The sequence below is a fragment of the Bacillus cereus group sp. MYBKT14-1 genome (assembly GCF_051915185.1).
GTDB lineage: Bacteria > Bacillota > Bacilli > Bacillales > Bacillaceae_G > Bacillus_A > Bacillus_A cereus.
In genome coordinates this window covers 57,672-115,182 of sequence record NZ_JBQAEF010000013.1, presented here as the reverse complement: position 1 = coordinate 115,182, position 57,511 = coordinate 57,672, and the positions used below count along the sequence as shown (strand labels likewise).

Sequence of the window (57,511 nt, the reverse complement as noted above, 5' to 3'; positions counted from 1 at the left end):
CAGCGTTCATCCTGAGCCAGGATCAAACTCTCCAATAAAGTTAGTTTGTCTAGCATCTAAAATAAAAATTGACGTTTCACGTTGTTTGTTTCGTTCAGTTTTCAAAGAACTACTTAGTCGCTCATTTGCGACTTCCTTATGTTAACATCTTCATTTTTCAATGTCAACTAAGTTTTTTAATTTCTTTTTTGTCGTTTTCTGCGTTTCCGCATCAGCGACGGTTATTAATATATCATGCAGTATATACAGGGTCAATACTTTTTATAAAAAAATTTCACATCCCGTTAAAAACTTAAAAACCGCTGTAAAAATCATTATAGCATCCATTCATTCTTGGCTCCCCTCCTATTCATTTCATATCTTACCTCTTTATCAATTTACACGAGAGTGAAAATTCTAAATTTTATGTTATATTATTAGTATAGGAGCGTGGTGAGAATGAGCATTAAGTATTCAAACAAAATCAATAAAATCCGGACCTTTGCATTAAGTTTAGTATTTATCGGCCTCTTCATTGCATACTTAGGTGTCTTTTTCCGCGAAAACATTATTATTATGACAACGTTTATGATGGTTGGCTTTTTAGCTGTTATCGCTAGCACTGTCGTTTACTTTTGGATTGGTATGTTATCTACTAAGACTATCCAAATTATTTGTCCAAGCTGTGATAAGCCAACCAAAATGCTCGGCCGTGTCGATGCATGTATGCACTGCAATCAACCTTTAACACTAGATCGAGATCTAGAAGGAAAAGAATTTGATGAAAAGTATAATAAGAAGAGTTATAAATCATAAGTATCAAGGGAAATACGAATTTGCAAAACTACAAACGTTTCAACTCATTAAAAAGTTGATTTCTTAAAAAATCAACTTTTTAATTGTTTTATTAAATTTATTACACCTATTTTTTCGAAATAACAGTAAACATCCCTGTCATATTAGGCGAATAATCTTTAAAATCATATTTTTCGTAGAATGATGTTTTACCTTGCGACGCAAACAAACCAATGAATGCTTTATCTGGAGCATTCCCATTTAAGTATTCTACTAAAGTATTCATTATTTTCTTTCCAATACCATTCTTTTGATACTCTGGATGAACCACTATATCTTGAATATAGAAATAGATAGCCCCATCACCAACAATTCTCCCCATACCGATGATTTGATTATTATCCTTGACTGTTATACAGTAAATCGAATTTTGAAGTGATATTTCCGCCACCTCAAAGTTCATATAGTTAGTCCATCCCACAGAATCACATAAATATTTATATTCTTCCAATGTTGGAATGTTATTTTTAATCTCATATTTCTTCAAAATGTCCCCTCCAAGAATTCATTTCCACCAATACAAAGTAAATTCGACAAACTTTTATCTAACCCTTCTTACTAACTTAGCACTGTAAATCCCGATTAACCTCACGCTAATCCTTATATAATAAAGAAAGAGGCTGACGTATAGCCGTCAGCCTCTTTCTTTATTATATATTACGCCTTATGACACTCTGGACAAACGCCATAAATTTCTAAGCGATGACTATTGATAACGAAGCCTGTCGTTTTCGCAGCTTCCTCTTCCAGCTTTTCCAAGCCTCCATAAGGAAAATCAACAATCTTACCACATTTTTCGCAAATCACATGATAATGTTGACTTGTAACATAATCAAATCTACTTGAAGCGTCTCCATAAGTTAATTCCTTTACAAGTCCAACCTCTTTAAACACACGTAAGTTATTATAGACAGTTGCAACACTCATATTTGGAAACTTACCTTCTAATGCTTTATAAATATCATCCGCTGTTGGGTGCGTCATTGATTCCACAAGGTACTCTAAAATAGCATGACGCTGTGGAGTAATGCGTACACCCGTATTTTTCAGCATTTCTAGCGCTTCTTTTAATTCTTCTTTGACCACCGTCATGCACCCCGATTCTATACGGATTATTATTTTATAATTCTTATAAAGAGTGTACTCCTTTTCTTATAAATCGTCAATATTTCTACTATAAGTATGTAGTTTATTTTTATATTCAGGACTTGTTTTTATGTATCTTTCCCTTTTTTCTTCATATATTCCATAGAAAAAAGTGCGACATAATCGCACTTGGAATACTATCATCTGAGGAGGTATGCCCTACACTTCCACTTTATGTAAGGCAGTAAAATATGTATAGACACTTGCCTTGTTTCTGCATATTTTATCTCCAATGTAGATTTATTTTATATAAGAAAGAACATCCTCAATATGTCCTTTCACTTTCACTTTACGCCACTCTTTTACAAGTTCACCGTCTTTATTAATAAGGAATGTAGAACGCTCGATTCCCATATACTCTTTCCCAAAGTTCTTTTTTAACTTCCAAACATCGTATAACTCTGCTACTTTATGATCTTCATCTACTAAAAGTGTAAATGGCAATTCATGTTTCTCAATGAATTTCAAATGTCTATTCGCTGAATCAGGACTTACTCCAAGAATAACCGTATCCTTCTCTTGAAATACTCCATACGCATCACGAAAATCACATGCTTCAGTTGTACATCCTGGCGTCATATCTTTCGGATAAAAATAGAGAACTACATTTTTACCGCGGAAATCAGCTAGGCGAACTTCTTCTCCGTTACTTCCCTCTAATGTGAATTCTGGTGCCATTTCTCCTACTGTAATCATAGTTATCACTCCTACTCTTTTCCTTTACTATAACAAATGCTTCCTTATTTTTCATTGTCTATTACAGACCTCATCACAAAAGCAAAAGGGAGTGTATATCCAATTAGCGCTTCTGCGATTGCAATCCATCGCCCAATTCCAATCGGAGATATGTCACCATATCCAACAGACAATAAAGTAACTGCGCTAAAATATAAACAAACTTCGACGAGTTGAAAAGAATGAGCGTTCAAACTTTCTCCGTCCTCTTTCAAAACTGCAAAACCCATTTCCTCTAATACAACGTAACTTAATCCAAATGCAATTAGTACTGTTGTATAGATTAAAAATAATGTGGCCAAATTATAGAGCGAAAAAAAACGCGTTGAATCTGAATAGGAACTCCATAATAATTGGACACTTTTCAAAATAGCGATTGCTGCAATTAATAGAATAAATCCCCATAACATGTCCTCCACCTCATTTTATATGTATGAGGTGGAGAACTGATTTATCCCTTAGAAACGAACAAGCTTCTATAATTAATTACCCGCGCCACGATACCTTTTTACCCCTTGGTTCCAGAGGGTAATTGCAATCGTAAAACAGATAACACCAACAATTGGCGTCGCAAATGCATAACTATTCCATTCTGTTTTTCTTAAAAAGTATGCCGCTGGATATACTCCAACAAACGCAAACGGTAAAACAAACGTTAAAATGAAACGAATTACACGATTATAAATATTAACAGGATAGCGCCCGTAATTACCTATGTTATACATAAGAGGCATAATTGAACTTTTCGCATCCGACCAAAAACCAAGGCTCGCCAGCGTAACAAATATCCCTCCATATACAAGTGCTCCTCCTCCTACCATCAATATAAATAAGAAGAAATCATACCAGTAAAAAGATAATTGTAACTCCACAGCTGCATATCCCATTACAACAATCCCTGTAATAGCTCCAATTAAAGATTCAAGTTCCATTCTTTCTAATATAATTTGAAATAGGCTATGGATCGGCCGCGTTAATACACGATCCATCTCCCCTTTAATAATGTATCGATCATTAAAATCCCATATATTAAAGAAAGCTGAAAAGATGGCAAATGGTACTAAAAAGAAACCATAAATAAAGATTACTTCTTCTCGACTCCATCCCTTCAATGCTTGTGTATGCCCAAATACAACGAGAATAAATATTAAATTAACTGCTTGAAGCGATAAATCAGAAAGTAAACCAACGATAAAATCGCCTCGATACTCCAATTTTGTTTTTATATATTGACTTGCATATTGTAAAAATAAGTTTATATATAGCATCTCATCATCCCCCTTGTACAATTAGACGTTTTCTCGCCGTTCTCCACATGAGTACAATTGGAATAATAAGTACAATCGCCCAAATCACTTGAAATACTAAAGCCTCATACAACTTACTCCCCTGTATACCTTCAGAAAAAATCATACTTGGAATATAACTAATAGCCTGAAACGGTAAAAACATCATTGCTTTTTGGGCCCATAGCGGATAAAAACTAATTGGTAATAATAGACCTGAAAATAAATCAATAACAACGCGTTTTGCATACATAATCCCACTATTATTAAATAGGAAAAACGTAAGCATTCCCGTCATTAAATTAATTTGTGTATTAATAATAAAACTAAATATTAAAGATAAGAAGAAATATAACCAAGTTTGAAAATTTGTTGTAATTTGCAACGAAAATAATAACGTAACGATAACCATGCCTGGAATGGAAAAGAAGGCAAAACGGAATATTCCCTCGCCAAGACCTTGCATAACTTTCATTCCCAAATAGTTATACGGACGAATTAATTCTACAGCCACACGTCCTTCTTGGATCTCCATCGCAATTTCCCTATCTATATTATTAAAATAGAAGGCACGTGCCATCCACGCGATTGCGATATACGTGGTCATTTGCGAAATAGATAAACTTTCAATATTCTCTTTTCCGCTATAAATTGCTTGCCATAAAAAATAGTAAGCACCGATATTAATCGTATAAATTAAAATCCCGCTATAGTAATTTGTACGATACGCAAGCATCATTAAAAAGCGAATTCGAATCATTTCAATATACTTACCCATGCGTAATACCCTCTTCATAAATGTTACGAATAATTTCCTCTGTAGACACTTCGTTAATTTTTAAATCTTTAATTTGAAAGGCTTGTACTACTTTAGAAATAAGCATTGAAATAATAACTTCTTCATTCGGAATTTTTGCAACCCATGCATTTTCCTCTTTTGCTTTCGACCAAACGACATGATTATCTGGCATAACCATTGATAAAGCCTGATAGGAAACTGGTGCAACAAACTGAAAGTGAATTTCCTTCTCCGCTCCCCACTGCGTACGAAGATTATTTAAAGAACCGTCATACATAATATTTCCTTCATCCAGCATGATAACGCGCTCACATAAAGCTTCAATATCAGTAATATCGTGTGTTGTTAATAAAATTGTTGTTTTATAACGTTCATTCATTTCTTTTAAAAATTCACGTATTTTCAATTTCACAAGTACATCTAACCCAATTGTTGGCTCATCTAAAAATAATAACGGTGGATTATGAATTAAGGCTGCCGCTAATTCACAACGCATCCTTTGACCAAGAGATAATTTTCGAACTGGTTTATCTAATAAGGGCCCTATATCTAACGTTTCAATTACGTGCTCCATATGCTCCTTATACTGAGCGTCTGATACACCATACACTTTCTTTAATAAACGAAACGATTCTTGTACTGCAATATCCCACCAAAGTTGCGAACGCTGTCCAAAAACAACACCAATTGTTCTTACAAATTCTTCTCTTTGTTTATGTGGGTTCATTCCATTTACTGTGATTTGCCCTGATGTCGGAGTTAAAATCCCCGTAAGCATTTTAATTGTTGTTGATTTACCAGCACCGTTCTCACCGATATAACCAACCATTTCACCTTGCTTTACAGTAAAAGATACATCATTTACTGCTGGTACTATTTTATAATTACGATTTAATAAATCGCGAAATGCACCCTTTAAGCCCGGACGACTTGAATAGGCTGTAAACTCTTTACGTAACCCTTGTACCTCAATTACCGATTTCATAATCGGACCCCCCTCCTAAATGTCACAACGAATAGTTTACCCAACTGCCTTCGCTATCACAAACAATACGTCTTTTCGAAAAACATGTTAGAATAATACATAGATTTTTGTAAGGAGATGAATTGTAGTGAATTTCACAAAGTCAGAAGCATTACATAAAGAAGCTTTAGAGCATATCGTTGGCGGTGTTAACAGTCCTTCTCGTTCTTTTAAAGCAGTTGGCGGCGGCGCTCCTGTTGCTATGGAACGTGGGAAAGGCGCTTATTTCTGGGATGTAGACGGAAATAAATATATCGATTATTTAGCAGCATACGGTCCTATTATTACTGGACATGCTCATCCGCATATAACAAAAGCAATTACAACAGCTGCTGAAAATGGGGTACTTTATGGAACACCAACAGCGCTAGAGGTAAAATTCGCAAAAATGTTAAAAGAAGCAATGCCTGCATTAGATAAAGTCCGTTTCGTAAACTCTGGTACAGAAGCAGTGATGACAACGATTCGTGTTGCTCGTGCTTATACAGGTCGCACAAAAATCATGAAATTTGCTGGTTGTTACCACGGTCATTCTGATTTAGTACTTGTGGCAGCTGGATCTGGCCCTTCTACTTTAGGAACTCCTGACTCAGCTGGCGTACCACAAAGTATCGCACAAGAAGTTATTACCGTTCCATTTAACAATGTAGAAACTTTAAAAGAAGCTTTAGATAAATGGGGTCATGAAGTAGCAGCTATCCTTGTAGAACCGATCGTTGGAAACTTCGGTATTGTAGAGCCTAAACCTGGATTCCTTGAAAAAGTGAATGAACTTGTTCACGAAGCTGGCGCACTAGTAATTTATGATGAAGTTATTACTGCTTTCCGCTTTATGTACGGCGGTGCTCAAGACTTACTTGGTGTTACACCTGACTTAACAGCGCTTGGTAAAGTTATTGGCGGCGGCTTACCAATCGGTGCTTACGGTGGTAAGAAAGAAATTATGGAACAAGTTGCTCCGCTTGGACCTGCATACCAAGCTGGTACAATGGCAGGAAACCCTGCTTCTATGGCATCAGGTATCGCTTGTCTAGAAGTACTTCAACAAGAAGGGCTTTATGAGAAATTAGATGAACTTGGTGCAATGCTTGAAAAAGGAATTTTAGAGCAAGCAGCGAAACATAATATCGACATTACATTAAATCGTCTAAAAGGGGCTTTAACTGTATACTTCACAACTAATACAATTGAAGATTACGATGCCGCACAAGATACAGACGGTGAAATGTTCGGTAAATTCTTCAAGCTTATGCTTCAAGAAGGAGTTAACTTAGCACCTTCTAAATACGAGGCATGGTTCTTAACTACAGAACATACAAAAGAAGATATTGAATATACAATCGAAGCTGTCGGCAGAGCATTTGCTGCCCTAGCAGACAATAAATAATCCCGTCATTAAAAGGAAAAAAGAAAGCTCACCTTTCTTTTTTCCTTTTTTCTATTTCATAAATTACGTATTAATAGTATAATTATTCATAATTATCTGTTTTATATTCTTTTACAGCATTACTATCTCTGTGTACAAGGTGATTTGCGCCTTAAATAGTAAGATTATTCTAACTTTTACAAGAGGGGGGATTGACGGATGCTCAATAAAAAAAATACATGGACACCGTCTTTATTTCGAGATTATAGAAATGCAGAACATGATGCGTGTGGAATCGTTTCCGTTATGGAGAAACGAAAAATTGCTACAAAAGAAAACATTGACCTTTGCATACAATCACTCGTCAAAATGAATCATAGAGCTGGTTTCATTAATGGCGAGGGCGATGGCATCGGCATTCACATTGATATACCAAAAACACTTTGGAATGAAAAACTAAAAAGTAGCGGATATAATCCAACGATTGTGGATCATCCCCACTTTATCGTTGGACATTTTTTTCTAAATAAAAAAGAAAACATTACTGCCTTAAAAGATTATATTCGTACGCAATTAAACAACAAAAACTTTACTATTATTTTCGAAAGTGACGATGCAACAAACTCAGATGCGCTCGGTCCACTTGGTAAACAAGAAGAACCTTTATTTTGGCAAGTTGCCCTTATCGCAGAAAACGAAATTATAAATATTGAGCAAACATTATTTTCTGTCACAATAAAAATAGAGGAAAATGAAGCAATTCATGTTGCTTCATTAAGTCATGATCATGTTGTATATAAAGTTCTAGGTGCTGGTGATACGCTTGTTGCCTACTATAATGATTTACAACATCCGCTTATCGCTTCAACTATGACATTAGGACATAATCGCTACTCTACTAATACATTATCTAATTTTTTTCGTGTACAACCATTTAGCATTCTCGGACATAATGGTGAAATTAACACAATTGCGAAATTACGCGATCAAGCTGAAATGATTGATGTACCACTTACTGCAGGAGGCAGTGACTCTCAAGATTTAAACCGCACCTTAGAAACCCTACTTGTTCAATACGGCTACAGCTTATTTGAAGCAATGGAAATTCTATTCCCACCAATTATTAATGAAATTAAACTTTATAAAACACCTTTACAAGATTTATATACGTATATACGTGAAGCATGGGGACATTTTGCACAAGGACCAGCTGGCATCATTTCCCGTTTTAAAGATGAAGCTGTTTTCAGCGTTGATTCCCTTGGATTACGCCCAGTATGGAAAGTAGAGACAGAGCGCTCTTATATTTTCTCTTCTGAACCTGGAGTTGTATCACCAACTAAATATGTAGCAGAACCAAAACCACTCGCTCCTGGAGAAAAAGTCGGATTAAAATGGAATGAACAAGATGAACTTGTTCTTTATGAATATGACAAATATCAAATCCAAGTATATAACCGTTTTAAAAAGCGAATTGATACTACCAATTACCATTTAAATTTATCTATCCCTGAAACGAAAAAAATCCAAGGGCTATGTGATTCTGTTCAAGTTGAAACGAAACAATACGTCGCTTTCGGATGGGACCGAGAACATATTCAACTTCTTGAACAGATGGCAACAAAAGGCGTTGAGCCAATACGCTCACTTGGGCATGACTCACCACTTGCCGCACTCGATACTGATAGACGAAATATCGCTGACTTTATTAAAGAAAGTGTAGCTGTTGTTACAAACCCTGCAATTGACCGTGACCGTGAAATTGAACACTTCTCTACACGTACTGTACTTGGAGAGCGTCCAAGTTTATTAAGCGGCGCAAAACGGCCATTTGTAGTTGAAATGCTTTCACCAATTATTTTAGAAGGCAGCGTGGCACAACCTATTGCAGAGGAATTACACACAATTACGTACGAACAACTCATAGAGCTATTTAAGACTCATAACTCTATCGCCACAATCTCTGCTACATTCAGCTCGTCAGAAACTCTGCAATGCGCATTAAGCCGCATTAGTTCTGAAGCGATAGCTGCTGTTAACAATGGCGCTTCCCTACTAGTATTAGATGACGCAAAAGCCCATCTAAATGAACGATTGTGGATTGATCCACATTTAGTTACTGCTAAAGTACATCAAGCATTAAGTGAAAATAAATTACGCCGCAATTGTTCTCTCGTTATACGTTCTGGTGCTCTTCGCTCCTTACATGACATTGTCACGCTATATGGATTAGGAGCAGATGGTATTAATCCATATTTATTATTCGCGACTGTAAATGATGGAACAAAAACACCAATTACGAATCTATATACTGCACTTAATAAAGGATTAGAAAAAGTCATTTCAACAATTGGAATTCATGAGTTACGTGGTTACGGACGTCTCTATTCATCTATTGGATTACATGAAGAAATCGCAAATATATTACAGATTACAAATTTCTTCGGTTCAAATGATTTAGCCTTTTCACTTGAATCACTTGTTGAAGATGCAAAAATACGAGCAGAGGATTATAACAATCCTAAAATTAGAATGCGAAAATCATTTCATATATTCCCGCGAATTTGGAAAGCAATCGGCGATGTTGCAAAAGGAAATTCTTATGATGATTACCGTGACAAGTTAAGTGAACTAGAAGAGAATAATCCAATCGCAATCAGACACCTTGTTCAAACGAAACAAACAAAACATGTCGTTCCAACTGAAGAAGTATCTATCGGCATCAAAAATCATAATTTACCATTTATTATTAGTTCTATGTCATTTGGTTCTCAAAACGAAATTGCCTTTCGCGCATATGCAGAAGCAGCCGATCAGCTAAATATGATTAGCTTGAACGGTGAAGGCGGCGAAATTAAAGATATGATTGGAAAATATCCACATACACGTGGACAACAAGTAGCATCTGGGCGATTTGGAGTAAATGCCGAACTACTAAACTCATCAAACTTAATTGAAATCAAAATCGGTCAAGGCGCAAAGCCTGGGGAAGGTGGGCATTTACCTGGTTCAAAAGTGACAGCCAAAATCGCTGAAGCACGTAATGCGACAATCGGCTCAGATTTAATTTCGCCTTCTAATAACCATGATATTTATTCAATTGAAGATTTAGCTCAAATGATTACAGAAATTAAAACAGCTAATCAACTTGCCAAAGTAGCCGTGAAAGTCCCTGTTGTTCCTAATATCGGAACAATTGCTGTCGGTATCGCCAAAGCTGGCGCTGATTTTATTAACATTAGCGGATTCGATGGCGGAACAGGTGCTGCACGTATTCACGCATTGCAGCATGTAGGTCTCCCTGTAGAAATTGGTGTTAAAGCCGCTCACAACGCTTTATTAGAAGCAAGCATGAGACATAAAGTAGAGATTTGGGCAGATGGTGGTATTCGAAGTGTAAATGATGCCTTGAAAATCATGCTCCTCGGAGCAAACCGTATTGGATTTGGCACACTATCAATGATTGCAATCGGCTGTACTACTTGCCGTGGGTGCCATCTAGATACTTGCCATGTTGGAATTGCGACACAAATCGAGTCTGAAGCACAAGCAAAAGAACATGGGTTACGCCGCTTCGTCCCACGCGAATTAGAAAGCGCAGTTGCTGGCCTGCTAAATTTATTCACCTCTTTCGGTGTAGAACTAAAACGATTAACAGGACAGCTTGGTTATACAAATTTACAAGCAATTGTTGGGCGTTCTGATTTATTAGAGCAAGTTCGAGGCGAAAATTTATTAAACTTACGTAATTTACTACAAATAATAGAACATCCATCTGTTACAACAACAGAAGGCGTACCGGAAAAACAATTTAAGACAGTTCATTCCGCTGACTCAAAAGAATTGGTAGGCGTTGGTGTAGAGCAACGCGTTATGGGTGGTCTAGAATCATGTTATCGCGTTCGCAGTAAACTATATGAAGCTACTCAACTTGAACCACTTACATTAAAGTATACGAATGGTTCTATTCCCGGAAATGGGTTAGGTGCTTACAATAGTGAAAATTTATTTATACACGTAAATGGCGGCGCACAAGATGGCATTGGTAAAACTTCCTTTGGTGGTGGGATTTATATAACGAAATCAAAAGGAAAAGACGGAGTATATTATAACGGTTCTGTCGGAAAAGGATTTGGATATGGTGCACAAAAAGGGGCACTATACGTACAAGGGAACGCTGATGCTCGCGCTGGCATTCGCCTTTCTGGGGCAGACATGATAATTGGAGGTAGAATAACAAAACCACTCCGTGAAAAAGAGCAAGGAAATATAGGTGCATACTCCAATATTAAAGGTTTTGCTTTTGAATATATGACAAACGGGCGAGCGCTTGTTTTAGGTGACCCTGGTCCATGGATTTGCGCTGGCATGACTGGCGGTGTTGTTTATTTGCGTCGTGATTCAAACTTAGGCTTAACAGAACAGGCCTTAAAAAGAAGAATCGCAAAAGGCGCAAATGTTACATTACAACCAATTAGTAAAAATGGTTTGAAAGATGTAACTGAATTATTGCTAGACTATATTCGTGTACTAAACGAGCACGAGCAATATGAGGAAGTTGCTTTGTTAACACCCTTATTAGATGATATACAGAACAAGTTTTTTGAGATTATCCCGAAAAAAGAACAGGCAGATCCATCTATCTCAACAGAGTAAAAAGAGTAATTTTCATTATTAAGAAAAAATTGACGAAGTACGCTTCTCATAGTAATCTATAGTAACAATTTGAGACCTGCTGAAATTCAGCAGGTTTTTTTACTAAAAACTGATGTTTAAAAGGAATTAGGAAAAATTATAAAGTGAAACTTTAATTAGCCTACAACAATCGGACGTTTACCGGCATCCAGCTTCTGAATTTTGAGGCGTGAATCTTACTACTCACAATTAGCGGGATAAAATGAACACTAATTTCTTTTAACGTCACTAAAATATCACTTGCTAACATATTGTAATGAATGTATAGTATCATGTTGTACATTCATTATGACAAGAGAAAGGATCTTATTAAGGGTATGAAACTTGGTGCTCGCATTTTAAAAACGGGTATTGCCATCACGTTAGCTTTATTTGCTTGTATTTTACTTCAATTACCGAGTCCGGTATTTGCGGGAATTTCAGCTATCTTTGCTGTTCAACCGTCTGTATACCGTTCTTATTTAACAGCACTTGAACAAATTCAAGCAAATGTAATTGGTGCGATATTTGCTATCGCATTTGCTACTGCTTTTGGACATAATCCTTTTATTATTGGATTAACATGTATATTAGTAATTGCTCTTACATTACAATTACGATTAGAAAACACAATATCAATTGCTTTAGTAACAGTTATCGCCATTATGGAGTATCAAGGCGAAGATTTCTTTAGTTTTGCCTTACTTCGATTTGCGACGATTATGATTGGTATTATTGCGGCTTCACTTGTAAATTTAGTATTTATGCCGCCAAAATATGAAACAAAACTTTATCATCGTATCGTTGATAATACAGAAGAAATTGTAAAATGGATTCGAATGAATAGCAGGCAGGCTTCTGATTTTACAACGCTAAAAACTGATATTGATCGTATGAAAGAAAAAATGATCAAACTAAACCATTACTATTTGCTGTATAAAGAAGAAAGAAGCTACACGAAAAAAGTAAAGTTCGCAAAAATTCGTAAGCTCGTTTTATTCAGACAAATGTTAGCGACAACAAGCCGTGCTTTAAGTACGTTAAAATCATTACACCGTACTGAAAATGAACTGCGCTATATGCCGGAAGAATTTCAGGAATCTATCCAAAACGAACTTGACTCATTAACGCATTATCATGAACAAGTTTTATTAAAATTTATTGGTAAAGCAAAAAAACAACAATCAGTCGAAATGCTTGATGAAGTTGAAACAGGTAAACAAGAATTAATTGATATCTTTATGGAATATCAAAATAAAGACGATGAAGAAGCATATAAAACATGGTTACATCTCTTCCCTCTTATTTCTTCCATCATTAACTATAGTGAAGAAGTAGAGCATTTAGATTTGCTTGTAGATAGCTTCTACACATACCATAAACCAGAAAAAGAACTCCAAATCGATGATAAAAAAGAAGACGAATAAAAAAACAGCTCCTTTTATGCTAAAGGAGCTGTTTCTGTTATATGTTGAAGTTGATATAAATTGTAATAAAATCCTCTTTTTTGCATTAACTCTTCATGAGAACCAGTCTCTTTAATCTCACCGTCTTCAATGTAAATAATCGTATCAACATGCGTAATCGTCGCTAATCGATGTGCAATTATAATCGTTGTCCGGTCAGCAGCTAACGTCTGAAGCGCCTCTTGAATATACCTTTCATTTTCTAAATCTAATGCTGAAGTTGCTTCATCTAATATAAGTACCGAAGGATTCTTTAGAAACACTCGTGCAATTGCCACGCGTTGTCTTTGCCCGCCCGATAGCTTCACACCACGTTCTCCAACGACAGTATTATAACCATCTGGTAAGTCTATAATAAAATCATGAATTTGCGCAGCTTTGGCAGCTGCAATCACTTCTTTCTCTGTAGCTTTCGGATTTCCATATAAAATATTAGCTCCAATTGTATCGCTAAACAATAAATTATCTTGCAGTACAATTCCAATATGGCTACGCAAATTTCTCATATTATACTTTCTTACATCTATGCCATCTACATAAACCGCGCCTTCAGAAACATCATAGAAACGCGGGATCAAACTAGCAAGAGATGACTTTCCTCCCCCACTTGCTCCTACAAGCGCTACTTTCTCTCCAGGCTGCATAGTTAATGACAAGTTGTGTAATATCTCTTTTTCATCTACATTATAACGAAAAGAAACATTGTCAAATACAATTTCTCCATTTAATTTTTTCGTTTGTACCGCATTTGGCACATTAACAATATCGTATTTTTCATCTAACAGTTCAAACACACGGTCCATCGATGCAAAAGATTGTGTTAATGTTGTAGATGAATTAACAAGGCGGCGAAGCGGACTATATAAACTATCCATATATCCAACAAAAGCTACCATCGTTCCTAGCGTTAACTGTCCTTGAATTACTTCATATGCTGCAAAACCAATCACAAGTAACGGACCTAAATCGGTTAACGTATTTACTGCCGAAAATGTTCTTGCCGTCCAACTTGTATGGGTTAATGCTTTCGTTAAAAATTCATTATTTCTTTTTTCAAACTGCTTCCCCTCGTACTCTTCTAACGCAAAGCTACGTGTCACTTGCATTCCTTGAATACGTTCATGCAAATACCCTTGCATCGTCGCTAACGCTTGTGAACGCTCTTTCGTCAATTTCCGAAGACGTCCGAAAAAATATTTCACAGCAATTACATAAATAGGTAAAATCAATAACGCAACAAATGTTAATTTTATATTCATAGAAAACATAACAATGATAGCAATAGCAATTGTTGCAGTATCTAACCAGACGTTCATCAAACCAGTAATTACAAAATCTTTCGTTTGTTCTACATCATGGATGACACGCGAAATAATCTCCCCTGTTTTTGTATTGGAGTAATAACGTAAACTTAACTTTTGTAAGTGACCGAAAATATGCTTCCGCAAATCATACAGTATTGTATTTGCGATACGTTGGGCGAAATATTGACGATAATATTCAATCGGTGGTCTTAATACCGCAAAAATAAAGAAAGCAATTCCAATCGCTGTTATTAATTGAGATGTTTTATCTTGAAGTGAGCCAGCGCCTTGAATTACATCATCGATAATATACTTTAATAACCACGGCATAATAAGTGGGATACCGAACTTAACTAGTCCAATAATAATTGTAATAGCAATAAGCCACCGATATGGTTTAACAAATTGTAAATATCTTTTTATGCCTTGCACATAATCCCCCCTCTAATAGGACAAACCTGCCGGGAAGCCCCCTGCAGGTTTGTTTTAATTTCTGTACATTAAATATCGTTCATACCACATATCTACGAAATCTGGTGCAAATGGACCTTTTCTTTGATGAATCCACTGTGTTAAATGTGCTACATTTCGTTTTAAAATTGTATCAATAACAGGTGGATACTGCATAATTTCACTATGTTTTTCATACTCATCTTCATCTAGAAGCGTATATGTCATATCTGGATATACTTTAATATCTAAATCATAATCAATATACTTTAATGCTTCAGGATCATACGCAAAAGGTGAGCTTAAATTACAATAATAATATACGCCATCTTCCCTAAGCATCCCAATCACATTAAACCAATAGTTGGCATGAAAATAGCAAATTGCTGGTTCACGAGTAATCCATGTTCGGCCATCCGATTCTGTAACTACTGTACGATCATTCGCTCCGATTACAAGACTCTGTGTCCCTTTTAAAATTGTTGTTTCTTCCCACATTCTATGAATGGAGCCATTATGTTTATAACTATGTATTTGTACTTTTTCTCCTTCTTTGGGAAATCCCATATATGCTCCCTTCTTTCAACTGCAAATGCCCTTTGAACGGCATTCACTTTTTTTCTATTATAACTTTTTTGTCGAAATTTTAAAACTAAAGGGATAAGACTCTATTTTTCAAACTGAATATGTAGGAGGTTTATCGTTGAATACTATGCCCCACCGCTTCTTAGGAGATAAAAGGATTGTACTGTATTATTTATAAGCGAGGACATGTAATAGAAAAAGCCCTTCTCTATTTCCATACAAAGAAGGACTTTTCACCTAAAGATAACAATATGTCTTATCCTAAATTTGAAATCATTTTTTCAGTTGCAAAAGATTGAATTACACTATTCGTTTGCTCTTCAAATTTCTCATGTAACATCTTCAACGCTACTTCTGTTCTATATATTTCCTGGCGGATAAAATGCAGTTCTTTTTTATCGCACGTATCTTTTTCATTCATTTCAATTTGTTGATACTTCTCTAGATGTGCTTGTAACTTTAACAATTCATCCATCGTTTCTAATTGCTCCCCTACCAACTTATCAAAATCGTTCATTACTTACCCCCTTTTGGACTTATTCATCAGTTATTATTCCTAATTACATAATTCTAATTGTTAACTTCCTTCTCCTTTGACTACATTTGTTGACTTATTAGAAGTTATGTCGTTCGCTTTCTTTTCATTACAACGATCCACGCAAAAAGAAAACACTTCTCCCGAATTAGAGAAGTGTTTTTCTTTCATTACTGATTTGAGCTAGAAGATTGTGATTGTTTTGCAGCTGACTTAGCATTTTGTTTTTTCACAGCATGCACGTCTGTTTCAGTAGCAAATTCTGTACCATAACTAGCGTTTGCACTTTGTGCACCAGAAGCTTGTGCTTTCTTTGCTTCTGATTGTGCGTTTGCTTGTTTTACTGCTTGTACATTTGTTTCAGTAGCAAATTCTGTACCATAACTAGCATTTGTACTTTGAATGCTAGCACCAGAAGTTGCCTTGTTATAACCTTGTTGTTTTTTACTCATCTTTCTCACCTCCACAATCAATAATGTAACCAATTCACTTAGAAGCTATCCGTAATTTTCTTTTGAATAATTTCCGCATATATCTTTTGTTACTTATTCAAACTATAAGAAATGGAGGTGGAAATATGTATATAGGACGCGATATGACTGAACTAACGATGATTTCAAAAAATGAATGGAAAGAAGATGAATTAGCTTATTTTCATCACTCACTACAACAGGTTCTGCCTTATTTAAATGTAGAAGGGCAGAGTATTTACAAAGAAATTGTAGTAGAAATTGAATCAAGAGGCGGCTTACAAGAAGGTGAAGCTAGTTGGACTCATGGGACAAAAATTTCTTACGATTAAAAAAGTGTTCCCTAGATTGGGAACACTTTTTTATTTATTGCATTGTAATTTTCTCCACACAATTTTCATAAATAGTACGGTGTGATTTTGAGAAAGGTAATTGCTCAAATACCTCTTTCGATACAAATTTTAATGTATCTGTATCAACAATATTACCGGTTACTTTTCCGTAAAATACAAATATATCCCAAGTACGATGTGTAAACGTATGTTGTACATTCATTGCGTATTCATCAATAGAAACCTCGAGCTCAAATTTTTCTTTCATATAATCTATAAGCTGTTCCTTCTGATTTCGAATACCTTCTCCAAGTTCAGCATTAGGAAACTCCCACATGTTAGCTAACAAACCTGTACTTGGACGTTTATTAATAACGTAACGACCGTCTTCAGTTTGAAGTACGCCTGCAACAATAGGTACCATTTTAGGAGCTTTCGCTTTACTTTTTACTGGTAATTCTTTTTGAACACCTTCAGCATATCCTCTGCAATGCTCACGCACAGGACAAAGTAAGCACGATGGATTTTTAGGAATACAAATCAATGCACCTAATTCCATCAATCCTTGATTAAAATAAGATGGGTTTTCTACTGAAATAATTTCACGCACAATCTCTTCAAAAACTTTTCGAGTCTTTGGTTTTGCAATATCATCCCATACTGATAAAATACGAGATAATACACGCATAACATTTCCATCAACTGCCGGCTCTGGTATACCATATGCGATACTTAAAATAGCACCTTTTGTATATGGTCCTACTCCTTTTAACTTTTCAATTTTCTTTACATCACTTGGTACAACCCCGCCGTATACTTCTTTTACCTCTTTTACTGCCGCATGTAAATTACGTGCTCTAGAATAATATCCTAAACCTTCCCATGCTTTTAATACTTCTTCATCATCTGCGTTCGCTAACGCTTCAAGTGTAGGAAACTTCCCCATAAAATTTGCGTAATATGGTTTTACAGCTTCTACTCTTGTTTGCTGCAACATAATTTCAGAAACCCAAACACGGTATGGATCTTTATTCTTTCTCCACGGTAAGTCACGCTGTTCTTCTTCAAACCAACCAATTAAATCATTTTGAAACTGCTCTATATTAAAATTGTTTAGTATTTCAAGTGTCAAACTTGATCCCCCTCATTTTTTTGCATATAAGTACTATTATAAAGATTTTAGGAAAAAATTTAAGTAAGATGACATAGGAAATAGAAGGCAAAGGACTTGAGGTATCGAATAAAAAGAGTTACATTAATAAAAAACGGAGGTGGATTTCTATGGACACAGCCACTCACCTTGTTATGGGTATCACTTTAGGTAGCTTAGCAACATTAGATCCAGCCATAGCACAAAGTGATATTGGCCCCCAAGCTGTTATGCTTGCTACAATTGCTGGTTCCAACATTCCTGACATTGACACAGTTCTAAAATTGCGTAATAACGCTAAATATATAAGAAATCATCGTGGGATTACTCATTCTATTCCCGCGGTAATTCTTTGGTCATTCCTTATAAGTGGCATCTCTTTCGCCTTCTTTTCAGAAGCTCCATATCTTCATCTACTACTTTGGTCATTTATTGCCGTCTTTCTTCACGTCTTTGTAGATATTTTCAACGCCTATGGTACACAAGCATTACGACCTTTCACAAAAAAATGGGTCGCACTTGGCATAATTAATACATTCGATACCGTAATTTTCTTTATCCATATACTTGCAATTGCTTGCATGCTCGTCGGTTCTCATAAGGGATATACAGCTTTAGCGGCATATATATTAATGATTGTTTACTATATCGGACGGATTATGATGCACAGAAATATAAGAAGCGTTGTACACAAACGTTTCAAAAATGTCGAAAAGATTATCATTTCTCCTTCTTACCGATTTTATCATTACCATTTAGCAGTCGTTACGGCTGATTATTACTACGTTGCGAGATGGCACCGTGGTAACATCATGATATATGACAAGTTCGATCGGGTACCGTTCCCAGACAACAATATTATGCGAGCAGCTAAACAAGATGAAAACATCTCAGCCTTCCTATCTTTCTCTCCTGTATATCGCTGGGATATTTTTGATCATGACCATTATTATGAAGTACGATTCATTGATTTACGATATCGAAGTAAAGATTATTATCCATTTGTTGCAATCGTTCAGCTCGACCACAATTTAAATATTATTAATTCCTATACAGGATGGATCTTTAGTGAAGAAAAGCTTCGAAAAAAACTGGAATTACTTCCACATTAAAAAAAGCGACTTAAGTCGCTTTTTTTAATGTTTCAAATGATCTTCTTGATTAATTAAATGACTATACTTCGGATTATTTGTCCGCATTTCATGAAGGCGTACACCATGATTATTAATCCATGATCGTACCACTTGTTCCGTCATTTCATCGCCTTGATAACGACCTGATTTTGCATAAGTTGTTTGAAAATCTTCCCATAGTAACTCAACCCACGCACGAGCTTGTGCGTAAGAAAGCTTGTCATTCTTGTCTAATAATTCTTTCGTTAATGTTTCATAAATATCATTCATATTATAATCTCCTTTTACCTATTTATCCCTTCATTTCTAAAGGATAGTTTCTTCAATTTTGCACATTCTATAATTGATACTTCTTAAAAAGGTATCAACCGATAATGAGGAGGGCGTTCGCAATGGGTAAACAAGCCGAATTTTGGTCTGAGTCAAAAAACAACAGCAAAATCGACGGTCAACCGAAAGCGAAATCACGCTTCGCTTCGAAACGACCTAACGGCACAATTAACACGCACCCACAAGAACGTATGCGTGCTGCAAATCAGCAGGAAGAGTAGTACAAATTAAATTAACTTCCTACACGAGGTGATAAAGATGAGCTACCGTGATCGCTTAGATAGTCGTTCTGAATTATTTAACCATACGTGGACTCGTCCAAAACATGCGAAAGCGCAAGTTAACGGACAGACGCAACAAACCCAGTCTCTCATTATATTGGCAAATGAATGTAAAAAACGCCAATTTTAGAATCTCCTATCTCCTTTAACGCCTACCAAAGATGAAAACCAGAGAGATATGTGCTCTCTGGTTTTTATTTTTCTTGCAATAAGGAAATTGGTATGCCAATCTCTTCATTATCATTTTGCTTATATCCCCAAGCAAATACCCCATTGAAATACGTAATTTTAAATAATACACCAGGTTCTTCTACTAATTCATATGTTTCACCAATATGGAACTTGTTTATATCCGTCATATAAGCACGAGCCATTGCCATTTTTCTCATTAATACATCAAATTCATTGACAATCCCAAGCTGCTCAGCTTTTACTGCTTGCTCCTTCAAAGCGCCAATTTCTTCCCTTAGCTCATGCGGTGTCATTTCACTGTAGCGTTTTGGCATATTCATCTTATTCTCCTCATTCCTCTTCGCGTTTCATTTGCAAAAATATCTCGATTTCATCAATAGAGAATCCTTTTCGATATAACGCTTGTTTCATCTTGTTTTCAAATGTCCATCCATCATGCTTCTTATATTTCTCATAATATTTATTCCCATGATAGTGTAACGCTTCTTGTTGCTTTTCGTCATCTTTTTCGTCTTTCAATTCTTCCAAACAAATTTGAATTACTTCTCTAGAATATCCTTTTCGAACAAGCATCTCATCTAACTTTAGTTTCATTTGTAAAAAAGAATGTTTTTGATAAGATTTTTTCTTCTTCTCTATGAGAAACAAGGCATTCTCAATTTGCTTTTCCTTCGGATATTCTTGTAAACTATGTGTAATAATTAAATCCTGAACACCTTTATTTAATAACTCTCTTTTAATAACAGTTGGACCTTTTCGATTCACATTACTTTGCGTTCGCGTATATAAAACAGCATACTCTTTATCATTAATATATCGGTCATGTAATAATTTCGAAACGACTTCAGAGATGATGGCCTGTCCCACTTCTTTTTTTCGTAAAAAATCTTCTATTTCTTGTTTTGTTCTCATTTGATAGGATAAATAGGAGATTGCTTGTAAATATGCTTTTTGTACTTCTTCATTGTACAAAATATTCCCTAACTCGATTTCATCAATTTCTAAGCCCTTTTGTAATCCATGTTTTATTAAGATTACTTGATCCACACTAAATCCGTACTCTTCGCCTTGACCTTTATCAATATAAATATTAAATCGTTCTTTCGATCGTTTTTGTACTTCTATTTTTGTAATGACAGCCATACTCTCACCTCTCTATTATTTTAACATAGTCGAGGAACATTTTTTCTTTTCAAGAATATATATAATGAGGAGGAAATACTTGTGAAAATCGCAATTTCTGGTGGTACAGGCTTTATCGGTAAATCCCTTTCTACTTTTTTTATTCAAAAAGGATATACTGTTTACATTCTCACACGAAAAAAAACTACTGAAACTTCCGACCCTAACCTTCAGTATGTTCAATGGACACCAGATTTACAAACCTTCCCCCTCTCTTCTATTGATGTAGTTATTAATCTAGCCGGAGAGTCTATTAATAGTAGATGGACAAAGCAACAAAAGAAAGCCATTTTAAACAGTAGAATTCAAACAACAAAAGGACTCATTAAACAATTGCAGGGACTCCATACAAAGCCACACACATTTATTAACGCAAGTGCTATTGGATACTACGGAACATCTGAAATAGAGTCTTTTACAGAACAGCATGAGACTCCTGGAAATGACTTTTTAGCAAATACAGTATATTCATGGGAACAAGAAGCATCTAAAGCACGTTCTCTCGGAATACGAACAATCTACGCAAGATTTGGAGTCGTATTAGGTGCAAATGGAGGAGCTCTTCCAAAAATGCTACTTCCCTATCAATTCTATATCGGCGGCACCATTGGTTCTGGGAAACAATGGTTATCATGGATTCATATAGACGATGTCGTCCGTATGATGGATTTCATCATACACAAAAAAGAAATTGATGGTCCTCTTAATATGACAGCACCAACACCCATAAGAATGAAGGAATTTGGAGAAAACATTGCAACTATAATGAACAAGCCTCATTGGTTGCCTGTACCTTCATTTATCATTCAAACTTTATTAGGTGAAATGAGCATACTTGTACTAGAAGGGCAACGTGTATTACCCATTAAGGCAATTGAACATGGATACCAATACACATTTCCGGCAATAGACCATGCATTACAAAATATACTTTCGCATACAATGTAGTACTTCTAAAACACAATTTTACATGGGCTCTTTCAAAACTTTCATTTTCTAGGATCCGAAGCATTACCATACAAATAACCTTTCAGTTACTTTCCCTTAACTTCCATTAGCATTATAAAGTAACAGAAATGAGGTACCTATGAAAATATTGCTCAAACAAGCCATTGTATACCCTATTACATCTCAAAAGTTTCAAGGCGATGTACTCGTTACAGGAGAGCGAATTACCGAGGTCAAACCTTTTATTCAACCTACTCAAGATATGACCGTTATAGATGCACGAGCACTCCATCTCTTACCTGGCTTTATTGATGTCCATACTCACCTTGGTCTCTATGATGAAGGCACTGGTTGGGCTGGAAATGATGCCAATGAAACATCTGAAGTTTCAACACCACATATTCGTTCTTTAGATGGAATCCACCCTTTGGATATCGCCTTTCAAGACGCTGTACAAAACGGAATTACAACCGTTCACGTTATGCCTGGCAGTCAAAATATTATCGGGGGGACTACTTGTGTAATAAAAACAGCTGGAACTTGTATTGATCATATGATTATTCAAGAACCTGCTGGTTTAAAGATTGCCTTTGGAGAAAATCCTAAAAAAGTCCATAGTAATGGAACAAAAGAATCCATTACACGTATGGGGATTATGGGGTTACTTCGGGAATCATTCTATGAAGCACAACACTACGGGCACGAAGCTGATTTTCGAATGCTTCCTATTTTAAAAGCATTACGTCGTGAAATACCCGTACGTATCCACGCTCACCGAGCAGATGATATTAGTTCTGCGCTACGCTTTGCAACGGAATTCAACCTCGATCTACGTATTGAACATTGTACAGAAGGACACTTTCTTGTTGAAGAGCTTTCGAAACATAATTTGAAGGTTTCAGTTGGTCCCACTCTGACACGTCGTTCTAAAATCGAACTAAAAAACAAGACATGGGATACTTACCATATATTATCTAAAAATGGTGTGGAAGTTTCTATAACAACAGATCATCCTTATACACCCATTCAATATTTAAATATTTGTGCCGCTGTCGCAGTAAGAGAAGGATTAGACGAGAAAACAGCACTAGAAGGAATTACCATATTCCCAGCGCGAAATTTGCGTTTAGAGGATAGAATTGGAAGCATCGAGGTTGGAAAAGACGCCGATCTCGTGTTATGGACTCATCATCCTTTCCATTATTTAGCCAAGCCTGTACTAACTATGATTGATGGAAAAATAATTTACAAAAAAAATAAAAAAAACTAGTTTATTTTTTTGACTAGATAAAGTATTATACGATTATAAACTGAATGAAACCATAATCAATTTGTGTCGTGATTATCATTTTCAAATTGATGAATGGGGAAGGCAAATGGTGCGCCACCAGCGTTAGAAACTGGTTCTAGTGGGTTCGATTCCCACCCCGAAATTTTTTAAAGATTGATATAAAAATTTCGAGGGTGGGGTGTTTTTTCGTCATGCTACCCTCGTGTGAGGAGGAGTTAGTATGTTGAAAAAACGCGACTTACACGACAGCCACGTTCTATACGAGTTAATGGTGGATCCAGCTGTCTTCCCTTTTGTGCGTCAAAAGGCTTATTCTTATGAAGAATATTTATTCTTAACAAAACAAACGATTGAAGCTGAAGAGCGTGGTGAATTAATTTCACGCACAATTTTAGATGAATGGGGTAACCCTATCGGAACAATTACTTTATTTGATGTGCAAGAAAAAGCTGGATTTCTCGGGACATGGCTTGGCAAACCATATCATGGAAAAGGCTATAATAAATTGGCAAAAGATTCATTTTTTAGTGAACTTTTCTATGAATTAGATATTGAAACAATTTTCATGCGTATTCGTAAAATAAATATTCGTTCTATTAAAGCTGCAGAAAAACTGCAATATGTGAATCTAGCAAACGAAACAAGAAAAGCCGTATATGATGAAATTAACGCAAACGAAGAAGTATATAACTTATATGAAATTCCAAAAGATCAATACACACTTGCTACAATGCGAGATACAACCTTCCAAGATGCTCATCAATTAAAAGAAGCATAATCTAAATTTTCTGAAATGATAATCAATCATTAACATTTTCCATATGCGTATATCCCCTCATGTCTTTGGAAACGATAAATAGTAACTTTAAGACACGAGGTGATTTGTAATGGATAAAAAGAAACGTGATAAAGCAAAAAACACATTATCTAGTACACAAGAAGTTCTCTATCAACGCGAATTTCAAAAAGCAGATCGTGCAGCAGGATATCGCTCGAAAAGCATTTAAAGTGAAAATGAATAATTAGAAGTTTCCCCCCTAATTATTCATTTTCATTACATAATTTTCTCGATTGATAGAAGTAAGCAAAAAAGCCCCTTATACATAAGGGGCTTTTTTGCTGTGGACAACTTTATCCACAAAACCAACAGAATTGTTAGTAATTTTCAAAAACATTTAATATTTTTCTATATTAAAGCATATATCAGCTGTTTTAATTGTGGATATTTTTCTAAAAATTGTGGACAATGTGGATATAGTTGTTAATATTCCGACTTTACTGTTTAATGAAAGCGTAATCCTTTTGTGGATAACTGGCTGAATTTTCTTTGAAAATAATAAAGAACCCTCTTTACATATACAAAGAGGGTTTCATATTAAGTAAAAGATTGTGCAAGAGCAGGTGATTTAATAGGTATATGACGCGGTTCTGCATGATTTTCTGCCAAAATTGCATCTACAATATGACCAGCTGGCTCTGGAAGATAGATGCTTTTCATTGCTTCTTTCATTTGAAGAAGCTTCACATCATCTTGTAATAATGCCTCTGTTTTTGCAAAAACCTCACTATCATCGCGAATGACAACTGCTGCTCCCTTTCTTTCAAAGTACATCGCATTTTCATTTTCTTGTCCTGGAACAGGCTTATATAAAATGACAGGTACTTGCAACGCTGCTGCTTCACTTAATGTTATTCCGCCTGGCTTCGTAATCATACAAGAAGTAACACGGAATAATTCATCAATATTTTCAACATACCCAAACACTTTTAATGCATCGGAATTTTGCTTCTGTAAACTTAATAAATCCTGTTTTAAAGCTTCATTTTTCCCACAAACGACAACTACTTGTAAATTAGGCACTGACATAAATGATTGGCATAGTTCTTTTACATTTCCTAATACCCCATGAGCACCTGCTACAATTAGTAAAATCTTTTTATTCTTACATAACTGATATTTAGTATATATGATTTCTGGATTTACCTTTAACTCAAAACTACTCCGAATTGGAATTCCTGTTTCAACAATTTGTTCCGCAGGTACACCGATATCAACCATCAATTCTTTCACATGATCCGTTGCAACAAAATAACGATCTACTTCTCGATGAATCCATATTTTGTGCACGCAAAAATCCGTTAATACGTTATAGACAGGAATTGAAATACCTGTTTGTTTCTTCAATTCTGGTACAGCGATAATTGGAAATGTATTAATTACAATATCTGGTTTCTCCACCTGTAATAGTGTTTTCAAACGTTTTCTTCCAAAGTTCGCATACCAAGATGCTATTTTCTTATCATAAATTTTTTCTACCCCGTAATAAAACAAACGATATAATTCTTTTCCTATTGTATAACTTTTTAAATATAGATATTTTGTAATGTCAGTTATAAATGGATGTGATTCTCCAAACAAGTCGCATACAATAACATCTTCAATTCCTTTTTGGCGAAATGTTTGTTCTAATGTTTTTGCTACTTGCACATGACCATTACCGTAATGTGCAGTTAATATTAAAACCTTGGGGTTTTTTATCAAACAAATCCACTCCTAGCTTTTTGTTTCTCCATATTGCATATACGACAATAGGAAAAACATTTTCCTTAAAAATTACATAAACAGATTCTAATAATTCCCTTTCAGCTATGTACCTGTCGTGGATATGCAAAGCATATAAGATTGACCCCTTAATCCTATCTGTGCTCATATCTTTACATTATACTTTCCTATAAGAGCTTTCGCAATAACTTACAAATGTTCTCTATTCCATGATACTCACTCTTTTACTTCTTAATTCTTTTTACTATTTTGATTTCCCTTTACAATTATGTAAATTTCTCCATTTATTCCGTACAAAATTATGGATATTCTACTTTCAGTATACTCTTTTATCAATATATACTCTAGATTTTATTGTAAAGAAAGCAAAAAGCCTAATCCAATATTTGGATTAGACCGCTTGTAAAATATATTTAGCATGTTCTACATTTTTCTCAGTAGGTGGTTCTACATTTGCGAGTGGATACTTGTGTCCAAGCGCCTCCCATTTATATACACCAAGCTTATGATATGGTAACACTTCAACTTTTTGAACATTAGACAGACTTTGAATAAAGCTAGATAGTTTTTGTAGATCCTCTTCATTATCCGTAACACCAGGAACTAATACGTGTCGTACCCAAATCGGTTTATTCTTATCCGATAAATAACGAGCAAATTGTAAAATATGTTCATTTGGTTTCCCTGTTAATTTACGATGCTTTTTGGAATCGATATGTTTCAGATCCAATAAAACTAAATCTGTATAATCCATTAAAATATCTAGCTTATTTTGGAATTCTGGTTCCTCAGAATAACAACCACCAGAAGAATCGATTGTTGTATGGATACCAGCCGCTTTACACTTTTTAAACAACTCAATTAAAAAGTCTAGCTGTAATAATGGCTCTCCACCGCTAACTGTTATACCGCCTCCGGAAGCTTCAATAAATGGAAGGTAACATGTCACATCCTGCATCACTTCTTCAACTGTTATTTCTTTACCTTTACCGATTTCCCACGTATCAGCATTATGACAATATTGACAACGTAATAAACACCCTTGTGTAAATATGACATAACGAATCCCCGGGCCATCAACAGTACCACAAGACTCTACAGAATGTATTCTTCCTTTTACCATGTTACTTCCTCCTTTATTGAAACAGCCTCCCTTCGCTATATATTAAGAGCGAAGGGAAACCTTTTTTCATTTACATGCTTTCATGCATTGTACGGTTAATTACATCAATTTGTTGTTCACGAGTTAATTTAATAAAGTTTACAGCATAACCAGATACACGAATTGTTAATTGTGGATACTTCTCAGGATGTTCCATTGCATCCATTAATGTTTCACGGTTAAATACGTTAATATTTAAGTGGTGCCCTTCTTTTACTGCATAGCCATCAAGCATTGATACTAAGTTACGTACTTGTACATCATCTTCTTTACCAAGTGCTTTCGGAATAATAGAGAATGTATTAGAAATACCATCTTGTGCATCTTCATATGGTAATTTAGCCACAGATAATAATGAAGCTAATGCACCTTTTGTATCGCGTCCATGCATTGGGTTCGCACCTGGTGCAAATGGTTCTCCAGTACGGCGGCCATCTGGAGTATTACCAGTTTTCTTACCGTAAACAACGTTAGATGTGATTGTTAAGATTGACATTGTATGAACAGAGTTTCTGTATGTTTTATGTTTACGAAGTTTATTCATAAATGTTTTTACAAGATTTACAGCAATCTCATCTACACGATCATCATTGTTACCGTATTTAGGGAAATCTCCTTCAATCTCGAAGTCAACTGCAATACCATTTTCATCACGAATTGGTTTTACTTTTGCGTATTTAATTGCACTTAATGAATCTGCTACTACAGATAGACCAGCGATACCTGTTGCCATTGTACGAAGAACGTTTGTATCATGAAGTGCCATTTCAATACGTTCATAGCTATATTTATCATGCATGTAATGGATAACATTTAATGTGTTTAAATATAGACCCGCTAACCATTCCATTGTCATATCAAACTTATGCATAACTTCTTCATAATTTAATACTTCAGAAGTAATTGGTGCGTACTCAGGACCAACTTGTGCTTTTGACTTTTCATCTTTGCCACCGTTAATCGCATATAATAATGCTTTCGCTAAGTTTGCACGAGCTCCGAAGAACTGCATTTGTTTACCGATTCTCATTGCAGATACGCAACATGCAATACCGTAATCATCGCCGTATTCAGGACGCATAATGTCATCATTCTCATATTGAATTGCTGATGTTTTAATAGACATTTTCGCACAGTAGTTTTTAAAGTTCTCTGGTAATTGTTTAGACCAAAGAACAGTTAAGTTTGGTTCTGGAGCTGGTCCTAAATTATCTAATGTATGCAAGAAACGGAATGAGTTCTTTGTTACTAATGGACGACCATCTAATGCCATACCACCGATAGATTCAGTTACCCAAGTTGGGTCACCAGAGAATAATTCATTATAATCAGGTGTTCTTGCGAATTTCACAAGACGTAATTTCATAATGAAGTGATCGACAATTTCTTGTACTTCTTCTTCTGTTAAAGTACCATTTGCTAAATCTCTTTCAATGTAAATATCTAAGAATGTAGAAGTACGTCCAAGACTCATTGCAGCTCCGTTTTGTTCTTTAATCGCTGCAAGGTATGCGAAGTATAACCATTGGAATGCTTCTTGTGCATTTGTTGCTGGCTTAGAAATATCGAAGCCATGAGAAGCAGCCATTTCTTTTAACTCTTGAAGTGCACGCATTTGCTCAGATAACTCTTCGCGTAAACGCATCGTATCTTCGCTCATTACACCACCAGTTAAATTCAAATCAGCTTTTTTCGCTTCAATTAAATGATCAATACCATATAACGCTACTCGGCGATAGTCACCGATAATACGTCCACGTCCGTATGCATCTGGAAGACCAGTAATAACACCTGATTTACGTGCATTTCTCATTTCTGGTGTGTATGCATCAAATACACCTTGGTTATGAGTTTTTCTCCACTCTCTAAAAATACGACTAAGTTCTTTATCCATTTCGTATCCATAAGATTCACAAGCTTGTTCTGCCATACGAATACCACCATATGGTTGTAAAGAACGTTTAAATGGTTTATCAGTTTGGAAACCGACTACTTTTTCAATATCTTTATTTAAGTATCCTGGGTCATGTGATGTAATAGAAGAAACAATTTTTGTATCCATATCAAGAACGCCACCGTTTTCACGTTCTTTCGTTGTTAAATCCATTACTTGATCCCAAAGTTGTTTCGTTGCTTCAGTTGCTTCTGCTAAGAAAGATTCGTCCCCTTCGAAAACGTTTACATTATTTAAAATGAAATCGCGAACATCAATCTCTGCTTTCCATTTTTCACCTTTAAAGTTTTCCCATGCGTTTTTAACATTTTCTAATACTTGAGTCATCCTAATCTCCTCCATTTTTGATTAGTACAGGACTAAGATTTTTTATATAACAGCTTACACACTTAGAATACTACTTTTTTACGAAAGTGAACGAAATAGTTGTGACATGTTTGTGAAATATTGAGCAAACTACTATATATATAGTGTTAACTTCATTTAAAAGTCTTTAAAATTAACCCTTTCCTTAATTGTATTTTTTTGGTATCCTTATATACGAGTCCTATTTTGTAATATAAGAACAATACCCATTGTAGAGCTGTAATACTCTTATCTCCTAATCTGTTATAGTTTTTATAACAGAACAAAAAAGTGTACACATGTTGTACACTTTTTTTGTTACTTCTATAAAACATCTCTTTTTCTATTGCCATCATAGAATCCGCCACGATTGTCTGTTAATGCAATTATTTGATCTAGTCCTTCTATATGATCACCTATAATTCGAAGTACAGCTGGTGGATGACCTATTTTAGCAAAATGTTCACTGGGACGAATACGGTTCATCTTATCGACCTCAACACGACTTACACATGCAACTTCAAATCCTGAAAGAATAGCTTTCACTTGGGCTACACACGGCGCCAGTAAAGATCTATACCCAATTTCTTTCAAACACTTACGGCTAAACGCATTCGGTACAGCGATAAGAGAGCCTACGCCTAGATCTTTTCTATCACAAGCTAAATTTAATGCATATTTAAATGCAGTTACAAGATGAAGCGGTACTCTTAAATCTAAATAATGATTTAGATCATTTAATGCAACATCTGTTCCATCTGCAATAGCTTTCGCAAAAGGATATAGCTCACTCGCTGGAATAACAAAATCGCCGTCTATAAATAACACAATTTCTCCTTTTGCAAAATACGTTCCAAGTGAGCGCCCCACATCATTTCCGAGTGCTTCTTTATATACAATTGTCGTTGCCCCTTTGTCTTTTGCAATTTTTTTCGTTTTATCTGACGAACCATTTACGACAACGATAATTTCGAAGGGTTCAATTTTGCGAAGCTCTTCTATAACGTTTTCAATTGTTTTCTCTTCATCTTGTACGGGAATAACAACCGATAGTTGCTTTCCTTTATAGAAATCAGATGTAACACCCCACCCTTGATAAAACTCTTCAAAACTTAAAGTATGATAGACACTATCCCTTTTCCTATTTCCATCATAATATCCTCCGCGCTCATCACTGCTTAATATCCGTTCTGCTACTGCTTCTATATGATCACCTATCATTCTTTTTTCAGATTGGGAAAGATTTGGCCCATATGCAGCATGCTGGAATGGACGAAATTTATTCGGCGTAATAACGTCAATGGCACAATGACGACTAATTCTCCATTTACTTTGAACTAGGCGTAAATGAGCCACAATAGGATTAACAAAACTTTCATATCCGATGCTTTGAACGACTTCTTTCGTCAGCGCATGAGGTACATCTAATAAAGAATTCATTTTTAATTCTTCACGCTCTAACATTGCATTTAATATTTGGCGCCATACTGTAATAGAAGTGGTTTTTTGCCTTTTTAAAAATAATGCATCCAAATTATTTAAAACTACATCTGCCTGATCGTATAAAATCGGATTAAGGAATAATTTTAATTTTGAAGTTGGAATAGCAAAATCACCATCTATAAATAGTAATACATCACCTATCGCATGTTTTGCGCCGATTGCACGTCCAACATCGTTCCCTAGTAGCTCTGTATGCTTGATTACTTTACACCCTAAACGATCTGCAACATCTTCTGTTCCATCATTACAACCGTTTGCTACTACAATGATTTCTACTGGATTTAATGGTCTTACCGATTGAATAACGTCTGAAATCGTATCGACCTCATTACATGCAGGAATAATAACAGATAATGACTTAGCCATTGTTTTGTTCACGAAACCACTTAATTGTTTCCTTCAATCCGCTTTCCCACGTTACTTTCGCCTGAAATTGAACAAGCTCTTTTAATTTTGTTACATCTGGTCTTCTATTTGGAATTTCTTCAAAACCATGAGGATATACTTCTTCAAAAGGCACTTGGACAATCTTCGAAGAAGAATTCGTTAATTTTTTAATTACTTCTGCTACTTCTTTTATGCTCTTTTCATTCTCAGAACCTATATTAATAATCTCACCATTTACCTTCTCATCCATTGCCCGAATTGTTGCTTCTACCGCATCACTTACATACGTAAAACAACGTGTCTGCTTTCCATCTCCATATACGAGAATGTCTTCTCCTTGCAGTGCCGCACGGATAAATCGCGGAATTACTCCTGCATACGGACCATCTTTCGCTCTTGGACCATAAATATTAAAATATCGAACAATCGTTACCGGTAAGCCTTCTAATGCGTATCCTAAACATAATGTTTCTTCTAACGTTTTACAAACCGCATAACTCCAACGAATTTTAGAAGTTGCCCCGTACAATCGATCTCCCTCTTCAGAGAAAGGCGGCTTAGCCTTACCATATACTTCTGAAGTAGAAGCAAAAACTACTTTCTTCTTTCCTTTTAGCGCTGCTTGTAAAATATTTCTCGTCCCATCAAAATTCGTTTCTATGAGCTCTATACTTTTTTCCATTGTTGTTTTCACACCTAAAATTGCTGCTAAATGAAACACGACATCATGCTGATCTACTAATTCATAAATAGAATTTTTATCTAAAACACTTATTGGAATAACACGGATTTCTTTCATTAACTCTTTATGGTACTTATTTTTACCTTTATAAAAGTTATCCACAACAGTGACCTCATAACCTCTTCTCATCAACTCTTCAGCTAAATGTGACCCAATAAATCCGGCCCCACCTGTAATTAAACATTTCTTACTCATTTACTCACCTTCTTTACAATCCCGCGTGTATCTATTACTCGATCCATTCCTTTAAAAAGCTTCCAATCAATATTAGAATGATCCGTTAAAATTAAAATACAATCCGCTTTTTTAACTTTTTCTTCATCTAAAGAAACAGATTGGTACACCTTATCTCCAATTTCCGCGGAAGAAATATAAGGATCATGATATTCTATCTCGTATCCTTGATTTCTTAATAATTGAATAATCGGTAACGCTGGTGATTCTCTCAAATCATTTACATCTTTTTTATACGCAATCCCTACAATTAACACCGTTGCAGGTAATTGCACCACACTTTTTACTTTCCGGACCATTTTCTCTGGCATTTCTTCATTAATTATATGTGCAGCCTCAATTAATTGACTAATTGCCCCATTCTTTTTTATTCTCCATTGAAAATATAAAGGGTCTACGGGAATACAGTGTCCCCCTATCCCTGGCCCTGGCCAATACGGAGTAAACCCAAATGGTTTTGTAGATGCCGCTTCAATGGCCTCATAAAAATCAATGCCTAAACTTTCACATAGTGTGTTTAGTTCATTTACTAAAGAAATGTTAACTAAGCGCTGAATATTTTCAAATAGCTTGCACATCTCTGCTACTTTCGGAGAGCTAACAGGTACAACTTCGTCAAAAATGGTACTATATAAATCCTGTACCTTTTGTTTACACTTTTCTGTTTGTCCACTAATAACTTTTGGAATAGCTTGAACTGAATATTGACTATTTGCTGGATCAATTCTCTCAGGGGAATATCCGATATAGAAATCTTCCCCTACCTTTTTACCATTTTGAGAAATAATAGGTAGGATGACTTCTTCAAGTGTGCCTGGATATGTGGAGCTTTCAAAAATGAAGGTTTGTCCTTTTTGAAGGTTTTGTTGTATATAATGCGAAGCTGAAATGAGGGCACTTAAGTCTGGTTCTCTTTGTTCATTAATTGGAGTCGGGACAGTGACAATAACATAATCACTATTTTGAAAATCAGCAATGCCTTGATCCGGTGTATTTACTGTTAATTTTTTTTTCGTCAATAAACTTTGTAACTCTTTAGAAGAAACATCCGGAATATAACTTTCTCCTTTTATAATTGAGTCTATTTTTCTAATATCTTTATCTAATCCAAGTACTGTATGCCCTCTTTCTGCAAAATGGACTGCTAAAGGAAGGCCAACATACCCTAGCCCAATAATAGCTACTTTACTACTATTCATTTGTATTCTCTTCTTCCCTTCTCAATTGTTGAATTACATCTCTATCTCTATCTCCATCTGTAAAACCACCACGTTCGTCCGTACATTGTAATAAATACGCAACCGCTTCAAGTTGATCACCGAAAATACGATCAAACGCTGAAATACGCCCATTTACAAATTCGTGTTGCTCTGGACGTACTCGATTTGTTTTTATAACATCTACTAACTCTACTGTTGTAATAGAGAATCCTTCTAAAATAGCTTTCACTTGTGCTAATGGCGGAATGATAAGGGAATCATATCCTATTTTCTCTATTACCTTCTTATGAATGGCATGTGGTACAGCAGTTAGTGAGTTATTCCATAAATCTGGTCGTTTCGCTATCAAATTCACAAAGTATTTTCCCATACTAATTGGATCTGCTGGATGAAACATATCTAATAAGCATTGTAAATCATTTAACACCACGTCATTTCCATCTTCAACAGCATGTAAAAATAGAGTGAGTTTTTTTGCTGGAATAACAAGATCACTATCAACGAATAAACAAATATCTGCCGTAGCATGCATGGCACCTATTGCTCGTGCTACATTATGTCCAAGCGCCTTCGTAAATTCAACGACAATAACATTCTCTAGCTTTGCCTGTTTAACAGTCTCAACATCTGCTCCATTCGCGACAACTATAATTTCATCTACACCTGCTTCTTTCACTTCTTTTATAACAGACCTTATGGTTATTTTCTCTTCTGATACTGGGATAATGGCACTATATTTCGCTTTATTCTTTTGTAATAAAACTGGTTTATACTTTCCTACAAACTCTCTATCTCTATTGTTCTCTGGAAAACCACCGCGTTTACCATATGTTTCGATTACGTATTGTAAAGCTCGCAAATGATCACCCATAATACGACTAGTCGCTTTCGGATAAGGAGAGCCAGGTGATGTACCAGTATGCACAGGTCGAACTTTATTTGTGTAGATGACATCAACTGAAGCCATATCAGAAATATCTACTCCTCTAGACATCGCCATCGCTTGAAATAATGCTGGATCTGCTAAATTCCACCACCCCAGTTTTTCAATCACTTTACGACTTATCGCATGTGGTATTGCAATTAAAGATCCTACAACAAACTCTTTCTTGTTCAAATAACGATTTAACATATATTTTCCAACCGTCGTATAATGCGGTCTCATCTTCAAGTAAACGGACCATGTTAAATTATTTAAAACAATCTCATGCCCTTGTCGTATTCCTTTAATAAAATTGTATAATTCTTCACTTTTCATGACGATATCACCATCTAAAAACAAAACAATCTCACCTTTTGCTTCTCTAGCACCAATTGCCCGTCCCACATCATTACCAAGAGAATCTCTATAATAAATCACACGGCAATTATGCTGTAATGCTATTTCCTTCGTCCCATCTGTAGATCCATTATCTACTATGATAACTTCATATGGTTCGAGCTTTCTTACCTCTACTAAAACTTTTGATAAAGTACTTGCTTCATTATGCACTGGAATAACAACTGACACTCTCATACTTGTATCACTCTTACCCTTCCAAGCGAACATAAGCAATAATAGGAATACGCACAACTACATCTTCTGGTGGTCCATAAGAAGGAGAAGTACGAACAATTACTGCCCCATCCGTCACAGATAAAAGAACGCCTGCAATGATTTCTACAGCTGTCACAACTTGCACTAGTTCGCCAACATGGTTACGTAATTCATCAGTAAATAACATATATAAGTCTCCTTTCTTACGCTTCTTTAATTGATATAATACTTATAAATGGTAATAAAACCTCTGTTCCTATTCCTTCTTGCAATGTTAAGAAGTCATCACCAACTGCTACAATAACACCTGTTAATTGTCCAACTGTCACCGTAATTTCTACGTTTTTACCTAAATACTGCTTTGCAATTTCTTTAAAAGGTGATGTATTGCATTCTTTTAAAATGTTACAAATAATAGATTGAAATCTACTTGATTCAATAACCTCTTCCGTAGCTTGCTTAGAGTTTCTTTGAATAAATCTCGCGAAGTTTTGTGAAAATAAAAGTCTTTCCACAGCAGGCAATAACTTATTATCTAAAAAATAATCTAATTGTCTATTAAACAATCTTGATAATTTATGCCAATATTTTCTGAACAGACACATACACTTCTCCTCCTATTATTTTTAGATTATAAAATTTTACATCCATACATCTTAATGTATACAAAATGGATATTTTTGTGATAGGTAAGACATACATTTTCTAAAAGAAATATTTGTTTCAGAGCATAAAAAAAACTATCCAAAAGGATAGTTTCTTACACTTCAATATTCCGCAATATCGAATAAATGTCATTATTCACTTTACCAAATGATTTAATGTTATTTTGAATGTTAGATAATAAAACAACATATACACTACCATTTTTACTAAATCCGTTTAAGCAATTCCAACCTGGCATTACACCATGATTCGAATAGCTTCCTGGGTCTACGTACCATCCAAACCCGTAATCCTTTTTTCCACCCGTAAACATTTGATCGTAACTCTCTTTTGAAATTAATTTTCCAGAGAATAGTGCTTCGTTAAATAAATATAAATCATGCGCACTTGTGTATATATCACCACAACCATATAGTTGTGACATGCTCGGAATATTAGGTGTTGTCATATTATTATTTACTATTTTATAACCCGTTGATGGGAATCTTGTTTGTTCTAACGCTGTGCCAAAGCCAGAATGTTTCATACCGGCAGTAGCAAAAATATGTTGTTTAATATATTCTTCGAGTGACTGCCCACTTACCTTCTCTGCAATATAAGCAAGTATAGAGTAGTTCGAATCAGAATACTTCCACTTCTCTCCTGGACCACCAATACGCTTTTGATTTCCTATCCGCTTTATCAGTTCTTCATGAGAAATATCTTCTTTTCCCTGCTCATATTCGGGAATCCCTGATGTATGTGTTAATAGATGTTTTAGCTGAATATTATTACCTTGTGGAAAATCTGGAATATACTTCGCAACAGTATCTTCTACTTGTAATTTATTTTGATCTTTCAATTGCATAATAGCAGTTGCTACAAACGCCTTTGAAATAGAACCAATATAAAAAGTCGTCTCTGAATTATTCGGTACTTGCTGCTCTTTATTTGCCATACCGTACCCTTTATTCAGAAGAACTTTTCCGTTCTTCACAATAACAGCTGTCCCGCTAAATCCTGCGTTTTGTAAATACTGGTCCAATTGAGCGTTTTCATTAATTTCTTGAGGTGGTCCTTCAGCAGGTTTCTCCGCTGCTTGCGCTTGCTTCATTTGTTCTTCCTGCTCTTTTTGTTTTTGCTTCTGTACTTCTTGTTTCTTTTTTTCTTCTTTCTTTTTTAACTCTTCTTGTTTCTTCATTTCTGCTGCCGCTTTTAAAGTTTCTTCTTTCTTATTATGCGCAACAATTTTTGTATACATGAAATATACAAGTGATAATAGTAAGACGAGAATGATTGTTCTTTTTATGTATACAATCGGCCGATGTGCTTTCCCATTCGCATTACTTTTTTCCTGATCCATAATTGCTTTTTTCCCCTTACTCACCAATAATTTAATTCCTCTACTAAAGATTCGTTTTAGTAGATTATGGATAATCCATTCTATATCATCCCTACTTTATCACGCACTGCACATATTACCAACCTATATGCACAAAAAAGAAAAAGAAAATTTACAAAAGTAAGATTCCCATTAAATTATTAACAAAAAAAGAGGATATCCTCTAAAAAATTGATGTTATCAATCTTTTGGGACATCCTCTTATCTCATTATTTATACGTGTTTTTTCATATCATCGGCAACAGATTCAACATTTGTACCTACGATAACTTGTACACTAGTATTACTTAATTTCATAACACCTTTTGCACCAGCACGTTTTAATGCTGCTTCATTTACTTGACCAGCATCTTTTACTTGTAAGCGTAGACGTGTTGCACAGTTATCAATAACTGTTAAGTTTTCTTTTCCGCCTAAAGCTGCTACGTAAGTTTCACCAATTGAACCTGCAACTGGTGCATCACCATCTTCAACTAACTCATCGTCATCTTCACGACCAGGAGTTTTTAAATCGAACTTCTTAATTAAGAAGTAGAATACTATGAAATAAATTGCTGCGTAAATTAAACCGATACCTGCTAGTAAGACTGGTTTTGTTGCAATACCGAAGTTTAAAGCATAATCGATTGCACCGGCACTAAATGAGAAACCATCATGAATGCCAAGTGATGTTGTAATGAATAAAGAAAGACCTGTTAGTACAGCATGAATACCATATAATACTGGTGATAAGAACATGAATGAGAATTCAATAGGCTCTGTAATACCAGTTAAGAATGAAGTTAATGCTAGACCAGCTAACATACCAGTAACTGCTTTACGCTTTTCTGGTTTAGCAGCTGCAATCATTGCGAAACATGCTGCTGGTAAACCGAACATCATAACTGGGAAGAAACCAGTCATAAACATACCTGCTGTTTTGTCACCTGCAAGGAAACGAGCAATATCACCATTAACAACATTACCTGCTGCATTTGTAAAGTCCCCAAATACAAACCAGAAGTATGTGTTCATTACGTGGTGTAAACCAATTGGGATTAATAAACGGTTTAATAAACCAAATAATCCTGAACCAATTGCACCTAAATTAACAATTCCATGAGCTAATGCATCAATACCATTTTGAATTGTTGGCCAAATTTGTGCAAATAGAATTCCTAATATCAGCATCACAACTGATGTAACAATTGGAACGAAACGTTTTCCAGCAAAGAAACCTAACCATTCTGGAAGTTTAATCTTATGGAATTTATTATAAAGAAGTCCTGCTATAACACCAACAATAATACCACCTAAAACTTTCATATCTACTTTAGTCGATAATTCAGCAGCCTTAGATACTTGTGTCATTGTATCCGCAAGCTTAGATGGATCTACATTTGCGCTATTACCTATTAAATCTTGGACTTTACCTAATTTACCTTGTAATTCAGCAGTTGAATACCCTTTGCTAAGTGCATCAATACTATTTTTCATAACAAGATAACCAATTGCACCTGCAAGACCTGCTGCACCACTACCATCCACTGAAAGACCTATTGCAATACCAATTGCAAAAATAAGTGCTAAGTTATCAAAAACTGCTGCGCCGGCCTGTGCCATAACAGGAATATCAAATACATCTGGTTGCCCTAAACGAAGCAATAATCCTGCTGCTGGTAGTACTGCGATCGGAAGCATTAAAGCTTTACCAATACGTTGTAAAAACTGCAACATTTTAATTCCCCCTAATTTAATTTATGAAATCGTTATCATTATAAGTACGCTTTAGAAAACGCTTTCTATTACATAACCATAATAACATATAGTTGTATAGATGTGTAGTTTTTATTTCCGAACTTTTTATGGATAAATCTCCTATTTCCAAACTGTTATATAAAAGGAAAATTCTCCTTTTTAAAATACAGAATACTCGAAACGAAAGACCTATTATAGCACATTGAACTTTCGTTTTATCATTCCACTTTTTCATGTTATTATTTATTTCCGAGCATATCGGGAAAAGTAAACTTAGTTAATTCAAAATAGGAGCGTTGGTACTATGCAGTGCATTGAAACAAACAACTTACAACAGTTGTTAGAACAAGTAAAACCATATACAAAAAAAGGAAAACTTGCTACTTATATCCCCGAACTAGGAAATGCAAATCCAGACGATTTAGGGATTGCCATTTTCCATAAAGAAACAGAATATATCCATGCAGGCAACTCACAAACACTATTTACTCTTCAAAGTATTTCCAAAGTAATTACACTTGCCCTTGCCCTTTTAGACCGTGGTGAAGAATATGTATTTTCTAAAGTTGGAATGGAACCAACGGGTGACCCATTTAATTCTATTATTAAGTTAGAAACGACAAGTCCGTCCAAACCCCTTAATCCAATGATAAATGCAGGAGCATTAGCTATTACAAGCATGTTAGCAGGAAAAGATAACGAGGAAAAAATGGAACGTATTCTTCATTTTGTACGTGAAATAACAGATAATCCTACTATTAATTATTCCTCTAAAGTTGCCGATTCAGAACTAGAGACAGCTTACCTAAACCGTTCACTTTGTTATTATATGAAACAAAACGGAATTATCGATTGTGATATTGAAGAACTTATGGATTTATATACTCGTCAATGCGCAGTTGAAGTAAACTGCATCGATTTAGCACGTATCGGCTTAATTTTTGCAATGGATGGATATGATCCATATAAAAAGAAACAAATCATCCCTAAACATATTACAAAAATTTGCAAAACATTTATGGTCACATGTGGTATGTATAACGAATCTGGTGAATTTGCAATTCGTGTTGGTATTCCTGCAAAAAGTGGTGTAGCCGGTGGTATTTTTGGCTGCGTAAAAGGAGACATGGGAATCGGTATTTTCGGACCAGCTTTAGATGCAAACGGAAATAGTATTGCCGGTTTTAAAATTCTTGAACTTCTTTCTGCTCAAGAAGGTTGGAGCATTTTTTAATCGCGAGTTATCCTGCTATACTAGCAGGATTTTTTATTTCGCCAAAACCTCACTTTTGTCAGTTATCAATACTCTTACAAAAACAGTGCTGAAAGTTTCTCTATATCATGCATATTTGTTCCCCCCTCCTGAATAATATAGTACAACCTAGCGCTATATGTGGAGGTGTGAAAGATGAAACTAATATTTCAAATGGGAAAACAACCTGTTCTTGAAAAAACAATCCTTCTTTTTATATTGAGTATTGTAGAAAGCTTGAAGTTAAAAGTTGTTTCACTCGACGAAGCTCACCGATACATATTCAATTTAGAAGTACTTGAATTATTAATGGATCGGAACATCGATGATCAAGTACTTGAACTTATTCATTTCGGGATGGGACTTGAAGACATTTATCATGTGCTTCCTGAAGAACTTGAGCATACGATTGAGGAATTAAAGTGGCTTTGCATTCAAGTATTAAGTGAGTACAGTATGCATGAAGAATCCGAACAATTAATTGAAGATATACGGTAAAAAAGCACCTATGTAGGTGCTTTTAATGTTTTTTTAAACTATTTTTATACGCCTCAATATTTACTGGTAGCTCTTCCTCTTCCAAAGTATGTTCATTTACATCTTTATGAATGAACGCACCTTTAGGTGGTTGATGATCATGCCCTTTTTTCTTATGATCAAATGCTTTCCCGCGTCCCATACAAATCCCCCTTTCTTAAAAGAAATCCGTATTAGTATGGAGAAAAGTACGTCGATATATGCAATCTCTTGCTGTATTTCCAAGGAAATACTCGAACCTTGTTTTCTACTCTCCTTACAACAACTGATCAATCCCAATAAGAATTAATAACACTCCTGCGATAACTGTCGCCCACTTTCCTAAGTATTCTGCTAAAAATCGTTTCCCTACATACGCAAAACTACTAATACAAATAAAACTAAACACCCCTGAAATAGTTGCTGTAAGCCAAAGGTTCAGGTTTGTTACTCCAGCATCAAATCCACCTGCAATATTATTAATAGACAACGCAATCCCTAATACAATTGCTTCTGAAAAACTAATTGTTTTAGAACCATCAAAATCTGCTTTTTCTGGATTACGTAAAATTCCCATAAGTACATTACCATCTTTAGAGCCTACGGTATTTCTTTGCCCCAAGAAAGGCTGGCACAAAATAAACACCCCGATTATCCCTAAAACGATTGCTCCAATCAGGTTTGCTGTAAACTCTGAAATAAATAACGCAATCCAGTTCCCAAAAAATCCAGCTAATAAAGTAAATAAAAACCCAAAAAATGCGATGATAAAATTGTTGAACCACGAAATTCTAATTTTACGAATGCCATATGCAATCCCAACACCTGCATTATCTAAATTAGAAGCAATCCCGATTAAAAAAATTGAAAATAGACCTGCCGTACTCATAAATAGCCACCCCTTTTCCTCACTTTTCCATGCATCTTATGAAAATGTTGAGCAACTGTGCCTGTCTGTTTCATATACATGTAATAAATGCTCAACATTTTTTCAACAATAAAAAGGAGTGCCTTCGCTATGCCTAAAGAAAATCCAAATGAGCGGCTTAGTAGATTAATAAAAAAACTTTTAAAAGAACGTGCCTTATCTATGCGCCAACTCGGAATGCTTACAAATATTGATCCCGCAACAATCTCAAGAATTATGAATGGTAAACAACCGCCAAAACAAAAACACCTACAAAAATTCGCAGAATGTCTGCAAGTTCCACCCCAATTGTTATTTGATGAAATGTATCCTGATTCTCCTCACATTAATAAAGAAAAGACGGATATGTACACATCTCTTGATACCATTCAGCAAACTCTGCAATCCTCTAACTTATTCGATTTCGATTACACTACAACTCGCGTAAAACAAGAACTCGAAAATTACGAACGCTATGCCCAGACAACAGAAGGCGAAAAACGTATTCATGACAGTTTTGCAAGCAAATTAGAGCAAATTGATAGTGCTGGTCCTTTTATTGAACAATTAACAGATATGTATCAACAATTTTGTAATGAAACCATTTCAAAAGAAGAACGTGCAGTTCTTGGGAGCGCATTACTTTATTTCATATTATCGACAGATATTATTCCCGACTATCTCTTTCCAATTGGCTATTTAGATGATGCGATTGCCGTTGAATTAGCGAAAGAGAAATTAATTGAAATGAAACGAAAGACATAGAAAAATAAAGAACTATTTCAGTTGTTTATATTCAACACTGAAATAGTTCAATAAAAAATCGTACAAGTATACATACTCGTACGATTTTACTGTACAAATCTATTTTTCCGTGTGGCACCATTCATATATAAATGCTGTTATCACTTTTGTAAATTCAATTAACTGTTCAACTTCAACTTTCTCATTTACAGAATGTGCTTCTTCTAATGTACCTGGTCCATATATAATCGCTGGAATATGAAATTCACTAAACCAACCACCATCCGTTACCGTTGCAGACATATCTAAAATTGCGTTTTTAGAAAGAATTGATTCATGTACTGAGCTAAGCGTTTTTACAGCGGTATGTTCACTATCTATTTCTAAAGAAGGGAAAATTTCGCCACGATCCACAATCATTGATTCTCCGCCCCACTTAAATTGTGGTGGATTTTCACTTAGCCATGGATCGGCAGCTGCTACTTTACCGATATACTCTTCAATTTCTTTTATTATTTGTTCATGTGTTTCATTCGGATAAAAGTGCACTGTTATCCATAACCGGCACTCATCCGCAATAAAAGCTGCATGTCTTCCACCCTCAATAACAGCTGGATTAATTGTTGTTGTTCCAGACGGATAGCCTTCATATGTTTTCATAACTGCCCAGTGGCGCTCTAATTCTTGCAAACTTTGCACAATTTTCATCATTTTTTCAATTGCACTCGCTCCAAATAAACGTCCTCCAGCATGAATCATTTGCCTACGCGTTGCATCATGAAACGTTTGAGGGCTTTTCACAGTAATCCAGCCAGTAATTACGCCGCCCTGTCCTTGCATATGTAAATTACTCGTATCCACTACGACTGCAAAATCAGCATCATAACCTCTTTTGCAGCATTGAAGTGTACCAGCTTCTCCAACTTCTTCTCCAATTACGGATTGAAAGATTAAATCTCCAGGTAATTCAATACCAGCTTCTTGTAATAGCTGAATAGCAAATAGCGCTCCAGCTAGTCCCCCTTTCATATCAGCTGCACCACGTCCAACTAACCAACCATCTTTTATAAATGGCTCAAACGGATTTGTTTCCCACGCCTCATCTGCCGATACTTCAGCTACATCCATATGTCCATTAATAATAAGACTTTTATATGAGTCACTTTTTGCCCCTTTTTTCACACCAACAACGTTCGGATCATTAGGATATACATCCCATTTATCAACACTAAAATTTTGTTCTCTTAGAAACTCTGCAACAAATTGTTGTGCCTCATTTGTATTTCTCGCCGGCGGTGCTGGTGTTTCAAAACGAATTAAATTCTTTGTAAGCTCTAGTAACTCATCTTTTCGTAAATCAATCTGCTCTAATAGCTGTGAAACTTTTTCATTCATCGCTAATTCCCCTTTACATACGTAGTATGTTTCCAACTTTATTTTCACAAAAAAAGAGACTGTTTACAAATCTTACAGTCTCCAAATTAATTCATATTAGAAGCTCTCTACTTCCGTCGTATTTGTCTTTTCAATATGTTCTACTTTACGTGCCTTATTTCTTGTCGCACGGTAAAACAGTAAACAAACAATCATAAATGGAATTCCGCAATACAATGCCATTCTTTGCTCTGGAATAAAGGCCATACCAATAATTACTGTTACATTTAATACTAGTGCAAGCAGTGGTACAAATGGATACAATGGTGTTTTAAATTTCAATTCTTTCACATCCCCGCCCTGCTTTATGTATGACCTTCTAGCTAATAAGTTAGATAGAGCAATAGATGCCCAAACTAATATCGCCCCGAACCCGGCAATAGAAAGTAGCCATAAATAAACTGTATCTTCCGCATAAATACCTGATAGTAATGAAAGGCAGCCTACAATTGTACTTACAATCAATGCATAAATAGGAACACCGTTTTTAGATAACTTACCAAAAATCGGACTAATCATTCCTTGATTAGACATAGACCATAGCATACGAGAAGTTGCATATAACCCTGAATTCGCAACGGATAGCACTGCTGTAATGATAACAAAATTTATAATATCTGCTGCATAAGGAATACCAATTTTATCAAATACAACTACAAATGGACTTTCAATTACTCCCGCTTGTTGCCAAGGGAATAGTCCAGCAAGAATAAAAATAGATAGTACAAAGAAAACAAGTATACGCCAAACTGTATTGTTAATTGCCTTCGGGATTGTTTTCTCTGGATTTTCACTCTCACCTGCTGCAATACCAACTAATTCTGTTCCTTGGAAAGAAAAATTAACTGCAATCATCGTAATTAAAATGGCTGATAATCCATTGGGGAACAATCCACCATAATCAGTAAAACTAGAGAACATCGGCGCTGGTTCATTTCCTTTCATATCTAGAAAACCAAACATTGCTGCCCCGCCTAAAATAATAAATGCAATAATCGTAATTACTTTAATACTTGCAAACCAAAATTCAACTTCCGCAAAACTTCTTGAAGATAACGCATTAATAGCAAAGAGGAGTACCGCAAACACTACGCACCAAATCCATGAAGGTACATCAGGAAACCATCGTTTCATTAAAATACTAACTGCAATTAGTTCAATCCCTATCGTAGCTGACCAGTTTAACCATGACATCCATCCAACTACATAACCTGCTGCAGGAGAAATATGCTTTGTCGCATACGTTTGATAAGATCCTGCGTCAGGCATTGCAACAGCTAACTCTCCAAGACAGAGCATCGTTAAATACATAACAAATCCTCCAACAAGATATGCTACAATCGCTCCTCCAGGCCCAGCTTCATGAATTGTATACCCAGATCCTAAAAAAAGACCGGTACCAATAACGCCTCCAAGTGCAATCATAAATATGTGCCTGCTTTTCAATTCTCTTTTTAATCCTTGATTTTGATTCATCATATAAATCCCCCCTTTTCACTTTGTAAACCCATTTAATGTAAGCGTTTTTAAAATTATTCACCGTAAAAATAATGATTTAAAAGAGCAAAAATACACGTCACTTACATTAATCACTGCCTGTTACTAAAAGGTCATCCCTTACTGTTATTAATAACTTTTGCTCAGCAATAGCTTGCCCTTCTACTACTTCTAATGATTCAATGTAACCACTGATCCCTATCTTAATTTCTACTTTCTGTTTATCTATTGTTTCAATTAATGCTAATTTCTCCCACTCATATACGTAAGAACTTTCCGTAACAAATAACTTCTCTACTTTCCCGTAACAAGGACTATACACGCATTCTATAACCGTCTTCACTTTATACACTCCTCCTTCTTATTAGTTGGTACTGAAACGTTGCATATCCCTCCTTTAGATATATCAATTATTATTTATGCAAAATGCGTACCAATCTCCAATTCCTATTTAAAATGAAGGTTTCTCAAAAAAAAAACTTCATAACCGCAAAATTTTTCTATCATTTCAGAGATTTTAAAAGGAAAATAGCAAAAAATTTTTGCGATTTTATAAGAATTTTAATAAAATTATAAAAAGTCAGTCTTCATAGGGTGGAATGAGGAGAAGATAATCTATGCGTACAGAAGAAATTAATTTAAAACAGATCATTGAAATGAATATGCTATATGAAACTTTACTCAATGAACTCGACATCGGAATTCATATTATTAATGAGGAAAGTAAGACGATTATCTATAACCGCAAAATGATGGAAATTGAATCAATGGAGCGCTCAGATGTGCTATATAAAAGTCCTTTAGAAGTATTCGCATTTGAGGAAAATAAAAATAGTACTCTTATAGAGGCATTAAAATTTGGAAAAACAAAGAAAAATATAAAACAAACGTATTTTAACAATAAAGGACAAGAAATTACAACGATTAACGATACTTTCCCTATAATAGAAAATGGAAAAATTAAAGGCGCTATTGAAATATCAAAAGAAATTAGTAACTTAAAGCAAACGATAAAAATAGGTCCTTCTCGAAAACAAAGCACTAAATTTACCTTTGATCACATAATTGGTGATTCTGAAGCCATTCAATCAATCATTACAGAAGGAAAAAGAGTAATTCGTACATCTTCCTCCATACTTCTAGTAGGAGAAACAGGCACTGGTAAAGAACTATTTGCACAAAGCATCCATAATGAAAGTCAGCGTTCAACAAAACCCTTTATTTCACAAAACTGTGCCGCTATACCTGATACCTTAATGGAAAGCCTACTATTTGGTACAAATCGAGGTGCCTTTACAGGAGCAATAGATAAATCAGGCTTATTCGAAGAAGCAAACGGAGGAACTTTGTTATTAGATGAAATCAATTCATTAAGCCCAATACTTCAAGCTAAGTTGCTGCGGGCTATACAAGAAAAAACAATACGAAGAATCGGAGGTACACACGAAAAAGAAATTGATGTTCGCATTATAGCAACTATCAATGAAGATCCCTTTGAAGCCATCGCACATAATCGATTAAGAGAAGACTTATATTACCGATTAAGCGTCGTTACTTTATGTCTTCCGCCTTTACGTGAAAGAAAAGAAGATATTCCAGCTCTTGTTCAGCACTTTATTGAAAAATATAATACTCAATTCGGGCTCAACGTAACCGATGTAGATGTAAATGTAAGAGAATTTTTCTATGCATACGATTGGCCTGGAAACGTACGGGAGTTGGAACATATAATTGAAGGTTCCATGAACTTGATAGAAGATGAAACCATCATTACAGCGTTTCATCTTCCTACTCGCTTTCGCGAACGAATAAAAACAGAATTCAATATGCAACATGCACTAACTAATCACAATACTGATGCACCTAAAACTTTAAAACACACAATAGAAAAAATGGAAAAGAACTACATTAACCAAATTCTTAAAGAGAATCATGGCAACATCTCACAAGCTGCAAAATTTTTAGGATTAAGTAGGCAAAACTTACAATATCGAATTAAAAAACTGCATTTACACATATGAAATAAACATGTCTCCAAGTGAAAAAATAACTTGGTAAAATATGTTACAATAAACATATAACATGCTAGAAAGGGGCTATATATATGAGTAATGATAAAAAATTAAAGTTATTACAATACTTATACTTTTTCCCTGCCATGCTCTGTATGATGTTATTCATTAATGCCAATGTAAGCAGCTCTCCTTATGCAAAGCTATTAGGAACAATTTTTGGCTCCTTTGCAGCTATTATGCTTGCTGCTTTTTGGAATTTAAAGCTACGTATAAAAAACGAAAAATCTTCTTAATACTAAAAAAATCGAGCTACTTAGCCCGATTTTTTTATTTGCCATTAAAACTCAACATTCTCTAAATACAACCCACTTGCCTCAGCAAGACAATTAATTTGATTGCGCTGCTTTTCCTCTAAAATGTTTGGAATTGCTTCAGCATCTAATTGTCCTAATCCAACTTCAATTAATGCCCCGACAATTTTTCTTACCATATTATGAAGGAAGCCGTTACCACTTACTCTAATTTGTACAAACCCTGCCTCTTCCATCACATCAAGTGTATATACTTCTCGAACCATAGATTTTTTCTTTGATTTCGCATTTGAAAAAGCAGTAAAGTCATGTGAACCAACTAAATGTTTTGCAGCTACTTTCATGCTTTTCACATTTAATTTTTTATTCACATGCATGCTGTATTTACGCATAAATGGATTTGTATGCTCTTCATTCCAAATTTTATACAGATATGTTTTTGCTTTAGAATTGTAACGAGCATGGAAACGATCATGTACTTCTTCCACATTCGTAATGCTAATATCGTTAGGTAAATATTGATTTAAATATTTTTTCACTTTATGTTCCACTAACTTCTCATCACTTTGAAAGTTAGCAACTTGATTCAAAGCATGTACACCAGCGTCTGTTCTACTACAACCGATAATTTCAATTTCTTTTCCGACCATTTCAGATATGACACTTTCGATTTTTCCTTGAATTGTATTATCGTTATTACCGAGACGTTGCCATCCTTTAAAACGTGCGCCGTCGTACTGAATCGTTAATTTATAATTATGCATCGTATTCTCCTTGTCTTATTGACCTAAAAATATAATCCCTCATACAGCTTTTCCATATGAGGGAACTATAACATATTGTTACTTCATTCTAAAAGGAATAAAGTAATCTATTTACTAATTACGATTCGTTCGAATCCAGGAATCTCCTAAGTATGTTCTAATTTTTAACCAACCAAATGATGTTGTAGATTCTTCAACTACAAATACCGTTTGTGGTGCAAAAGTGCCGATTGCTCTACCGAAAGGTTGATCAAATGCTGTAAACACATTTGGGACATGGTAATAAGACCCTTGTGGCGCAATCCATTTTTCTCCAACCTCAGCCTTAATTTTCTTCCAACCATTTTCTCCTTGTTGAAGTACTCTTACAGATTGGGCTGAGAATTTCACACCATGATGCATGTACTTAGGTTCATTGTATGCATAAAAATCACGATTAATATGTTCCACGTGTGGATAACGAACAATCCACTTTGGCCCTAAATACGTATTAATTAAAGACCAACCGTTTTCTTTTGTCTGCAAAATATTAACCGTTTGTGGAGCGAACCAAGCATCTGGATTTTTAGCTTCAGGGCTACTGTATGCTGCAAAATTCTGCTTCATTATTTGTGGCATTCCATTTACACTTGTCCACTTCTGCCCCAAATATGTATCAATCAAAATTTCACCTCTTAGTGTACCATCACGTGCAATAACAGTTTGAGGACTAAATACGTACTTCGCACTGTCCATATTAATCCAATCAAAAGCTTCAAAAGTTCGATTAATTTCTACTTTAGCGCCCTCTGGTGCGATAAATCCACCACTTATCTTCCACCATCCACTAGGATGTTGATTTGTAACATAAACCCTTTCTCCTGGCTGCAGTTCTTTTTTCACAGGCGAATTAAAACTACGACTTTCATATACTTTTAATGTTTTTGTTGTTTCATATGATTCCGCATGTGCAGAAGTTGCAAATAAAGAAACCATCCCAAAAACAAATAATGCCAACCATTTTTTCATAAATCTTCTCCCTTTTAGCTTATTTTCTATAGCAAATTTGCTATGTTACATCCATATTGTAATTTATTAATACAGAGTGGTCTATACAATCTGAACACTGTATATTTTTACAATTTTTTTTTTGAGTGCAGCAAATAATTTCATATAATCCATACAGAAAGTATGGATATTGATTACGTAACGTGATTTATCTACTAACATAACAAAAAATGTTGATGTAGTTAACCACATCAACATTTTTAATCCTTCTTATTTCAAATTTAATCTAACTACATTCTCAACATGCGCAGTATGCGGGAACATATCAACTGGTTGCACATACTCCACTTCATAGCTCTTCAATAATGCTTGTACATCACGTGCTAATGAAGAAGGATTACAAGACACGTACACAACTTGTTTCGGCTTCACTTTTAAAATTGTTTCCAGTAATTTATCATCGCAACCTGTACGTGGTGGGTCGACAACAATTACATCTGGACGCCATCCTTCTTTTACCCATTTCGGTAACCATTGTTCAGCTTTACCTGCTTCATATTTCGTATTTGTAAATCCGTGACGCTTTGCATTTTTTCTTGCATCTGCAATTGCTTCTGGAATTACATCCATACCACGTACTTCCGCTGCATCATTTGCAAGCCAAAGACCGATTGTACCAACACCACAGTACGCATCTACAATCTTCTCGTTTCCTGTTAACGCAGCTGCTTTTTTCGCTTCATTATACAAAACAACTGTTTGCTCTGGATTCAACTGGAAGAATGCACGTGCTGATAATTCAAATGATAAATCGCCAAGTGTTTCTTGAATGACTTCTTTTCCAGCTAATTTAAATGTTTTGTCACCAAAAATAACAGATGTTTTACGCCAGTTTACATTTTGCATAATTGATTTAACCGCTGGCATCTGTTTTTGTACTTCTGCAATAAATTGTTCTTTATTTGGTAATTCTTCTTTTGTTGTAATAAGTGTAACTTGTACTTCCCCTGTTTGAACTGCAGTACGTGTTACAATTGTGCGTACTAAACCTTTTTGTTTTTTCTCATTGTAAATAGAAACATTTAATTTTTCTAAAATACGTCTTACAACTTTTGTCGCTTCATTCGTTGCTTTATGTTGAATCATACAGTGAGCGATATCAATTAACTGATGTGAGTTTTGTTTATACAGCCCTGTAATAACCTTTTCGTCTTTACGCCCCACTTGTAATTGACTCTTATTACGATAATGCCATGGATTTTCCATGCCAAGCGTTGGGCGAATTTTCTCTTCCATACTATTTTTCATGTACTTCTCAAATGCTTGTACAACGATATCACGCTTTTGATTCAATTGTTCTTTATAATCTAAATGTTGCAGCTGACAACCGCCACACTCCTCATATACTGGACACGGTGCTTTCACACGATGCGGTGAAGCTTTACGAACTTTTTTCACTTTCGCTTCAGCGAAGCCACGCTGAATTTTCGTTGTTTCTGCAACAACTTCTTCTCCTGGTAATGCCCCTGGAATGAAAACAACTTGTCTCTTAAAATAACCAACGCCTTCTCCGTTAATCCCAAGACGTTTAATTGTCACAGGAAACGTTTGACCAACTTCCAACTTACTCTCATGTTGCTTTTGTATCATTATTACACCTCTACTCTATACTTTTCCATAAATATAACGCTGCATAACTGCAGTATGGTTCACACTCTTGTTTCACTTTTTCTAAAAATGCATCATCAGGTTTATCATCTAATTGAAATATACCTTGCACTGCACGCTGAATCCCAATGTCCGCTTTCGGGAACATATTTTTCCGTCCAAGCCCAAACATTAAAAAGTTTTGCACTGTCCATGCACCAATTCCCCTAATTGGCAACAATTGTGCTGAAATGTCTTCTTCCGTCCCATTTTCTATACTCGCTAAATTTAATGTACCACTGACAATACTTCGACCTAATCCTACTATATATTCAGCCTTTCGCTGACTAAACTTCTGCTCTCTCAATTCTTCTATTGAAATATTTGCTACTATTTCCGGAGTGGGGAAAAAGAATACACCGTTCTTCTCTGTTCCATACCGTTTCACAAATTGTTCTGTTAACACAGTAGCAAATTTCAAATTTATTTGTTGGTGAATGATACAGCGAAGCAGACAAGCAAAATAATCAAATTCTAAAATAATTGGAGTATAAGCATATGTTTCAAATAGTGGACGTAATGATGTGTTTAAAAAATGATTTTGTATATCTTGAAACGGTTCATTCCAATGAAAAATGGCCCTCATTCGTTTCATGACTTTCTCTGGATCTCCTGTCTGACTAGAAATCCAAAACTGTGGATTTTGAACAGTACCAATCCCTTGTAAGCGAACAACAACCTGTTCCTCGTCTATACAAAGCGGGATATAAATAACTTTCTCATCTAATTGAATGACGTTAAGAGGATCAAAAGATAAACGTTTTAATACTTCTTCAAAATGATACGGATACTCTAACGTAACATGTTCGCTCCACATACGTTTCCCCATCCTTTTTACACATCATTATAGCATGAGAAAACCGTAAGCATACATGCTTACGGTTGATTGCCTTTTACTAAGTCATCTAGACTTTTAAAATGATACCCTTTCTCGCGCAAATCATCAATGATTTTCGCAAGTGCTTCTGCATTATCTTTTGATATTGCATGAAGTAATAAAATAGATCCTGGATGAATCATCGTCATAACATTATTATGCGCATATTGCCATCCTCTTTGCTGATCCACTTTCCAATCCAAAAATGCAAGTGACCAAAATACATTATAATAGCCCATTTCTTTCGTAAGAGCTAACGTTCTTTCACTAAATACACCGCGCGGAGGACGTACATATTTCACTTCTTTTTGCCCAGTTACTTTTTTAATTTCTTCCGTTACACTCGTTAATTCTTCACGAAGTTTCTCATCATTTACCGCTGTAAAATCAGGATGACTCCAAGAATGGTTTCCAATAATATGTCCTTCATCCTTCATTCTTAACAATAAATCTTTTTGTGTTTTAATGTAATGCCCCGTTACAAAGAAAGTTGCTGGTACTTTTTTCTCTTTTAATACATCTAATATTTTCCCTGTGTATCCATTCTCATATCCATTATCAAATGTTAAATAAATATCTTTTTTCTTCGTATCTCCTAAATAAAACCCGCCATTTTTTTGTAGTAAATCTGTATATAACTTTCCTGCATCTGGTACTGTTTCATTTTTAGGACGCGGGATTCCCCAGTTATGTGGAGTATTTGTATAAGCCAGTGCTGAAACTGGAACAAGTGCCATCATAATTGAAAAAATGAGACCGATATATAACCATTTATATTTCATAAATAGTCTCCTTTCCATATATAATCGTACTTGTAGTTTCTGTTGCTACACATTCTTTCATGCTGAACATGTTTTTCTATATATACCAAAAAAATGCATCTCGAATCATTCGAGATGCATTTTTTATTTACTTAAATACTGGCTCTTTAAAGCTAGCTAATTTTTCAAGTGATGTTTTATCAACATCTGCATGTAAGCTATTACCATGAGAGTCCATCGTTACAACTGCTTTAAACCCGTCGATACGTAAATGCCACATTGCTTCTGGAATACCAAATTGTAAGAAATCAACATCTTTCACTTCTTTAATACATTCAGCATAATATTGCGCTGCACCACCGATTGCATTTAAATATACACCGCCGTGTTCTTCTAAAGCCGCTAATGTTTTCGCACCCATACCGCCTTTTCCAATGACAGCGCGAATACCGAATTTCTTCATAATATCGCCTTGGTACGGTTCTTCACGAATACTTGTCGTTGGACCTGCCGCTTTAATTTGCCAATTGTCATTTTCATCTTTCACAACAACTGGACCACAGTGGTAAATAATTTGTCCATTTAAATCTACTGGACAATCATTATCCATTAAATGCTTATGGATTGCGTCACGACCTGTATACATCATGCCATTAATTGTTACAACATCACCAACGCGAAGTTCACGAATTTGCTCTTCTGTAATTGGTGCTTGTAATATAATCTCACGTTGCTCTGTTTTTTCTTGTACTTCATGCTGAAGTGTATCTTCACCTTCTTGATATAGCCAATCCATAATGTCTCCTGTTTCAGGATGGATTTTCACACCAAGGCGACGATATGCCCAGCAATTATACGCAACAGATACATAGAAACTAGCTGGCAAACGATTATAGACGCCAATTTTACAACCAAGTAAAGTTGTTTCTCCGCCAAATCCCATCGTACCAATGCCAAGCTTATTCGCATTTTCTAATACGTACTCTTCAAGATGTTGTAACTCTGGTACTGGATTGACATCATCTAATGTACGGAATAATTGATTTTTTGCCAATTCATAACCTGATGTGCGGTCTCCCCCGATACCAACACCAATTACACCAGCGCTACATCCTTGCCCTTGTGCTTGATATACTGCATGAAGAAGGCATTTACGAATCCCTTCTAAATCACGGCCAGCTCGTCCAAGTCCTTCTAGTTCACACGGTAAGCTATATTGAATATTTTTATTCTCACAGCCACCACCTTTTAGGATTAAACGCGCATCAATATAATCTTTTTCCCATTGTTCAAACTTAATCACCGGTGTACCTGGTCCTAAATTATTTCCACTATTATCTCCAAAAAGAGAATCAACAGAATTGGGACGAAGTTTACCATCTTTTGTCGCCCGCTCAAGCGCATTACAGATAGCTTCCTTCAACTTTAATTGATTCACACCAACTGGTGTATAAATTTTAAACGTTGGCATCCCTGTATCTTGGCAAATCGGCGAGATGTTATCATCAGCCATTTTAATATTATTTGTAATTGTGCCAAGTGCCATCGCAGAACGAGTCCCTGCATTTTCTCGCTCTTTCGCTTGTTGAATCGCACGACGAACATCTTTCGGTAAGTTCGTTGACGTTTCAACAATTAGTTGATACATGCTTTCTTGAAGCTTTTCCATTGTTACTTCCCCCTCAATTGTGAACGCTACCAAAACGTTATGAGCTGAAAATTCAATTGTTATGCTCTTTAGCTATTTATTTGTTTCACGCTATTAGAGCATAAATGAAATTTTTCACAACTTGATTATACCTCTTTTTCTATCGTCCTTCTATTACCCGAACAGAAAAAGGCTACCAAATTGGAATTGGTAGCCTTTTTAATATATTATTCGTCTTTTTTAAATTGCTCACATTTTAATTCTAATTCATCTAACATTGCAAGAAGACGATCTACATCTTCTAATTCTACTTCTTCAGGTTCAATTGTATCAATTACTTCAATGAACATATTTAAACGTTCTTTTAAATATACTAATTGTGTATCTTTATCTTGAATTGCTTTTCCCATGAAGGCACTCTCCTTTTAATTCGAGTTGCTTTTATTATACCGCAAAAACGATTGCTATGGGCATGAAATTTCATCAATTTTGTCACAGTCATCCACTATAATGTAAGCCCTCTCTCTTTCCATGCTAAAAAGTTTCACTTTATAAAAAGCACATATTCTTCTATTATAGAGAATGGACAAATTGTTATTTCAATAGTCAAAGGAGTATTTCATATGACGATATCACAAAAAATGAAGCCGATTACTCCTTCTTACGATCCATGGGAAGCGTATATGGACCTTGAAGAGTACGGCAAACTACTATTAACAAATGTTGAATTTACAACGACGACGTTATGCAACATGCGCTGTGAGCATTGCGCTGTTGGTTACACGTTACAGCCGAAAGACCCAAATCCGCTTCCGATGGATCTTTTATTAAAACGATTAGATGAGATTCCTCATTTACGTTCTTTAAGTATTACTGGCGGCGAACCTATGCTTTCAAAAAAATCCGTCGACAACTATGTAACACCACTCTTAAAATATGCCCATGAACGAGGCGTTCGCACTCAAATCAACTCTAACTTAACTATAGATTTAGCACGTTACGAACAGATTATTCCTTATTTAGACGTATTGCATATATCTCATAACTGGGGAACAATTGATGACTTCGTTGAAGGCGGATTTGCAATGATGGAGCGTAAGCCTACTTACGAACAACGTGCAAAATTATTTGAAAGAATGATTACAAATAGTAAGGCTCTATCAGATGCAGGTGTACTTGTATCGGCCGAAACAATGCTAAACAAAAGAACTCTACCACATATTGAACATATTCACCGCCAAATCGTCGAAGAGATGGGCTGTAAACGTCATGAAGTTCATCCAATGTATCCAAGTGACTTCGCGAGTAATCTAGAGATTTTAACAAAAGCTGAAATTCGTGATGCGATTGAACATTTACTAGAAATTCGCGATGAAAATGTATGGATGCTATTTGGAACTTTACCTTTCTATGCTTGTAGCGATGACGAAAAAGACATAGCTACATTAAAAAAATTGCAAGAGAGCAAAAATGTAACTGTTCGTAATGATCCAGATGGCCGTTCTCGTTTAAATGTAAATATTTTCGATGGAAATATTATTGTGACGGACTTTGGTGATGTTCCACTTCTAGGAAACATACAAACAAACACATTACAAGAAGCGTATGAAAAATGGAGCACTTCAAAAACAGCAAAATCATTAAGCTGCCACTGTCCTGCAGTAAAATGTCTTGGACCAAATGTTCTTGTAAAAAACAGCTACTATCCGACAGAAGATTTCTTATCAAAAACAGCAAACATTACATTATAAAAAAAACGTCAGCTTATAAGCTGACGTTTTTTATGTTATTGCGAGTGAGAAGAAGAAATAAATTTAAAAAACAAATGATCATGAATTGGAATTGCCGCTCCAATTCCTTGAGAAGTAATATTTTTCACAACAAGTCTTTTTTGATTTCCCTTTAATACAAGATACACTTCTCCAAATGTTACTTTTCCCTTTTCATTTACTGCTGGTGTATAAGCGTATAAATATCCAAGTTGACTCGGACTAATATTATACACACGCTCATGTCCAGTACCATAACCAATAGTTGTCTTAAACGAAAGAGGTAATTGTACTTTTTCAAGTGCTTTGAGAAGCATCATTTTTTTCACATCTGCAGCATCTTTCATATCTGCTGTTAAATCGCCTTCAACCGTCTTTTGTGTTTCTTGCTTATAGCGAAGTGGATATAAACGGTCTCCTCCGCGATTATCATACACATTTCGATTCACTTGTTTATATTCCCAATTAATCGATGTGTCTACTGATTCATAATGTAAGGCCCATTGACCTAAATAAATTTTTGCCCGATACCCTACTGCAAGTGGCGCATTTGAAATTGTCGTTTCATTAAACATCCGAATTAAGTCTGGATTTTCAATTTTAATATTAGCCGTTTTCAATAGCTCTTGAGCAAATTTACTTGGTTGTAAACGTGGCAAATCTTGCGCATCATTTGGAAATGTATTGTCTTTTGAAATATTTAAAACAGATGAAGGCATTTTTGTTCCTACTGTTGTCTTTGCAAAACTCATGTTAGGAAATAATAAAATAAACGAGACCATAGTTGAAAGACATATGCTGTATACTCGTTTCACCTGTCTGGCTCCTTCCTATGTAGGTATATATACTACTTCGTTTATTGTTTTCTCTGAGCGCAATTGTTATGCCTATTTTTCATAATAAATAAAAACCAATTCCCATAATGACATACGCCGCTAGTAAAGTGCCTCCTTCAAACCAGTTTGTATCTCCATCATTGGAAATCGCAATCGTTAAGAAAACGGCTGTAATCATAGACACAAGTTCTGGTATGGTAAATACTAAAGGCATCCTTTGCGCGAAGAACATAGATAGTAATACTAATACAGGAGCAACAAACATGGCGATTTGTAATGTAGAGCCTATTGCAATTTCAACTGCAATATTTACTTTATTTTTATAAGCCATAATAATTGCAGACGCATGTTCCGCTGCATTCCCAACAATTGCAACGATAATAACCCCTATAAATAACTCTGACCAGCCAAATGACTTTGCAACAGTTTCAAAAGTATGCACGAGTGCCTCTGACACATAAGCTACCGCTAGTGTTGCTATCGCTAAAATAAGTAGCGCCTTCCCTTTCGACCACTCTGGCTCTTCTTCATGCGCTACTTCG

The 57,511-nt window shown here is 35.4% G+C and carries 59 protein-coding genes and 1 pseudogene (1 of these 60 running past the window's edge); 18 read left to right on the top strand and 42 right to left on the bottom strand.

Annotation, left to right across the window (positions count from 1 at the left end):
• Nucleotides 1-438 precede the first annotated feature (438 nt).
• Entirely contained in the window at nucleotides 439-795 is a 357-nt protein-coding gene (locus ACTFO4_RS24280; RefSeq protein ID WP_000025058.1) for a YgzB family protein, read from the top strand.
• Nucleotides 796-901: 106 nt separating this feature from the next.
• On the opposite strand, the gene ACTFO4_RS24275 is transcribed toward ACTFO4_RS24280, so the two are convergent.
• The 7 genes from ACTFO4_RS24275 to ACTFO4_RS24245 form a co-directional block, all read right to left on the bottom strand.
• A complete protein-coding gene (locus ACTFO4_RS24275) occupies nucleotides 902-1,321 on the bottom strand; it encodes a GNAT family N-acetyltransferase (protein ID WP_000759737.1) in 420 nt (139 codons plus the stop codon).
• A 170-nt stretch (nucleotides 1,322-1,491) separates the two neighbouring features.
• Complete coding sequence (perR, locus tag ACTFO4_RS24270; RefSeq protein ID WP_000237829.1) at nucleotides 1,492-1,920, bottom strand: peroxide-responsive transcriptional repressor PerR; 429 nt, start codon at nucleotides 1,918-1,920, stop codon at nucleotides 1,492-1,494.
• A gap of 300 nt (nucleotides 1,921-2,220) precedes the next feature.
• Nucleotides 2,221-2,676, bottom strand: a complete 456-nt coding sequence (gene bcp, locus ACTFO4_RS24265; RefSeq protein WP_000633710.1) for a thioredoxin-dependent thiol peroxidase — start codon at nucleotides 2,674-2,676, stop codon at nucleotides 2,221-2,223.
• Nucleotides 2,677-2,720: 44 nt separating this feature from the next.
• The gene (locus ACTFO4_RS24260; RefSeq protein WP_000964343.1) at nucleotides 2,721-3,125 is read right to left on the bottom strand and encodes a potassium channel family protein; all 405 of its coding nucleotides are present in this window, start codon (nucleotides 3,123-3,125) and stop codon (nucleotides 2,721-2,723) included.
• A 72-nt stretch (nucleotides 3,126-3,197) separates the two neighbouring features.
• Nucleotides 3,198-3,983, bottom strand: coding sequence for an ABC transporter permease (locus tag ACTFO4_RS24255; protein ID WP_000965773.1), 786 nt, complete (start codon nucleotides 3,981-3,983; stop codon nucleotides 3,198-3,200).
• A gap of 4 nt (nucleotides 3,984-3,987) precedes the next feature.
• Nucleotides 3,988-4,779: an ABC transporter permease gene (locus ACTFO4_RS24250; RefSeq protein ID WP_000521519.1), complete on the bottom strand. Its 792-nt coding sequence runs from the start codon at nucleotides 4,777-4,779 to the stop codon at nucleotides 3,988-3,990.
• Nucleotides 4,772-5,785: an ABC transporter ATP-binding protein gene (locus tag ACTFO4_RS24245; protein WP_000843655.1), complete on the bottom strand. Its 1,014-nt coding sequence runs from the start codon at nucleotides 5,783-5,785 to the stop codon at nucleotides 4,772-4,774. The genes ACTFO4_RS24250 and ACTFO4_RS24245 overlap by 8 nt, the downstream gene beginning before the upstream one ends.
• A 127-nt stretch (nucleotides 5,786-5,912) precedes the next feature.
• Between ACTFO4_RS24245 and hemL the strand changes: the two genes are divergently transcribed.
• From hemL to ACTFO4_RS24230, 3 genes are all read left to right on the top strand, one after another.
• Complete coding sequence (hemL, locus tag ACTFO4_RS24240) at nucleotides 5,913-7,211, top strand: glutamate-1-semialdehyde-2,1-aminomutase (protein ID WP_001011863.1); 1,299 nt, start codon at nucleotides 5,913-5,915, stop codon at nucleotides 7,209-7,211.
• A 198-nt stretch (nucleotides 7,212-7,409) separates the two neighbouring features.
• Nucleotides 7,410-11,846, top strand: coding sequence for a glutamate synthase-related protein (locus ACTFO4_RS24235; protein WP_242259670.1), 4,437 nt, complete (start codon nucleotides 7,410-7,412; stop codon nucleotides 11,844-11,846).
• 356 nt (nucleotides 11,847-12,202) lie between these two features.
• Nucleotides 12,203-13,291 (top strand): aromatic acid exporter family protein, encoded by a 1,089-nt coding sequence (locus ACTFO4_RS24230; protein ID WP_000765787.1) that lies wholly within the window; start codon nucleotides 12,203-12,205, stop codon nucleotides 13,289-13,291.
• Between the two features lie 14 nt (nucleotides 13,292-13,305).
• On the opposite strand, the gene ACTFO4_RS24225 is transcribed toward ACTFO4_RS24230, so the two are convergent.
• The 4 genes from ACTFO4_RS24225 to ACTFO4_RS24210 all read right to left on the bottom strand — a co-directional run bounded on the left by ACTFO4_RS24225 (nucleotide 13,306) and on the right by ACTFO4_RS24210 (nucleotide 16,656).
• Nucleotides 13,306-15,066, bottom strand: coding sequence for an ABC transporter ATP-binding protein (locus ACTFO4_RS24225; protein ID WP_017673810.1), 1,761 nt, complete (start codon nucleotides 15,064-15,066; stop codon nucleotides 13,306-13,308).
• Nucleotides 15,067-15,120: 54 nt separating this feature from the next.
• Nucleotides 15,121-15,651 carry a nucleoside tri-diphosphate phosphatase gene (gene ntdP, locus ACTFO4_RS24220; protein WP_000506622.1) on the bottom strand — a complete coding sequence of 177 codons (531 nt, stop codon included), beginning with the start codon at nucleotides 15,649-15,651 and terminating at the stop codon, nucleotides 15,121-15,123.
• A 274-nt stretch (nucleotides 15,652-15,925) separates the two neighbouring features.
• Entirely contained in the window at nucleotides 15,926-16,186 is a 261-nt protein-coding gene (locus ACTFO4_RS24215) for a YgaB family protein (RefSeq protein ID WP_000997575.1), read from the bottom strand.
• A gap of 188 nt (nucleotides 16,187-16,374) precedes the next feature.
• Nucleotides 16,375-16,656, bottom strand: a complete 282-nt coding sequence (locus ACTFO4_RS24210; RefSeq protein WP_000039035.1) for a gamma-type small acid-soluble spore protein — start codon at nucleotides 16,654-16,656, stop codon at nucleotides 16,375-16,377.
• Between the two features lie 125 nt (nucleotides 16,657-16,781).
• Between ACTFO4_RS24210 and ACTFO4_RS24205 the strand changes: the two genes are divergently transcribed.
• The gene (locus ACTFO4_RS24205) at nucleotides 16,782-17,006 is read left to right on the top strand and encodes a hypothetical protein (RefSeq protein ID WP_000275436.1); all 225 of its coding nucleotides are present in this window, start codon (nucleotides 16,782-16,784) and stop codon (nucleotides 17,004-17,006) included.
• A 34-nt stretch (nucleotides 17,007-17,040) separates the two neighbouring features.
• On the opposite strand, the gene mutY is transcribed toward ACTFO4_RS24205, so the two are convergent.
• Complete coding sequence (mutY, locus tag ACTFO4_RS24200) at nucleotides 17,041-18,138, bottom strand: A/G-specific adenine glycosylase (RefSeq protein WP_000171397.1); 1,098 nt, start codon at nucleotides 18,136-18,138, stop codon at nucleotides 17,041-17,043.
• A 149-nt stretch (nucleotides 18,139-18,287) separates the two neighbouring features.
• On the opposite strand from mutY, the gene ACTFO4_RS24195 reads away from it, so the two are divergent.
• Entirely contained in the window at nucleotides 18,288-19,268 is a 981-nt protein-coding gene (locus ACTFO4_RS24195; protein WP_000379111.1) for a metal-dependent hydrolase, read from the top strand.
• Nucleotides 19,269-19,292: 24 nt separating this feature from the next.
• Here ACTFO4_RS24195 and ACTFO4_RS24190 read toward each other — a convergent pair whose 3' ends face one another.
• Nucleotides 19,293-19,559: a YfhJ family protein gene (locus ACTFO4_RS24190; protein WP_000998166.1), complete on the bottom strand. Its 267-nt coding sequence runs from the start codon at nucleotides 19,557-19,559 to the stop codon at nucleotides 19,293-19,295.
• A 122-nt stretch (nucleotides 19,560-19,681) separates the two neighbouring features.
• On the opposite strand from ACTFO4_RS24190, the gene ACTFO4_RS24185 reads away from it, so the two are divergent.
• Nucleotides 19,682-19,840, top strand: a complete 159-nt coding sequence (locus ACTFO4_RS24185; protein WP_000517891.1) for a small, acid-soluble spore protein K — start codon at nucleotides 19,682-19,684, stop codon at nucleotides 19,838-19,840.
• Between the two features lie 37 nt (nucleotides 19,841-19,877).
• The gene (locus ACTFO4_RS24180) at nucleotides 19,878-20,030 is read left to right on the top strand and encodes a YpzG family protein (RefSeq protein ID WP_000122093.1); all 153 of its coding nucleotides are present in this window, start codon (nucleotides 19,878-19,880) and stop codon (nucleotides 20,028-20,030) included.
• A 64-nt stretch (nucleotides 20,031-20,094) separates the two neighbouring features.
• Here the strand turns inward: ACTFO4_RS24180 and ACTFO4_RS24175 are convergent, their stop codons facing one another.
• Entirely contained in the window at nucleotides 20,095-20,412 is a 318-nt protein-coding gene (locus tag ACTFO4_RS24175) for a YfhH family protein (protein ID WP_001057020.1), read from the bottom strand.
• A gap of 10 nt (nucleotides 20,413-20,422) precedes the next feature.
• Nucleotides 20,423-21,235 (bottom strand): recombination regulator RecX, encoded by an 813-nt coding sequence (recX, locus tag ACTFO4_RS24170; RefSeq protein WP_000268502.1) that lies wholly within the window; start codon nucleotides 21,233-21,235, stop codon nucleotides 20,423-20,425.
• Nucleotides 21,236-21,316: 81 nt separating this feature from the next.
• Here recX and ACTFO4_RS24165 point away from each other — a divergent pair, with 81 nt between their 5' ends.
• The 4 genes from ACTFO4_RS24165 (at nucleotide 21,317) to ACTFO4_RS24150 (ending at nucleotide 24,520) form a co-directional block, all read left to right on the top strand.
• Nucleotides 21,317-22,222, top strand: a complete 906-nt coding sequence (locus ACTFO4_RS24165) for a TIGR01777 family oxidoreductase (protein ID WP_000684382.1) — start codon at nucleotides 21,317-21,319, stop codon at nucleotides 22,220-22,222.
• Nucleotides 22,223-22,361: 139 nt separating this feature from the next.
• Complete coding sequence (locus ACTFO4_RS24160) at nucleotides 22,362-23,492, top strand: amidohydrolase (protein ID WP_000698319.1); 1,131 nt, start codon at nucleotides 22,362-22,364, stop codon at nucleotides 23,490-23,492.
• A gap of 241 nt (nucleotides 23,493-23,733) precedes the next feature.
• Complete coding sequence (locus ACTFO4_RS24155; protein ID WP_000914737.1) at nucleotides 23,734-24,291, top strand: GNAT family N-acetyltransferase; 558 nt, start codon at nucleotides 23,734-23,736, stop codon at nucleotides 24,289-24,291.
• 109 nt (nucleotides 24,292-24,400) lie between these two features.
• On the top strand, nucleotides 24,401-24,520 hold the full coding sequence (locus tag ACTFO4_RS24150) for a YfhE family protein (RefSeq protein ID WP_000358482.1): 120 nt from the start codon (nucleotides 24,401-24,403) through the stop codon (nucleotides 24,518-24,520).
• A 368-nt stretch (nucleotides 24,521-24,888) separates the two neighbouring features.
• On the opposite strand, the gene ACTFO4_RS24145 is transcribed toward ACTFO4_RS24150, so the two are convergent.
• The 13 genes and pseudogenes from ACTFO4_RS24145 to ACTFO4_RS24085 form a co-directional block, all read right to left on the bottom strand.
• Nucleotides 24,889-26,055, bottom strand: a complete 1,167-nt coding sequence (locus ACTFO4_RS24145) for a diglucosyl diacylglycerol synthase (protein ID WP_000594691.1) — start codon at nucleotides 26,053-26,055, stop codon at nucleotides 24,889-24,891.
• A 412-nt stretch (nucleotides 26,056-26,467) separates the two neighbouring features.
• Complete coding sequence (gene pflA / locus ACTFO4_RS24140) at nucleotides 26,468-27,199, bottom strand: pyruvate formate-lyase-activating protein (protein ID WP_000238458.1); 732 nt, start codon at nucleotides 27,197-27,199, stop codon at nucleotides 26,468-26,470.
• Nucleotides 27,200-27,269: 70 nt separating this feature from the next.
• Nucleotides 27,270-29,519 (bottom strand): formate C-acetyltransferase, encoded by a 2,250-nt coding sequence (pflB, locus tag ACTFO4_RS24135; protein WP_000195471.1) that lies wholly within the window; start codon nucleotides 29,517-29,519, stop codon nucleotides 27,270-27,272.
• Between the two features lie 152 nt (nucleotides 29,520-29,671).
• Nucleotides 29,672-29,893 (bottom strand): hypothetical protein, encoded by a 222-nt coding sequence (locus ACTFO4_RS24130; RefSeq protein ID WP_002094217.1) that lies wholly within the window; start codon nucleotides 29,891-29,893, stop codon nucleotides 29,672-29,674.
• Complete coding sequence (locus ACTFO4_RS24125) at nucleotides 29,862-31,406, bottom strand: glycosyltransferase family 2 protein (protein ID WP_061456740.1); 1,545 nt, start codon at nucleotides 31,404-31,406, stop codon at nucleotides 29,862-29,864. The genes ACTFO4_RS24130 and ACTFO4_RS24125 overlap by 32 nt, the downstream gene beginning before the upstream one ends.
• Nucleotides 31,399-32,364, bottom strand: coding sequence for an NAD-dependent epimerase/dehydratase family protein (locus ACTFO4_RS24120; RefSeq protein ID WP_017673805.1), 966 nt, complete (start codon nucleotides 32,362-32,364; stop codon nucleotides 31,399-31,401). Before ACTFO4_RS24120 ends, ACTFO4_RS24125 begins: the two co-directional genes overlap by 8 nt.
• Nucleotides 32,361-33,602: a nucleotide sugar dehydrogenase gene (locus ACTFO4_RS24115; protein WP_001088925.1), complete on the bottom strand. Its 1,242-nt coding sequence runs from the start codon at nucleotides 33,600-33,602 to the stop codon at nucleotides 32,361-32,363. Before ACTFO4_RS24115 ends, ACTFO4_RS24120 begins: the two co-directional genes overlap by 4 nt.
• The gene (locus ACTFO4_RS24110) at nucleotides 33,595-35,139 is read right to left on the bottom strand and encodes a glycosyltransferase family 2 protein (RefSeq protein WP_017673804.1); all 1,545 of its coding nucleotides are present in this window, start codon (nucleotides 35,137-35,139) and stop codon (nucleotides 33,595-33,597) included. The genes ACTFO4_RS24115 and ACTFO4_RS24110 overlap by 8 nt, the downstream gene beginning before the upstream one ends.
• A gap of 13 nt (nucleotides 35,140-35,152) precedes the next feature.
• Nucleotides 35,153-35,347 carry a hypothetical protein gene (locus ACTFO4_RS24105; RefSeq protein WP_000899469.1) on the bottom strand — a complete coding sequence of 65 codons (195 nt, stop codon included), beginning with the start codon at nucleotides 35,345-35,347 and terminating at the stop codon, nucleotides 35,153-35,155.
• 16 nt (nucleotides 35,348-35,363) lie between these two features.
• On the bottom strand, nucleotides 35,364-35,765 hold the full coding sequence (locus tag ACTFO4_RS24100; RefSeq protein WP_000335530.1) for a hypothetical protein: 402 nt from the start codon (nucleotides 35,763-35,765) through the stop codon (nucleotides 35,364-35,366).
• Between the two features lie 155 nt (nucleotides 35,766-35,920).
• Complete coding sequence (locus ACTFO4_RS24095) at nucleotides 35,921-37,168, bottom strand: serine hydrolase domain-containing protein (protein WP_000371852.1); 1,248 nt, start codon at nucleotides 37,166-37,168, stop codon at nucleotides 35,921-35,923.
• Nucleotides 37,169-37,420: 252 nt separating this feature from the next.
• Nucleotides 37,421-38,923: an N-acetylglucosamine-specific PTS transporter subunit IIBC gene (gene nagE / locus ACTFO4_RS24090; protein WP_000938900.1), complete on the bottom strand. Its 1,503-nt coding sequence runs from the start codon at nucleotides 38,921-38,923 to the stop codon at nucleotides 37,421-37,423.
• Between the two features lie 141 nt (nucleotides 38,924-39,064).
• Nucleotides 39,065-39,179: pseudogene (locus tag ACTFO4_RS24085) on the bottom strand (transcriptional regulator).
• A 69-nt stretch (nucleotides 39,180-39,248) separates the two neighbouring features.
• Here ACTFO4_RS24085 and glsA point away from each other — a divergent pair.
• On the top strand, nucleotides 39,249-40,178 hold the full coding sequence (gene glsA, locus ACTFO4_RS24080) for a glutaminase A (protein ID WP_001149850.1): 930 nt from the start codon (nucleotides 39,249-39,251) through the stop codon (nucleotides 40,176-40,178).
• Between the two features lie 174 nt (nucleotides 40,179-40,352).
• Nucleotides 40,353-40,694, top strand: a complete 342-nt coding sequence (locus ACTFO4_RS24075) for a DUF3969 family protein (protein WP_000766604.1) — start codon at nucleotides 40,353-40,355, stop codon at nucleotides 40,692-40,694.
• 22 nt (nucleotides 40,695-40,716) lie between these two features.
• On the opposite strand, the gene ACTFO4_RS24070 is transcribed toward ACTFO4_RS24075, so the two are convergent.
• Nucleotides 40,717-40,875: a hypothetical protein gene (locus ACTFO4_RS24070; protein ID WP_000532409.1), complete on the bottom strand. Its 159-nt coding sequence runs from the start codon at nucleotides 40,873-40,875 to the stop codon at nucleotides 40,717-40,719.
• A gap of 114 nt (nucleotides 40,876-40,989) precedes the next feature.
• Nucleotides 40,990-41,601 (bottom strand): sporulation membrane protein YtaF, encoded by a 612-nt coding sequence (gene ytaF / locus ACTFO4_RS24065; protein ID WP_000100728.1) that lies wholly within the window; start codon nucleotides 41,599-41,601, stop codon nucleotides 40,990-40,992.
• Nucleotides 41,602-41,730: 129 nt separating this feature from the next.
• Between ytaF and ACTFO4_RS24060 the strand changes: the two genes are divergently transcribed.
• Nucleotides 41,731-42,384 carry a helix-turn-helix domain-containing protein gene (locus ACTFO4_RS24060; RefSeq protein ID WP_025687072.1) on the top strand — a complete coding sequence of 218 codons (654 nt, stop codon included), beginning with the start codon at nucleotides 41,731-41,733 and terminating at the stop codon, nucleotides 42,382-42,384.
• Between the two features lie 99 nt (nucleotides 42,385-42,483).
• On the opposite strand, the gene ACTFO4_RS24055 is transcribed toward ACTFO4_RS24060, so the two are convergent.
• The 3 genes from ACTFO4_RS24055 to ACTFO4_RS24045 form a co-directional block, all read right to left on the bottom strand.
• A complete protein-coding gene (locus ACTFO4_RS24055) occupies nucleotides 42,484-43,806 on the bottom strand; it encodes an acetylornithine deacetylase (protein ID WP_440014479.1) in 1,323 nt (440 codons plus the stop codon).
• A 48-nt stretch (nucleotides 43,807-43,854) separates the two neighbouring features.
• Nucleotides 43,855-45,276: an amino acid permease gene (locus ACTFO4_RS24050; protein ID WP_000981867.1), complete on the bottom strand. Its 1,422-nt coding sequence runs from the start codon at nucleotides 45,274-45,276 to the stop codon at nucleotides 43,855-43,857.
• Nucleotides 45,277-45,382: 106 nt separating this feature from the next.
• On the bottom strand, nucleotides 45,383-45,637 hold the full coding sequence (locus ACTFO4_RS24045; RefSeq protein ID WP_326235373.1) for a biotin/lipoyl-containing protein: 255 nt from the start codon (nucleotides 45,635-45,637) through the stop codon (nucleotides 45,383-45,385).
• Between the two features lie 274 nt (nucleotides 45,638-45,911).
• Here ACTFO4_RS24045 and ACTFO4_RS24040 point away from each other — a divergent pair, with 274 nt between their 5' ends.
• Nucleotides 45,912-47,315: a sigma-54 interaction domain-containing protein gene (locus tag ACTFO4_RS24040; protein WP_061456735.1), complete on the top strand. Its 1,404-nt coding sequence runs from the start codon at nucleotides 45,912-45,914 to the stop codon at nucleotides 47,313-47,315.
• Nucleotides 47,316-47,398: 83 nt separating this feature from the next.
• Nucleotides 47,399-47,602, top strand: a complete 204-nt coding sequence (locus tag ACTFO4_RS24035; RefSeq protein WP_017673799.1) for a hypothetical protein — start codon at nucleotides 47,399-47,401, stop codon at nucleotides 47,600-47,602.
• Between the two features lie 44 nt (nucleotides 47,603-47,646).
• On the opposite strand, the gene truA is transcribed toward ACTFO4_RS24035, so the two are convergent.
• From truA to ACTFO4_RS24000, 7 genes are all read right to left on the bottom strand, one after another.
• The gene (gene truA / locus ACTFO4_RS24030) at nucleotides 47,647-48,384 is read right to left on the bottom strand and encodes a tRNA pseudouridine(38-40) synthase TruA (protein ID WP_326263665.1); all 738 of its coding nucleotides are present in this window, start codon (nucleotides 48,382-48,384) and stop codon (nucleotides 47,647-47,649) included.
• Nucleotides 48,385-48,498: 114 nt separating this feature from the next.
• Nucleotides 48,499-49,392 (bottom strand): S-layer protein, encoded by an 894-nt coding sequence (locus ACTFO4_RS24025; RefSeq protein WP_000758930.1) that lies wholly within the window; start codon nucleotides 49,390-49,392, stop codon nucleotides 48,499-48,501.
• Between the two features lie 249 nt (nucleotides 49,393-49,641).
• Nucleotides 49,642-51,021 carry a 23S rRNA (uracil(1939)-C(5))-methyltransferase RlmD gene (gene rlmD / locus ACTFO4_RS24020; RefSeq protein ID WP_440014478.1) on the bottom strand — a complete coding sequence of 460 codons (1,380 nt, stop codon included), beginning with the start codon at nucleotides 51,019-51,021 and terminating at the stop codon, nucleotides 49,642-49,644.
• Nucleotides 51,022-51,031: 10 nt separating this feature from the next.
• On the bottom strand, nucleotides 51,032-51,895 hold the full coding sequence (locus tag ACTFO4_RS24015; protein WP_000269422.1) for a DNA-3-methyladenine glycosylase family protein: 864 nt from the start codon (nucleotides 51,893-51,895) through the stop codon (nucleotides 51,032-51,034).
• A gap of 59 nt (nucleotides 51,896-51,954) precedes the next feature.
• Nucleotides 51,955-52,737, bottom strand: coding sequence for a delta-lactam-biosynthetic de-N-acetylase (gene pdaA, locus ACTFO4_RS24010; RefSeq protein ID WP_000875956.1), 783 nt, complete (start codon nucleotides 52,735-52,737; stop codon nucleotides 51,955-51,957).
• Between the two features lie 127 nt (nucleotides 52,738-52,864).
• Nucleotides 52,865-54,385, bottom strand: a complete 1,521-nt coding sequence (gene fumA, locus ACTFO4_RS24005) for a class I fumarate hydratase (RefSeq protein ID WP_416809551.1) — start codon at nucleotides 54,383-54,385, stop codon at nucleotides 52,865-52,867.
• Between the two features lie 206 nt (nucleotides 54,386-54,591).
• Nucleotides 54,592-54,774, bottom strand: a complete 183-nt coding sequence (locus ACTFO4_RS24000) for an SE1561 family protein (RefSeq protein WP_000513558.1) — start codon at nucleotides 54,772-54,774, stop codon at nucleotides 54,592-54,594.
• A gap of 213 nt (nucleotides 54,775-54,987) precedes the next feature.
• Here ACTFO4_RS24000 and yfkAB point away from each other — a divergent pair, with 213 nt between their 5' ends.
• Nucleotides 54,988-56,115 carry a radical SAM/CxCxxxxC motif protein YfkAB gene (gene yfkAB, locus ACTFO4_RS23995; protein ID WP_416809550.1) on the top strand — a complete coding sequence of 376 codons (1,128 nt, stop codon included), beginning with the start codon at nucleotides 54,988-54,990 and terminating at the stop codon, nucleotides 56,113-56,115.
• Nucleotides 56,116-56,150: 35 nt separating this feature from the next.
• Here yfkAB and ACTFO4_RS23990 read toward each other — a convergent pair whose 3' ends face one another.
• Together ACTFO4_RS23990 and cax are read right to left on the bottom strand one after the other, a co-directional pair.
• The gene (locus ACTFO4_RS23990; RefSeq protein WP_002083605.1) at nucleotides 56,151-56,948 is read right to left on the bottom strand and encodes a YfkD famly protein; all 798 of its coding nucleotides are present in this window, start codon (nucleotides 56,946-56,948) and stop codon (nucleotides 56,151-56,153) included.
• A 79-nt stretch (nucleotides 56,949-57,027) separates the two neighbouring features.
• Nucleotides 57,028-57,511: the end of a calcium/proton exchanger gene (cax, locus tag ACTFO4_RS23985; RefSeq protein ID WP_000482137.1), read on the bottom strand. It continues 572 nt past the right edge of the window; 484 of the gene's 1,056 nt are visible here — the last part of the coding sequence; its start codon lies beyond the right edge, outside the window; it ends in the stop codon at nucleotides 57,028-57,030.

Excerpts from the sequence above, each read along its gene's own strand:
- ACTFO4_RS24250 (WP_000521519.1), bottom strand. The coding sequence starts at position 4,779 with ATGGGTAAGTATATTGAAATGATTCGAATTCGCTTTTTAATGATGCTT.
- ACTFO4_RS24000 (WP_000513558.1), bottom strand. The coding sequence starts at position 54,774 with ATGGGAAAAGCAATTCAAGATAAAGATACACAATTAGTATATTTAAAA.
- ACTFO4_RS24015 (WP_000269422.1), bottom strand. The coding sequence starts at position 51,895 with ATGTGGAGCGAACATGTTACGTTAGAGTATCCGTATCATTTTGAAGAA.
- ACTFO4_RS24260 (WP_000964343.1), bottom strand. The coding sequence starts at position 3,125 with ATGTTATGGGGATTTATTCTATTAATTGCAGCAATCGCTATTTTGAAA.
- pdaA (WP_000875956.1), bottom strand. The coding sequence starts at position 52,737 with ATGAAATATAAATGGTTATATATCGGTCTCATTTTTTCAATTATGATG.
- ACTFO4_RS24040 (WP_061456735.1), top strand. The coding sequence starts at position 45,912 with ATGCGTACAGAAGAAATTAATTTAAAACAGATCATTGAAATGAATATG.
- ACTFO4_RS24110 (WP_017673804.1), bottom strand. The coding sequence starts at position 35,139 with ATGAGAGTGTCAGTTGTTATTCCAGTGCATAATGAAGCAAGTACTTTA.
- yfkAB (WP_416809550.1), top strand. The coding sequence starts at position 54,988 with ATGACGATATCACAAAAAATGAAGCCGATTACTCCTTCTTACGATCCA.
- bcp (WP_000633710.1), bottom strand. The coding sequence starts at position 2,676 with ATGATTACAGTAGGAGAAATGGCACCAGAATTCACATTAGAGGGAAGT.
- nagE (WP_000938900.1), bottom strand. The coding sequence starts at position 38,923 with ATGTTGCAGTTTTTACAACGTATTGGTAAAGCTTTAATGCTTCCGATC.
- pflA (WP_000238458.1), bottom strand. The coding sequence starts at position 27,199 with ATGGTAAAAGGAAGAATACATTCTGTAGAGTCTTGTGGTACTGTTGAT.
- ntdP (WP_000506622.1), bottom strand. The coding sequence starts at position 15,651 with ATGGGATTTCCCAAAGAAGGAGAAAAAGTACAAATACATAGTTATAAA.
- ytaF (WP_000100728.1), bottom strand. The coding sequence starts at position 41,601 with ATGAGTACGGCAGGTCTATTTTCAATTTTTTTAATCGGGATTGCTTCT.
- ACTFO4_RS24070 (WP_000532409.1), bottom strand. The coding sequence starts at position 40,875 with ATGGGACGCGGGAAAGCATTTGATCATAAGAAAAAAGGGCATGATCAT.
- ACTFO4_RS24050 (WP_000981867.1), bottom strand. The coding sequence starts at position 45,276 with ATGATGAATCAAAATCAAGGATTAAAAAGAGAATTGAAAAGCAGGCAC.
- ACTFO4_RS24105 (WP_000899469.1), bottom strand. The coding sequence starts at position 35,347 with ATGTTATTTACTGATGAATTACGTAACCATGTTGGCGAACTAGTGCAA.
- ACTFO4_RS24125 (WP_061456740.1), bottom strand. The coding sequence starts at position 31,406 with ATGGCTAAGTCATTATCTGTTATTATTCCTGCATGTAATGAGGTCGAT.
- pflB (WP_000195471.1), bottom strand. The coding sequence starts at position 29,519 with ATGACTCAAGTATTAGAAAATGTTAAAAACGCATGGGAAAACTTTAAA.
- ACTFO4_RS24215 (WP_000997575.1), bottom strand. The coding sequence starts at position 16,186 with ATGAACGATTTTGATAAGTTGGTAGGGGAGCAATTAGAAACGATGGAT.
- ACTFO4_RS24025 (WP_000758930.1), bottom strand. The coding sequence starts at position 49,392 with ATGAAAAAATGGTTGGCATTATTTGTTTTTGGGATGGTTTCTTTATTT.
- ACTFO4_RS24150 (WP_000358482.1), top strand. The coding sequence starts at position 24,401 with ATGGATAAAAAGAAACGTGATAAAGCAAAAAACACATTATCTAGTACA.
- ACTFO4_RS24280 (WP_000025058.1), top strand. The coding sequence starts at position 439 with ATGAGCATTAAGTATTCAAACAAAATCAATAAAATCCGGACCTTTGCA.
- ACTFO4_RS24100 (WP_000335530.1), bottom strand. The coding sequence starts at position 35,765 with ATGTGTCTGTTCAGAAAATATTGGCATAAATTATCAAGATTGTTTAAT.
- ACTFO4_RS24185 (WP_000517891.1), top strand. The coding sequence starts at position 19,682 with ATGGGTAAACAAGCCGAATTTTGGTCTGAGTCAAAAAACAACAGCAAA.
- ACTFO4_RS24205 (WP_000275436.1), top strand. The coding sequence starts at position 16,782 with ATGTATATAGGACGCGATATGACTGAACTAACGATGATTTCAAAAAAT.
- ACTFO4_RS24235 (WP_242259670.1), top strand. The coding sequence starts at position 7,410 with ATGCTCAATAAAAAAAATACATGGACACCGTCTTTATTTCGAGATTAT.
- ACTFO4_RS24160 (WP_000698319.1), top strand. The coding sequence starts at position 22,362 with ATGAAAATATTGCTCAAACAAGCCATTGTATACCCTATTACATCTCAA.
- ACTFO4_RS24255 (WP_000965773.1), bottom strand. The coding sequence starts at position 3,983 with ATGCTATATATAAACTTATTTTTACAATATGCAAGTCAATATATAAAA.
- fumA (WP_416809551.1), bottom strand. The coding sequence starts at position 54,385 with ATGGAAAAGCTTCAAGAAAGCATGTATCAACTAATTGTTGAAACGTCA.
- ACTFO4_RS24095 (WP_000371852.1), bottom strand. The coding sequence starts at position 37,168 with ATGGATCAGGAAAAAAGTAATGCGAATGGGAAAGCACATCGGCCGATT.
- recX (WP_000268502.1), bottom strand. The coding sequence starts at position 21,235 with ATGGCTGTCATTACAAAAATAGAAGTACAAAAACGATCGAAAGAACGA.
- ACTFO4_RS24035 (WP_017673799.1), top strand. The coding sequence starts at position 47,399 with ATGAGTAATGATAAAAAATTAAAGTTATTACAATACTTATACTTTTTC.
- ACTFO4_RS24120 (WP_017673805.1), bottom strand. The coding sequence starts at position 32,364 with ATGAGTAAGAAATGTTTAATTACAGGTGGGGCCGGATTTATTGGGTCA.
- ACTFO4_RS24210 (WP_000039035.1), bottom strand. The coding sequence starts at position 16,656 with ATGAGTAAAAAACAACAAGGTTATAACAAGGCAACTTCTGGTGCTAGC.
- truA (WP_326263665.1), bottom strand. The coding sequence starts at position 48,384 with ATGCATAATTATAAATTAACGATTCAGTACGACGGCGCACGTTTTAAA.
- ACTFO4_RS24245 (WP_000843655.1), bottom strand. The coding sequence starts at position 5,785 with ATGAAATCGGTAATTGAGGTACAAGGGTTACGTAAAGAGTTTACAGCC.
- ACTFO4_RS24060 (WP_025687072.1), top strand. The coding sequence starts at position 41,731 with ATGCCTAAAGAAAATCCAAATGAGCGGCTTAGTAGATTAATAAAAAAA.
- ACTFO4_RS24130 (WP_002094217.1), bottom strand. The coding sequence starts at position 29,893 with ATGATGGCAATAGAAAAAGAGATGTTTTATAGAAGTAACAAAAAAAGT.
- ACTFO4_RS24155 (WP_000914737.1), top strand. The coding sequence starts at position 23,734 with ATGTTGAAAAAACGCGACTTACACGACAGCCACGTTCTATACGAGTTA.
- ACTFO4_RS24115 (WP_001088925.1), bottom strand. The coding sequence starts at position 33,602 with ATGAATAGTAGTAAAGTAGCTATTATTGGGCTAGGGTATGTTGGCCTT.
- ACTFO4_RS24180 (WP_000122093.1), top strand. The coding sequence starts at position 19,878 with ATGAGCTACCGTGATCGCTTAGATAGTCGTTCTGAATTATTTAACCAT.
- ACTFO4_RS24075 (WP_000766604.1), top strand. The coding sequence starts at position 40,353 with ATGAAACTAATATTTCAAATGGGAAAACAACCTGTTCTTGAAAAAACA.
- ACTFO4_RS24190 (WP_000998166.1), bottom strand. The coding sequence starts at position 19,559 with ATGAATGATATTTATGAAACATTAACGAAAGAATTATTAGACAAGAAT.
- rlmD (WP_440014478.1), bottom strand. The coding sequence starts at position 51,021 with ATGATACAAAAGCAACATGAGAGTAAGTTGGAAGTTGGTCAAACGTTT.
- ACTFO4_RS24175 (WP_001057020.1), bottom strand. The coding sequence starts at position 20,412 with ATGAATATGCCAAAACGCTACAGTGAAATGACACCGCATGAGCTAAGG.
- glsA (WP_001149850.1), top strand. The coding sequence starts at position 39,249 with ATGCAGTGCATTGAAACAAACAACTTACAACAGTTGTTAGAACAAGTA.
- ACTFO4_RS24230 (WP_000765787.1), top strand. The coding sequence starts at position 12,203 with ATGAAACTTGGTGCTCGCATTTTAAAAACGGGTATTGCCATCACGTTA.
- ACTFO4_RS24195 (WP_000379111.1), top strand. The coding sequence starts at position 18,288 with ATGGACACAGCCACTCACCTTGTTATGGGTATCACTTTAGGTAGCTTA.